This window comes from Streptomyces dioscori (genome assembly GCF_003024195.1).
Lineage (GTDB): Bacteria > Actinomycetota > Actinomycetes > Streptomycetales > Streptomycetaceae > Streptomyces > Streptomyces dioscori.
The window spans coordinates 425,999-472,153 of sequence record NZ_KZ679044.1 but is presented as its reverse complement, the minus strand read 5'-3'; the positions used below and the strand labels follow the sequence as shown (position 1 = coordinate 472,153).

Here is a 46,155-nt window from a genome sequence, read left to right as displayed (position 1 = left end):
CCGGCAGCAACGGCTCGATCCTCCGCCACTGCGCATCACTCAGTTCATGCCGCCGCACCATGCCCCGCACCTGCCCGCTCAGAAGCTTGGTCCACCCCACCCGACAAGAGCCATCAGAAACGACCTAGTCGCAGCCGCACTCAGCCAGGGTCGAGGCCAGGGCATCCAGGCCCTGTTGGGTGGTCGCGGCGTCCGTGGGCGGGTCGGACTCGGTGAGGAACGCGAAGGCCAGCAGGCGGCCGTCGGTGTCCACGACCGTGCCCGCGAGGGTGTGCACGCCGGTCAGGGTGCCGGTCTTGGCCCGTACGAGGCCGGTGCCGGGCTGGCCCGCGTACCGCTTGCTGAGTGTGCCGGTGAAGCCGGCGACGGGCAGGCCGGTGAGGACCGGGCGCAGTTCCGGGCGGTCCGGGTCGGCGGCCTCGGCAAGCAGGGCCGTGAGCAGGTCCGCGGTGAGTTTGTCCGCGCGGTCCAGACCGCTGCCGTCCGCGAACTTCGCCCCCTTGAGCGGCAGCCCGAGCTTCTTCAGCTGCTCACGGGTCGCCGTGCCGCCGCCCTTGAAGCTCGCCGGTTCGCCCGCCGCGAGGGCGGTCTGGCGGGCAAGGGCCTCGGCGATGTCGTTGTCGCTGCTGGTCAGCATGCGTTCGACGAGTGCGGACAGGGGCGGCGACTTGACGGTGGCGAGGGTCTTGGCGCGGTCCGACGCCTTGGAGGTGCCGGGGACCGTGGTCTTGATGCCCCGCTCGTGCAGGAGGTCGGCGAACTTCTCGGCCGCGTCCGCCGCCGGGTCGTCGCTGCGGTCCGCGGGCCCGCTGGAGGAGTCGTCGAGGCGGCCCTCGTCGGCCATCAGGGCGGTGACCGGGGCGAGGTTGGTGTTGTCGGCGCCGATGGGGTGCACGGCCGAGCCCGCGTACAGCGAGGTGTCGTACGAGAGCGTCACCTCTCCCGCCTTGCCGCCCTTGTCGCTCTTGCCGGCCTTGCGGGACTTGAGGGCGCGGGCCGTGTCGTCGGCGAGGTCGCGCAGGCTCGCGTTGCCGTCCGCGTCCTTGCGGGCGGTCAGCGTGGGATCGCCGCCGCCGACGAGGACGACTTCCTCGGTGCCGGGTTCCAGGACCGCCCGGGTCGCGATGCGGTGGTCCGGACCGGCCGCGGTGAGCGCCGCCACGGCCGTGGCGATCTTCGTGGTGGAGGCCGGGGTCAGCGCGGTGTCCGCGCCCTTGCCGTACAGCCGCTTGCCGGTGACCATGTCGACGACGGCGCCCGCCCGGCTGGAACCGAGCGAGGGGTTGTCGAGCAGCGGCCCCAGGACACCCCCCAGCGCCTTCTCCGTGGGCGACGGTACGGACCCCACGGAGCCGCCGACGCCCGCGAGCACGGACACGGCGCTCGGCGCGGGCGCCGGCTCCTTGCCGGACGTACCGGACACCGAACCGTGATCTGCGCCACCTGCGCGCTCCCACGATGCGGCCCGGTCGCGCTCCGCCGTACGCTGGCCGGTGGAGTCCCAGGGCCCGGCCGCGGTGACCACGGTGGCCGCCACGACGAGTCCGAGGGCGGCGGCACCCGTCGTGAACTGCACGGTGGACGGCCGCCTGACCAGCGGTTTCACGACTCCTGTCGCCCGGGCGAGCGGTGGTTTCACAGCTTCCGCCGCCCGTACGAGCGGTGGCTTCACGGCTTCCGCCGCCCGTACGAGTTGCGGTCCCACGGATCGCGCGACCCGCACCACATGCGGTCTCGCGGCCCGCCAAGCCCTCAGCTCTGGCACGACCACCAGCCCCTTTCGCGATCACACACCTGCGTGAGGGACACTTAACCACCAGAACTATGTGTTGATCATGGAGGAGCCACCGGTGGAGTTCGACGTCACGATCGAGATTCCGAAGGGTTCACGGAACAAGTACGAGGTGGACCACGAGACCGGTCGGATCCGTCTGGACCGTCGCCTCTTCACCTCGACCAGCTACCCGGCCGACTACGGCTTCGTCGAGAACACCCTCGGCGAGGACGGCGACCCGCTGGACGCGCTGGTCATCCTGGACGAGCCGACCTTCCCCGGTTGCCTCATCCAGTGCCGCACGATCGGCATGTTCCGTATGACGGACGAGGCCGGCGGCGACGACAAGCTGCTGTGCGTCCCCGCGCACGACCCGCGCGTGGAGCACCTGCGGGACATCCACCACGTGTCGGAGTTCGACCGTCTGGAGATCCAGCACTTCTTCGAGGTCTACAAGGACCTGGAGCCGGGCAAGTCCGTCGAGGGCGCCAACTGGGTGGGCCGTACGGACGCCGAGGCCGAGATCGAGCGTTCGTACAAGCGTGCCAAGGACGCGGGCGGTCACTGATCTCCCTGTATGTGTCCTGCGGGCCGCGTGACCCCGACCGGGTTGCGCGGCCCGTTGGTGTATCAGTGCGCATACTGGGGCGTACTGGACGTGCGAACCAGGAGTAGTGCGTGACGGAACCGGACGCCGAGGACCGCAAACCGCAGTCGGACGAGGCACGCAGCGCCTTCGTTCCGCCGAGCGGCGTGGTGACACAGGCCCCGCCGGTCGAGGAGGAGTCCTCGACGACGTCCGAGTTCGCGCTGCCCAAGGGCTACGGCGTCCCTCAGACGCCCGCCGCCGATCCCGCCGAGGGGTCGGCGTTCAGCGTGCCGAGGACGTACAGCTCCAGGGACGCGCCGCCCGCCTTCACGCCCCCGGCGGGCATACCGCGGGTCGACCTCACCAAGGACGCCCCCTGGCAGGACCGGATGCGCACGATGCTGCGCATGCCGGTCGCCGACCGGCCCGTGCCCGAGACCGTGCAGAAGACGGAGGACGAGGGCCCGGCCGTGCCGCGCGTCCTCGACCTGACCCTGCGCGTCGGCGAGCTGCTGCTCGCGGGCGGGGAGGGGGCCGAGGACGTGGACGCGGCGATGTTCGCCGTCTGCCGCTCGTACGGCCTCGACCGCTGCGAGCCGAACGTCACCTTCACCCTGCTGTCGATCTCGTACCAGCCGTCGCTGGTCGACGACCCGGTGACCGCGTCGCGGACCGTGCGGCGCCGGGGCACCGACTACACGCGGCTGGCGGCCGTGTACCAGCTCGTCGACGACATCAGCGACGACCAGACCGAGGTCTCCCTTGAGGAGGCCTACCGGCGGCTCGCGGAGATCCGCCGCAACCGGCACCCGTACAGCGGCTGGGTGCTGACCCTCGCCACCGGGCTGCTCGCGGGCGCGGCCTCCGTGCTCGTCGGCGGTGACATCATCGTGTTCGTCGCGGCGGTCGTCGGCGCGATGCTGGGCGACCGGCTGGCGTGGCTGTGCGCCGGGCGCGGGCTGCCGGAGTTCTACCAGTTCACGGTGGCGGCGATGCCGGCCGCCGCGCTGGGCGCCGCGCTCACGATCGCGCACGTCGACGTACGGGCGTCCGCGGTGATCACCGGTGGGCTGTTCGCGCTGCTGCCCGGACGGGCGCTCGTCGCGGGCGTGCAGGACGGGCTGACCGGCTACTACATCACCGCGTCGGCCCGGCTCCTGGAAGTCATGTACTTCTACGTCGGCATCGTCATCGGCGTCCTGGTGATCCTGTACTTCGGTGTGACGCTGGGCGCCCAGCTCAACCCGGACGCGGCCCTGCTCTCGACGAACCGGCCGCTGTGGCAGATCGGCGCGTCGATGCTCCTGACGCTCGCCTTCGCGGTCCTGCTCCAGCAGGAACGCTCGACCGTGCTGGTCGTGACCCTCAACGGCGGGGTCGCGTGGAGCGTGTACGGCGCGATGCACTACGCAGGCGACATCTCGCCGGTCGCCTCGACGGCGGTGGCGGCCGGTCTGGTGGGGCTCTTCGGGCAGCTCATGTCGCGCTACCGGTTCGCCTCCGCGCTGCCGTACACGACCGCGGCGATCGGGCCGCTGCTGCCCGGTTCCGCGACGTACTTCGGGCTGCTCGCCATCGCCCAGAACGACGTCGACCAGGGCCTTGTGCAGCTCTCCAAGGCGGCCGCGCTCGCGATGGCCATCGCCATCGGGATGAACCTGGGGTCCGAGATCTCGCGGCTGTTCCTGCGGTTGCCCGGAGCTGCCGCCGGTGCGCGGCGCGCGGCGAAGCGGACTCGGGGGTTCTGAGGGGCGGGGTGGCGGCCGTCGTTGTGCGACCGACCGCCGGTGAGGGCTTGTCGCGCAGTTCCCCGCGCCCCTTCAGGGCGCCCCCACTGGGGCTCAGTCATGGGGCTCAGTCAGTTCCTCGGGTAGTCCTGGCCGTACGGGTAGGGCTGCTGCTGGCCCTGCTGGTACTGCTGCTGGTCCTCGGGGTACTGCTGGGCGTTCTGCCCGTAGCCCTGCGGGTACTGCTGCCGGCCGTAGTTCTGGTCCTGACCGTACGGCTGCTGCTGGTAGTAGTCCTGCTGCTGGATCTGGTTGCCGTACTGGTCGTACTGCTGCTGGCCGCCCTGGTCGCCGTAACCCTGGTCTCCGTAGCCCTGGTCCTGGCCGTGCCGCGGGCCGTACTGCTGGTCGTAGCCGGTCTGGTGGGGCTGCGGGATCTGGCGGAGCTGGGCCGTGCGGTCGTCCATGACGGGGGCCGCCTGCTGGGCGTGGCCGGAGTCGGGCTCGGTCTGCGCGCCGTTCGCCGCGTTCTTCTTGGACTTTCCTCGGGCGCGCAGGAACTCGATGATGATCGGGACCACCGAGATGAAGACGATCAGAAGCAGGATCGGCTCGATGTTCTTGTGGACGAACTCGATGCTGCCGAGCCAGGAACCGAGCGCCGTGACACCCGCGCCCCACAGGATGCCGCCGATCACGTTGAAGATCAGGAACGAGCGGTACTTCATGCCGCTGACACCGGCGATGATCGGCGTGAACGTGCGCACGATCGGCACGAAACGAGCCAGCACCAGCGACTTCGGACCGTACTTCTCGAAGAACTCGTGCGCCTTGGTGACGTTCTCCTGCTTGAAGAGGCGGGAGTCCGGCCGGGTGAAGAGCGAGGGGCCGACCTTCTTGCCGAACATGTAGCCCGCCTGGTCACCGAGGATCGCGGCGACGCAGATCAGCGCGATGGCGCCCCACAGCGGGAAGTCCAGGGTGCCGGCCGTGATCAGCATGCCCGCGGTGAACAGCAGCGAGTCACCCGGCAGGAAGAAGCCGATGAGCAGGCCCGACTCGGCGAAGACGATCAGGAGCAGGCCCCAGATACCGAACGAGTCCAGCAGGTAGTCCGGATCCAACCAGCTTGGGCCAAGGGCAAGCGTCGTCACGTTTCCGGGCTCCTGAGGGTGGTGGATGCGGCGGCGGGCGAAGGTGTGGCCGACCAAAGTTATCAACGCGCCACGATGGGACCAGGTTCCACCGGCTCCTACAGGATGCACTGTGCCCCGACTGGGACAAAGCTGTGGGCCATGGGTATCGAAGAATACGGCGGGGGCCAGGGTCCCCGGCCCGACGTGCTGGTCGTGACGACGAACGACGTACCCGGCTACCGGGTCGAGCAGGTCATCGGTGAGGTCTTCGGACTGACCGTCCGCTCCAGGCATCTGGGCAGCCAGATCGGCGCGGGGCTGAAGTCGATGATCGGCGGCGAACTGAAGGGCCTCACCAAGACCTTGGTGGAGACCCGCAACCAGGCCATGGAACGGCTCGTCGAGCAGGCAAGGGCCCGGGGCGCCAACGGCGTGCTGATGTTCCGCTTCGACGTGACGGACGCGCAGGACGTGGGCACGGAGGTGTGCGCGTACGGCACGGCCGTGGTGATGGTCAAGGAGTAGCGCGACGCCTAGGTAAGGGGCGTCCGCCATTGCCGACGCCCCTTACCGGGCCGCCGTTCCCGTGACGGGCCCTATCCCTCGTGCCGTGCCGCGTTCGCCGTGATCGCGTCCCTGAGGTGCTCGGCGAGCCCGGGGCGCACGGAGTCGTAGAACGCCTTGAACCGTTCGTCGGACACGTACATCTCGCCGAGACCCTGATGGATGTCGTACGAGCACGCGTAGAACCAGCGGGTGATGTGCTGCCGGTGCTCCTCGGCCATGTCCATGGCGGGCTCCCCCGTGGCGGACTCGCCGGAGGCCATGAGGGCGTCGTAGCGCCCGCCCCAGGCGGCGGCCTCGGCCTGCATGCGCTTCCAGTCTTCCTTGCCGTAGCGGGCGGTCCGGCGCTGCGACTCGGCGTACGCCTCCGTCCCGTCCCAGCGGCTCCCGGCCTCCTCGGCGTGCTCCTCGGGGTCCCTCCCGCCGAAGACCTCGAACTTCTCCTCGGGTGTGAGGTTGATGCCCATCGTGCGTGCCTCCATGGCGTGTTCCACGGCCGCGGCCATCTTCCGCAGCTTCTCGATGCGGGCGGTCAGCAGGTCGTGCTGCCGGCGCAGGTGTGCGCGCGGGTCCGCCCGCGGATCGTCGAGCAGGGCCGCGACCTCGTCGAGCGGGAACCCCAGCTCCCGGTAGAACAGGATCTGCTGCAGCCGGTCGAGGTCGGCGTCGCTGTAGCGCCGGTGGCCCGCGTGGCTGCGCCCGCTCGGCACGAGCAGCCCGATCTCGTCGTAGTGGTGCAGCGTCCGCACCGTCACTCCGGCGAATCCTGCGACCTCTCCCACGGAGTGGCTCACGGCCTCCGCTCCCTCCTTCTCGATGCACGCGGTATGCGGTTCTTCGGTACGCGGTCCAGGCTGCGGCCTCCCGTCGCGTGAGGTGCAAGCGGGAAATCCATCGGCCGCTCTGCCGGTTTTACCCGCTTATGACTGGGTGGTGGCCCACCATGGAGCCTGCTCCCCCGGAACCCACCCCCGACGACCGGAGGCATCATGGCGCTCCACAAAGGCCCCGCGAAGTCCGACGAGCACCGCTCGACCGTCAACCCCTTCTACGGAGAGGCGAATCCGGTCGACGGCATGACCGAGGCCCCGCCCCAGCACCGGCTGCCCGACGGACCGCTGGCCCCGTCCACCGCCTACCAGCTGGTGCACGACGAGCTGATGCTGGACGGCAACTCCCGGCTCAACCTCGCGACCTTCGTCACCACCTGGATGGAGCCGCAGGCCGATGTGCTGCTCGGCGAGTGCCGGGACAAGAACATGATCGACAAGGACGAGTACCCGCGCACGGCCGAGCTGGAGCGCAGGTGCGTGGCGATGCTCGCCGATCTGTGGAACGCGCCGGATCCGGCCGCCGCCGTCGGCTGTTCGACGACCGGGTCGAGCGAGGCGTGCATGCTCGCCGGCATGGCGCTCAAGCGCCGCTGGACCCAGCGCAACGCGGACCGGTATCCGGGAGCCCGCCCGAACCTCGTCATGGGTGTCAACGTGCAGGTCTGCTGGGACAAGTTCTGCAACTTCTGGGAGGTCGAGGCCCGCCAGGTGCCCATGGAGGGCGACCGTTTCCACCTCGACCCGCGAGCCGCCGCCGAGCTGTGCGACGAGAACACCATCGGGGTCGTGGGCGTCCTCGGTTCCACCTTCGACGGGTCGTACGAGCCGATCGCCGAACTCTGCGCCGCGCTAGACGAGTTGCAGGAGCGCACAGGTCTGGACATCCCCGTCCATGTGGACGGCGCGTCCGGCGCGATGGTGGCGCCCTTCGTCGACGAGGACCTGGTCTGGGACTTCCGGCTGCCGCGGGTCTCCTCCATCAACACCTCGGGGCACAAGTACGGGCTGGTCTACCCGGGTGTCGGCTGGGCGCTGTGGCGCTCACCCGCGGAGCTGCCGGAGGAACTGGTCTTCCGGGTGAACTACCTGGGCGGTGACATGCCGACCTTCGCGCTCAACTTCTCCCGGCCCGGCGCCCAGGTGGTGGCGCAGTACTACACCTTCCTGCGGCTGGGCAGGGAGGGCTACCGGGCCGTCCAGCAGACGACCCGGGACGTCGCCATGGGGCTCGCGGAACGGATCGGGGCCCTCGACGAGTTCCGGCTGCTCACCCGGGGCGACGAGCTGCCGGTGTTCGCCTTCACCACCGCCCCGGACGTCACGGCGTTCGACGTCTTCGACGTGTCCCGGCGCATGCGGGAGCGGGGCTGGCTGCTGCCCGCGTACACCTTTCCCGCCCACCGCGAGGACCTGTCCGTGCTGCGAGTGGTGTGCCGCAACGGCTTCTCCTCCGACCTCGCCCAGCTGTTCCTGGAGGACCTGCACCGCCTCCTGCCCGAACTGCGCTGCCAGTCGCGACCGCTGGCGAGGGACAAGGAGGCGGCGACCGGCTTCCATCACTGAAGGCCGCGGGGTGGCCGGACTCCCGCCGGGCTCCCGCCGGGTTCCCGGCCACCCCGCCGCCGCTGCTTGCCGGAGCACCTGCCCGGCTATTTGCTCAGCGCCGCGAACCTCCGTACCGCCAGTGGGAAGAACACCGCCAGCAGGGCCAGCGGCCAGGCCACGGCCGCCCAGACGTGGCCCGGCTCGGCGCCCGGCGACCCGAACAGGTCGCGTACCGCCGTCGCCGTCTGGGACAGCGGGTTCCATGCGACGAACGTGGCCAGCCAGTCCGGCATGGACTCGGGGGCCGCGATGGCGTTGGAGAGGAAGCCGACGGGCCAGACCAGGATCTGCACCGCCTGCACCATCTCCGGTTTGCCCGCCACCATCGCCAGCAGGATGCCGATCCACAGCATCGCGAACCGCAGCAGCAGGAGCAGGCCCACGGCGCCCAGGAAGGCGCCGAGGGTGCCGTGCGCGCGCCAGCCGAGCGCGTACCCGACCCCCATCAGCACGAGCAGTCCGAGCGCCGACTGGAGCATGTCGGCGACCGAACGGCCCACCAGGACCGCCCCGTTGGCCATCGGCATCGAGCGGAAGCGGTCGATCACCCCCTTGTTGAGGTCCTGGGTGACGGCGAGCATCGTGCCCTCCAGGCCGAAGGCCATGGTCAGCGCGAACATGCCGGGCACCAGGAAGTCGACGTAGTCGCCCTCGACGCCCCGGCCGCCGCCGATCAGGTAGCTGAACATCAGCAGCAGCATCACCGGGAAGACCAGCCCGAACAGGACCTGGACCGGCTGCCGCGCCCAGTGGGCGAGTTCGCGGCGGGTCATGACCCAGGAATCGCTCAGCGCGTACGTGCTCACACCGCCTCCTTCGCGGGGTCGGGGGCGAGGTCGCCGTCCGCGGTCAGCCGCAGGAACACCTCGTCCAGCGTCGGCCGCCGCAGCGCCACGTCCTCCGCCTCCATCCCGGCCTCCTCCAGGGCCCGCACGACCCCGGCGAGCGCCTTCATGCGGTCCACCACCGGGGCGCTCAGCAGCCGCCGGTCCACGTCCACCGAGATCTCCGCCCTGGCGAGCGGCAGCAGGGCCACCGCGGCTCCCAGCTGGCCGCCGTCCCGCAGCACCACGTCGATACGGTCGCCGCCCGCCAGCGCCTTCAGTTCGTCCGCCGTGCCGCCCGCGACGATCCGGCCCCCGTCGAGGAGCGAGATCCCGTCGGCGAGCTGGTCCGCCTCCTCCAGGTACTGCGTGGTGAGCAGCACCGTCGTACCGCCGCCGACCAGGGAGCGCACCGCTTCCCACACCTCGGTCCGGCCCCGCGGGTCGAGGCCCGTGGTCGGCTCGTCCAGGAAGAGCACCTCCGGTTCGGTGATGAGCGAGGCGGCCAGGTCCAGGCGCCGCCGCATACCGCCGCTGTACCGCTTCACCGCCTTGCGGCCCGTGTCCGCGAGGCCGAAGCGCTCCAGGAGCTCGTCGGCCCGCACGCGCGCGTGGCGGGTGCCCAGGTGGTACAGGCGTCCGAACATCTCCAGGTTCTGGTGTCCGCCCAGTTCTTCGTCCAGTGCCGCGTGCTGGCCGAGCAGACCGATCCGGCGGCGCACCTCCCGTGCCCCGGTCACCACGTCGTGTCCGGCCACCTCGACCCGGCCCCCGCCGGGCCGCAGCAGCGTGGACAAAATCCTGACCAGGGTCGTCTTGCCCGCGCCGTTGGGCCCGAGCAGCGCGTGCACCGTGCCGCGCGCGACCCTCAGGTCGAGCCCGTCCAGCGCGTACTTGTTCCCGTACCGCTTCCGAACGCCCTCGACGACGATCACGTCAGTCATCGGGCTCCCTCCGTATACAGAGGATCCCCCTGCAGAGAATCCCCCACAGGAATCTCCTCGTTACTCAAACTTGACTACCAGTTCACAGGCGGAGGGTATGCCCGCGGAAGGCTTTAGTCAAACTTGATTATTCGGCATCTTCCGGATGCGCTTCTCCCGTGCTGTACGGGTTCTTCTCACCCTCCGGGAGCACTCCGACGAACGGCTCGCCCTCGCCCGCGAAGGTGTACGCGCCGCCCTTGATCCGCTGGATCAGGCCGCGGGTCCACTCGGCGCCACTGTCGGCGGAGTGGACCCAGAAGTTCATGATCTCGCCGATGTGACCGAGCTGGCCCGGCCCGTCGTCGGGCACATAGTGCTCGGTGACGGCGGTACGCCACTCCTCGATGCCCCGCACCCGCTCCTCCAGGAGTTCGAGCGCCTCGTCGCGGCCGAGGTCCACCACGAAGCCGAGCGCCGCGGAGAGCACGTCCGGCTTCTGGTCGTACGAGGTCAGGGACTCGCGCAGCAGGGTGAGGTACTCCTCCGTGCCCTTCTCCGTGATCTCGTACTCCGTGCGCGGCGGGCCGCCGACCGTGGAGGGCGCGATCTCGTGGGCGATCAGCATTCCCTGCTTCGCCATCTGCTTGAGCGCGTGGTAGATCGAACCCGGCTTGGCGTTGGACCACTCGTGCGCACCCCAGTACTCCAGGTCGTTGCGCACCTGGTAGCCGTGGGCCCGGCCGTGCTGACGTACGGCACCGAGGACGAGAAGGCGGATCGCTGACATGCGGTCAAGCCTAGGGCCGCCCTGCGCGCCGGGCCCAACGGGACCCGGCGCGAACCTGTCGGCGCGGAACTGCTCGGAACCGTTCGGACCGTTCGGAACGCTCGGAACTGCTCAGAACGGGAAGAAGTCGGAACCGCTCAGAACGGGAAGAAGCTGCGGCCGTGCTGGACCGAGATCCACTTCTGGGTGGTGAACGCCTCGACCGTGGCCTCGCCGTTCAGCCGGCCCACGCCCGAGGACTTCTCGCCGCCGAAGGCGACCAGCGGCTCGTCGTGCACGGTGCCGTCGTTCACGTGGAACATGCCCGTGTCGATCCGCTTGGCGAACGAGACACCGCGCTCGACGTCGGCGGTGTGCACGGCGCCGCTCAGCCCGTACGGGGTGTCGTTGACGATCCGTACCGCCTCCTCCTCGCCGTCGAACGGCACGAGGAGCGCGACGGGGCCGAAGATCTCCTGCCGGAGGATGTCGGACGCGGCGGGCAGGCCGGTCAGAACGGTCGGCTCGACGAGGTTGTCGGTGGTGGAGCCCCGCACGAGCGCGGTCGCGCCCTCGGCGAGCGCCTGGCTCACCACGGACGAAAGGGCGTCCGCCTGCGAGGAGTTGATGACCGGGCCGATGACCGTCTCCGGGTTGCTCGGGTCGCCGACCTTGAGGGACTTCACCTTGGCAACGAACTTCTCGGTGAACTCCGTCTCCACCGAGCGGTCCACGAGGATACGGTTCGCGGCCATGCAGACCTGGCCCTGGTGCACGAACCGGCTGAAGACCGCGGCGTCCACGGCGTAGTCGACGTCCGCGTCGTCCAGGACCACCAGGGCGCTGTTGCCGCCCAGTTCGAGGATCGAGCGCTTGAAGTGCGCGGCGCAGACGGTCGCGACATGGCGGCCGACCTTGTCGGAGCCGGTGAAGGAGATCACCTTCGGGACCGGGTGCTCCAGGAAGGCGTCGCCGATCTCCGCGATGTCGGTGATCACGACGTTGAGCAGACCGGCCGGCAGACCCGCGTCCTCGAAGATCTTCGCGACCAGCGAACCGCCCACGATCGGGGTGTTCTGGTGCGGCTTGAGGACCACGCCGTTGCCGAGCGCCAGGGCGGGCGCCACGGACTTCAGCGACAGCAGGAACGGGAAGTTGAAGGGGCTGATCACACCGACGACGCCGACCGGGACGAGGTAGAGGCGGTTCTCCTTGGTGTCGCCGGGCGAGGGGATGATCTTTCCCTCGGGCCGCAGCGCCAGGTTGACCGACTCGCGCAGGAACTCCTTGGCGAGGTGCAGTTCGAAGCCGGCCTTCAGCCGGGTGCCGCCCAGTTCCGCGACGATCACCTCGGCGATCTCCTGCTCGCGCTCCTCGACGATCCGCAGCGCCTTCTCGAACACGGCCCGCCGCGCGTACGGGTTCGTCGCCGCCCATTCCTTCTGGGCGCGGGCGGCGGCCCGGTAGGCCTCGTCCACCTCGTCGACCGTGGCTATCGTGATCGAGGCCAGCTTCTCACCGTCGTACGGATTGAAGTCGATGATGTCCCAGGACCCCGTACCCGGACGCCATCGGCCGTCGATGTACTGCTGAGCCAGGTCGGTGAAGTAGGACGACGACATGTGATCCCTCAATCCCTTGCTGCCCGAGGCAACAGCCCATGCATCTTCACGGTCTGATCACATGTCATCGTACGGGTGTTTCAACTGAGTTGGAGCAGTCCTCTGAGCAAATCGCGGCTCTCGTCGGGGCCCGGACTGTCCTGCTGGAGCTCCTTCATCGCCTTCTCGTACTGGGCGACGTCCTCGCGCTTGTCCAGATACAGCGCGCTGGTGAGCTGTTCCAGGTAGACCACGTCGGACAGATCGGACTCCGGGAAGCTGAGCACCGTGAAGGCGCCGCTCTCCCCCGCGTGCCCGCCGAAGCTGAACGGCATGACCTGGAGCCGTACGTTCGGGCGCTGGGAGATGTCGATGAGGTGCTGGAGCTGACCGCGCATCACGCTCCGGTCGCCGTACGGCCGCCGCAGCGCCGCCTCGTCCAGCACCACGTGGAACTCGGGCGCGCTCTCCGACACGAGGTACTTCTGGCGCTCCAGGCGCAGTGCCACGCGCCGGTCGATGTCGGCTCCGCTCGCGCCTCTCATGCCCCGGGTGACGACCGCGTGCGCGTACGCCTCGGTCTGCAGCAGCCCGTGCACGAACTGCACCTCGTACGAACGGATATGGGCCGCGGCGCCCTCCAGACCGACATAGGTCGGGAACCAGCTGGGCAGGACGTCCGAGTAACTGTGCCACCAGCCCGCGACGTTGGCTTCCTTGGCGAGCGACAGCAGTGACTTGCGCTCCGCCTCGTCGGCGATCCCGTAGAGCGTCAGCAGATCCTCGACGTCTCTCGTCTTGAAGCTCACCCGGCCCAACTCCATACGGCTGATCTTCGATTCGGAGGCGCGGATCGAGTAACCGGCCTTCTCACGGGTGATCCCACGCGATTCGCGCAGCCGCCTCAGATGTGAGCCGAGCAGCATGCGCCGTACCACCGATCCCGACTCCTGCGCGCTCACGTTCGCCAGCCTCCCCAACCCGTCTTCAAGGGCCGCAGTCTGCCACTAAAACACTTCAAGCAGTACTCGTTCGGTTACAGAAACGGCAAGCTTTCAGGGGAGTTACACAGGAAACGACAAGGAGAAGACAAGCCAGACCCAGAAATGTGGCGGAGAGATGGCGGAAAAAAGCACCAAGAAGCGGCATGGGAGGGTCCAATTCGGGCGCGTGCACGTGCATCTGCCCTTGCATCTGCTGAACGCAGACGGAACGATGGTCTAGCGCCACCGCTGCATCGCAACGACCGCGAACCCCGGGAGTGCCTCGCATGGGGACGAATGGATCGACCATGCTGGAGCCGTTAAGGCAGGGGCTTCCGCCACTGGACCCGGCGGCCGTCTCCAACGCCGCCTCCTGCGCCCTCCCGCCCCGTTACGAAGCGGTGCGCGACGCACGGCAGTTCACCCGCCGCACGCTCGACCAGTGGGACGTGGGCAACCGCTTCGACGACGTCTGTCTGGTGGTCTCGGAACTCGTCACCAACGCGCTGCGGCACGCGCTGCCCGCGGACACCCCCCGCTCCGCCGACCAGGAACCGCCCGTGCGGCTGCACCTGATGCGGTGGACCGAGAGACTGGTGTGCGCGGTGCGCGACCCCAGCCACGACAGCCCGGTCGCGGGCGACTCCGACGACTTCTCGGCGGAGTCGGGACGCGGCCTGTTCCTGGTCGAGTCCTTCGCCGACGGCTGGGGATGGCACCCGCTGGCCAACACCCTCAACGGCAAGGTCGTGTGGGCCCTGTTCCGCCTGGGGCCCTCGGCGTGACGGACCGCGGCGCTTTTTTCGCGCCGCGGCTCTACGCGCGTTACGGGCCGCCGGTGCCGCCGGGCGCTGTGGCATGCCGTGGGTCGCGGGCCACGAAGACCGTATACACCCCAGTGCATCCGAACATCCGCTGCACCCACCGCACCGCACGCGCCCCTGACGGCTGCAGGCGTCAGCCCGCTATCAGGTGGTCGAACTCGCCGTCCTTGATGCCCAGGAGCATGGCCTCGATCTCCGCGCGGGTGTAGACGAGGGCCGGACCGTCGGGGAAGCGCGAGTTGCGCACGGCCACCTCGCCGCCGGGCAGCCGGGCGAACTCCACGCAGGAACCCTGCGAGTTGCTGTGCCGGCTCTTCTGCCAGGCCGCCTCGTGCAGCTCCGTGGCAGCCATGCCGTTGTACACGTCGTGGTCCACAGGTCGCTCCCCGGTGGTGCATTGGCGTCTGTTGCCATAGATGCAGTGGTCAACTGCCCCGGATCATAGCTGTCTTCACATGCAGATGCATGGGCAGATGCACGTGCACGGGGGGTGTTCTCGTGGTTACAGGTTTGACGGTCGCGAAGCCCGAATCGTTCCAACTCCACGCCCTGTCAATGGAAGAGACGCACACCGGGCCGTTCCTGTTCCGACATGACGCCGCCCCGCCCGGAAAATGAACGGGCGGGGCGGGGCCGACGGGCAGGCCGGGGCGGTCGAGGCACTGGAGACCACAGAGACCTTGGGGGACCTGGCGAACAGAGGGGCGACGGGGACTGCGGGGGCTTCCCGAAACCGGCCGGCGCCGGCGTGGCGGCCGGGACTAACGGGACGCGTAGGGCAGCAGAGCCATCTCGCGGGCGTTCTTGATCGCGCGGGCCAGCCGTCGCTGCTGCCGGGCGGAGACCCGGGTGACCCTGCGACTGCGAATCTTTCCGCGGTCGGAGAGAAACCTCCGCAGAAGGTCCGTGTCCTTGTAGTCGATGTACGTGATCTTCGCCGCATCCAGCGGGTTGGGCCGGGGCGGGGACACCTTGCGTCCGGTGTCACGAGGGGTGCGGCTGTTACGGGCGCCAGTGGCGTCACGGGCCATGGGTCAGACCTCCAGGAGGGTGTCGAAGGCGGGCGGGAGTCGCTTCCAGGCGGTGCGGCCGGCGGCGTACTCCGTGTCGGTCAGCAGGCAGGACTCCAGGAGCAGTTCGAGCCCGTCGCGGTCCAGGCCCGGCGAGGTGAAGACAAGGTGCTGGCAGCAGTCGCCGTGCTCGGGATGCCAGTCGAGCGCGGCGGCGGCCCGGCGCACCGGCGGCACCATGTCCCAGGCCGCGTCGGGCAGGGACGCCATCCACGGCCCGGCGCTCTCCACGCACAGGGCGCCGCCGGCCGCGTCCCAGTGCAGCAGGGTGTCGGGCCGGTCCGCGAGCCAGAACCGGCCCCGGCTGCGCGCGGCGGCGCAGGCCAGGTCCTCCAGCGCCGCGTAGAGCCGCTCCGGGTGGAACGGCCGGCTCCGGTGCCATACGAGCGTGGCGACCCCGCACTCGTCCGCCTCGGCGGGCAGCAGCGCGCAGGCCGGATGCTGGGCCGCGGCGGCCGACTCCACGTCGAAGCCGGCGAGTGCGGCGGCGGCGAGGGGCGAGGGGGTCACCGGAGAGGGGTCGGACACGTCGGGATCGATCGGGATCCGGCGGGCGGTCGGGTGGAGCTGGGCCAGCAGGGCGCGGTCCTCGTCGTCGGCCTCCGCCGAGTCGGCGAGGGCCAGCACCGGCGCGTACTCCAGCTGACGGGCGAAGGTGTCGGCGACGGTGCGCTGGTCGGTCGCGGCGGCGGCGAGGCCCGCGTCGGCGAGGTCGTCGCCGTTGCCGAGGTACGGGAGCACCAGCGCGGGGTCGACCGCGGTGATGACGCCCGTCAGGCGGAGCCCGGCACTCGCGACCACCTCGGCCATCGCCTTCGGCTCGACCGAGTCCCACAGCTCGACGATCGCGAGCCGGGTCACGCCGTCCGCCGCGAGCCGCTCCAGCTCCGGGACCAGGTCCTCGCGCAGGGCGCAGCACGCGCAGTCGTTGACCAGCGGTGCCTCACCGGCCGAGACGATGCCGGTGCGGTCGCGGACGGTCCGTACCACCGTGCCCTGCACGGCCGTCGCGAGGTCGTGGTGCAGTGCCACGGCGCCCGGCACGTCGGCGAGCAGCCGCTCCACGGCCTGCCGGCGCGCGTCGGCGTGCAGCCCGCCGACGACGGCGACGGACAGCATCAGCGCTCCCCGCTCTGGCCGTCGCGCCTGCCGTCCCCTTGGCCGCCCCCATGGCCGTCGCGCTTTCCGAAGCGGCGCTCGAAGCGCTCGACGCGGCCGGCCGTGTCCAGTACGCGGGCCGTGCCCGTGTAGAAGGGGTGGCTCACGTTCGAGATCTCGACGTCGACGACCGGGTACGTGTTGCCGTCCTCCCAGTCGATCGTCTTCTCGCTCGTCATGGTCGAGCCGGTCAGGAAGGCGTGGTTCGCGGCCCGGTCCCGGAAGACGACGGGCCCGTACGCCGGGTGGATTCCTTCGCGCATGACGTTCAGCGCTCCTCTCGGAAGTCGACGTGCCGGCCGGCGCGGGGGTCGTACTTGCGCAGGGTCATGCGGTCGGGGTCGTTGCGGCGGTTCTTGCGGGTGACGTACGTGTAGCCGGTCCCGGCCGTGGACCGGAGTTTGACGACCGGGCGGAGTTCGTTGCGTGCCATGTGGCTAGTATATGAAAACGACTCCCATTACCAATAAGGGGAATGGGGTGAATCGAGAGAGGTACGTCACTCACCATGTCCGCACACTGCATGCTGACCGGGGCCCGGCCGGGCTTCGGCAACGCCATCTCCCACTCACACCGGCGCACGTCGCGCCGCTTCGACCCGAACATCCAGAGCAAGCGGTACTGGCTGCCGGGCGAGGGGCGGTACGTACGGCTGAAGCTGAGCACCAAGGGCATCAAGACGGTCGACGTCATCGGCGTCGAGGCCGCGGTGGCCCGGATCCGGGCCCGCGGGGTGAAGGTCTGATGGCGAAGAAGAGCAAGATCGCGAAGAACGAGGCGCGGCGGGTGGTGGTGGCGCGGTACGCCGTGCGGCGGGCCGAACTGAAGGAGATCGTGCGCCGGCCGTCCTCGACGGAGGCGGAACGGGCCTCCGCCGCGCGGGAGTTGCGGCGGCAGCCGCGGGATGCGGCGGCGGGGCGGGTGCGTAACCGGGACGCGGTGGACGGGCGTCCGCGGGGGTATCTCCGAACGTTCGGAGTCTCCCGGGTGAACCTGCGGGCACTGGCCCATGGAGGCTTCCTGCCGGGGGTACGGAAGTCTTCCTGGTAGGGGTGGGTGGGGTGAGGTGGAGTGGGGTGGCTGAGGTTGCACTTCGACTGCGGGCCGGCGGGGGCTGAGCGCGCCGTTCCCCGCGCCCCTGAAGGCGGGGCGGAGTTCCCCGTGCTCCTGGAGGGGCGCGGGGAACTGCGCGGTCAACCCCCACCGGCCCGCACGGACACATAGGCCTGCCCCCCTCAGGGGCGCGGGGAACTGCGCGGCCAACCCCCACCGGGCTGCACGAGCGAACGACCTGGTTCCTCAGGGGCGCGGGGAACTGCGCGATCAGCCCCCACCGGCCCGCACCCGGGGAACGGGCGCGCCTACTGCTGGTAACTTGCAGCGGTTGGACCCGTCCGGCCACACCCCTGGAGGCTCAGTGACTTCGGCGACCTTCCCCCGCACGCGCAGGCACACGCGCATCGCGGCCACAGCCGCAGGTCTGGCAGCCGCGCTCGCCCTCACGACGGGCTGCAGCGGCGACGGTGACGGTGGAGGCGGCGGTGGCGGCGGTGGCGGCGACAAGGACCCGTCGTCCGCGGCCAGCGCCGAGCCGACCCAGTCCGCGGACGCCGGCACCGGCACCGACACCGGCGAGTTGGACGGCAACTGGCTGACCACCAAGGGCGGCAAGGCCGTGGCCCTGGTGATCACCGGCAAGGAGGCCGGCCTCTTCTCGACGAGCGGATCCATCTGCAGCGGCACGGCGGGCAAGACCTCCGACATGCGCATGATCACGCTGAAGTGCACCGACGGGAACAAGGACCGGGCCGAGGGCATGGTGGACTCCGTCGACGCCACCACCCTGAAGGTCACCTGGGAAGGCTTCGGCGCGGAGACGTACACCAGGTCCGAGGGTGAGGGCCTGCCGCCCGGCCTGCCTACGGCGAGCCTGGGCTCCTGACACCACCCGTCTTCGCGACCGGATCCGTGCCCGTCGACGTCCCGTCGAGCGTCATGGGCGGTACGGCCGTGTCGAGCGCCTCGGACAGTTCGGTCAGCGCGTCGAGGACGAGCCGCGCCGGAACGAGCAGGGCTTCCTCCCCGCCCGGCGGTGCCGTCTCCAGGGCCTCCACGGCAGCCCGTACCGCGTCCCAGGTCGGGACCCGGCGCTCGCGGATGGCCTTGGCGCCCTGCTGGGTGGATTCGCGCAGGGCCTCGGCGAGGGCGGCGGCTGCCGGGACCGGAGTCGCGCCGCGTTCCGGAAGGTGGGCCTCCAGAAGCATGGCCACGCGGCCCAGTTGGGCGAGCGCGTCCTCGGCGTCGTCGGCGGCGGTCCGCGAGAGGCCGCGGTGGCGGACCGGTTCGGCGGTGGCACGGGCCACGGCCGTGTGCCAGGCCGCCCGGGCGGTGCGCGCGGTGAGCAGGGCCTCACGGACGTCGGGGGCGCTGCGGAGGGCCGGATCGGCGTAGGCGTCGAAGACCACGGCCGCGTAACGGCCCTGCGTCGCCAGCCAGTCCGCGAGGCGGGTGCGCAGCCGCGGGGTCTCCCAGGCCGGGTAGACGGCGTACGCGATCATCGCCAGCAGTCCGCCGAGCAGGGTGAGCAGGACGCGTTCTGGCACGGTCTGCGTCCACTGTTCGCCACCCATGCCGAGCAGGAAGACGACGTACGCGGCGATGCAGCCCTGGGCGGCGAACTGGCCCGTACGCATCAGTAGGTACATGAGTGCGGCGCTCACCACGGCGAGGGTGCCGGAGAGGTACGTGCCCGGGTCGGCCAGCCGCACCACCGCCGTGGCCACGGCCACACCGACGACGGTGCCGCCGAGCCGGGCGACGGCCCGGCTGTACGTCTGTGAGAAGTCCGGGCGCATGACCATGACCGAGGTCAGCGGGGCCCAGTAACCGTGGCCGAGGGGCAGCGCGGTGCCGAGGACGTAGCCGGCGGCGGCGACCGCGGACACCCGGGTGGCGTGCCGGGTGATCGGGGAACCCCTGCGCAGTTCCTTGCGCATCGCCCTGAGCGCCGTGGGGATCAGGGCGAGCAGGGTGGGGCGGCTGCGGCTGCCGGGGCGCTGGGAGGGGGCGGCCGGGGCGACGCCGACGACCGGGGTCCGGTCGGTGCCCTTCGGTGTGTTGCCGCCCGCCGTCTCCAGCACGTCCTGGAGGAGGGTGTTCAGGCGGGACGCCGCGCGGTAGGGGCGGCCGGTGAGGACGCTCCCGGTGTCCGGGGTGCGGAAGGTGGCCAGGGCCGCGCCCGGGACGGTGACGGGCTCACCTCGGCGGATCGAGTGGGCCGCCACGTCGAGGATGGCGCCGGCGGCGGCGAGCAGTTCACGGACGCGGTCGCGGGCCCGGCCCTCCGCCGGTACGCCCATCGCCGGGTCGGCGAGGGAGGCGAGTACCGGACGGATGCGCTCCGCGATGCCGCGGGCGCCGTGCAGTTCGGCGGGGCGGCGGCGGGCCTGGCGGGGTGTGACGGCGGCGGCGTTGCGGGCCTCCATCAGGGGCAGCGGGTCGAAGGACGCGACGGGATCGTGGCGCAGCCGCCGCGCGTAGTCCGCCTCGGCGGCCAGGGCGTCGGCGAGCGCGTCACGGTGGGCGCCCCAGCGGCGTACGGGGAAGAGCACGATCAGCGCGGCCTGGACGACACCGCCCACGATCATCATGGCGGCGTGGCCCGCGGCCTGGGCGACGGAGGTCGGCAGGGTGACCGTCACGAGCATGATCGCCACGTTCGAGGACGCGATCAGGCCGATGGTCGGGCCCGCGGCCCAGCTCATCCCCGCGGCGAACGTCCACACCACCAGCAGGGCGAGGAAGAGCGGTTCCTGCGAGATCGTCAGGTAGCCGAGGAAGGTGGAGACGGCGAGGCTCGTACCGGAGGCGAGGGCCAGTTCGGGGCGGGGGCGCCAGCTGCGCTGGAACGTGGCGATCGCCGCCTGGAACGCGCCGAACGCCGAACTCGCGGCGACGGCCGGGCCGAAGGCCCACAGGCTCGCCGCGATCACGATCGCGAGCCCTGCCGCTCCGCGCACCGCGACGAGAGGTTCGAGCCGTGTCTTCTCCACGGCGAGCCCCGAACGCGCGGTGTCCTTAAGCGCTCGTCGCCAGCTCACTGCGCCAGCGTACGGGAGGGGCCGGAGGGGCGGCGGATCCATGATGATCTACGGATACGGTCATCACCGCGTCACCACCCGCTTCACCATCAGTACCCGCTTCACCATCAGTACCCGCTTCACCTTCGGTACCCGCTTCACCATCAGCAGCAGTACGACCCTGAGGCTTGAGGACATCCATGCGCACCCTGCCGATCGCCGTCACCGCCCTCGCGGCGACGCTCGCCCTGACCCTGACCGCCTGTGGCGGCGACGACGGTGGCGGCGGTGACAACAAGAGCAGCGGCTCCAAGAAGGACGCCTCCTCGTCCGCCTGTGCGGCCGACGGGCTCGCCCAGGAGGTCGTCGCCAGCGAGGCCCCGGCCGCGGGCGACACCGGGACCGTCTCCGTCAGCCTCACGAACGGCTCCGGAGCCGACTGCACGCTGAAGGGCTTCCCGACCGTCGGCCTGGACGTCGGCGGCACCGCGCTGTCCGTCGCTCCGGAGAAGTCCGCGGTGGCGGAGAAGCTGACGGTGAAGAAGGACGAGACGGTCGGCTTCACGATCACGTACGTACGCGGGCCCGCGGGGGACGCCGAGAAGGCCGCCGCGGTGACGGCCGCGAAGTTCACTCTGCCGGGGGCCGACGGTGAGCTGTCCTTCGCGTGGAAGTACGGCGAGGTGGCGCTTCGGGGCGCGGGCGGTGGCGGCGAGCCGGACGCGTCGGTCACTCCGCTGCAGCGGACGGGCGACTGAGCCTCGCGGTGCGTGCACCGGCCGGTGGGGCTGCACGCTGCGCTGCGGCAGACGGGGACTGAGCGTCGCGGTGCGGCCGGCGGTCGGTGGGGGCCGGCCGCGCCGTTCCTCGCGCCCCTTACGGGGCCGGGGCTTGGCGTCGCGGTGCGGCCGGCGGCCGGTGGGGGCTGAGCGCGCCGTTCCTCGCGCCCCTTACGGGGTCGGGGTCAGGGGCCTTGCAGTCGTGTGCGGGGGTTGACCTGGGCCCGGTCCGCTGCTGCGGCTCCCTCGTGCCAGCCTGCCTCGTCGGACACTCCGCGCAGGCGGGTCGTGACCGTGTCGGGGAACATGCGTTCCGTCTCGTCCGTGACCGCTACGTCGCGCGCCGCGAGGACCGGCAGCAACTCCCCCGCCGTGGCGGTCACCTGCCCCTCGGCCGCCTCGGCCAGCCGGTCGCCGATGCGGTGCGCGTACGCCGCGAGGAACGACTGCCGGAAGGACTTCGTACGCTTCCTGCCGCCCGCGCGCTGAGCCGCCTCCGCCTTGGTCATCGCGGCCGTGGCCTGCACGAGGAGTGAGGTGTGGAGGAGTTCGACCGCCTCCAGGTCGGGTTCGAAGCCGACGACGGTGGAGAACCCGAGAGCCTCGTTCCACACCGCGCGGCAACGGTTGGCGCCCGCCACCGCGTCGAGGAGGACGGCCTTGGCGGTCTCGTACGGCGGGTCCACGCCGATCCGGCAGGCGCCGGGCGCGTCCTTGGCATGCGTACGCGCCGCGAGCAGCGCCTCGTCGATGCTGTGCCGCGCCATCAGCTCCTGCGCCTTCGCGCTCAGCGCCTCCGCCTCCTCCGGGAACCCGGTCGCCTCCGCCTTGGCGAGGAGCGCGCGGATACGGGTGAGCATGCGGGTGTCCCGTGGGACGGTGGAGCCTTCGGACGCCCGGGGGGTCTGGGATGCATGGGATGCATGTGCGTCCAGCGGCTCCAGGGTGGGGAGGCGCAGCAGCAGCCGGTACAGCTCCAGGGCGGCGGTCGCGTACTGGAAACGGTCCAGGCGGTCGGGGCGGCCGGAGCGGTTCGACTCGGCCTGCTCGGCAAGCTCGGCAAGCTGCGCCGTCCAGCGTGGGCCCCGGGCCGTCCGGTCCCGGGCGGCCTCGGCGAGGACCAGCTCCGCCGCGAGGCGTTCGTGCACGTCGTCCAGCTCCCGCCGCACGATCCGTACGACGTCCGCGGGCTGCCAGCCGCGCCGCCAGGCCGCCGCGACGAACTCCTCGCCACGACGGGCGAGTTCGGCGTCGGAGGCGGGGTCGGCGGCGAGCAGGGAGGCACCGGTGTCGAGGGCCGCGTCGGAGTCGGCGTAGAGGGCGGCCGCGAAGGCGCGCTCCACCGTGGAGGACGTACTACTCATGCGTCGATCGTGTCATGGGGGAAACGGGCAACCGCCGGGTGACCTCCCCCGGCCCGGATGCGCGCGTGGCCGGCCGTCTCAGCGGGTGAAATTCACTCGACCCTGCTGCCGGTGGGCCCGAACATGCACCCATGGTCGACACCTCTCTGTACGCGGCGTTCCTGGTCGCCGCGCTCGCGCTCGTGGTGAGCCCCGGCCCCGACATGATGTTCATCGTGGCGATGGGGGGCCGGGGCGGACCGGTCACGGGGGTGATGGCCGCGGCGGGCGTCGCCTCGGCGATGCTCGTGCACTCGGTCGCCGCGATGCTGGGCCTGTCCGCCCTGTTCACGGCGTTGCCGACGCTGTACCACGTACTGCGCTGGGCCGGGGCGGCCTACCTCCTGTACCTCGCGGTCAAGGCGTTCCGGGACCGCTCGGTGCCGGTCGAGGAGGGCGCCGCCGTCGGTCCGGGCCGGCGGCGGGCCTTCTGGCAGGGGGCGGTCACCAACCTGCTCAACCCCAAGGTGATCCTCTTCAACGTGGCGTTCCTGCCGCAGTTCGTGAACCCCGGACTCGGCCATGTGATGGGCCAGTTCTTCCTCCTGGGCGTCACCATCGTGGTCATGGGCTTCGTCTTCGACGCCTCCGTAGGGCTGCTCTCCGGCCGCCTCTCCGACCTGCTGCGGCGCAGCCACCGGGTCGCCCGGGCGCTCAACGTCTTCAGCGGCACGATCTTCACGGGCCTGGCCGTACGTCTGCTCGTGGCGTCCCCGAAGTAGCCGGGAGGCCCGCCCGGGGGGCGTCGGAACGGCCCTCGATGGTCATCCGGAAATGCACTGTCAACGCGAGGTTGACACCTCTGGACCGTCAACCTACGGTTGACACATGACCACGAATCCACGCGGCACCACTTCCGTACGCCTCGACGACCTCATCGAGGCCATCAAGAAGGTCCACGAAGACGCCCTCGACCAGCTCCAGGACGCGGTGATCGCCGCGGACCACCTCGGCGACGTGGCCGACCATCTGATCGGGCACTTCGTGGACCAGGCCCGGCGTTCGGGCGCCTCCTGGACGGACATCGGCAGGAGCATGGGGGTCACCCGGCAGGCGGCCCAGAAGCGGTTCGTGCCGAAGGCCGAGTCGGACCTCGACCCCAGCCAGGGCTTCAGCCGGTACACGGCACGCGCCAGGAACGTGGTGGTGGCCTCCCAGGAGGAGGCCAGGACCGCGGGCAACGACCAGATCCGCACCGAGCACCTGCTCCTCGGCCTGATCGCCGACCCGGAGGGCCTCGGGGCGAAGGCGATCACCGCGCAGGGCGTCGCCCTGGACGCCGTACAGGAGGCCGCGAGCGCCGGCCTCCCGCCGCGCGCGGAGACCATGCCCGCACTCGTCCCTTTCGACGCCGACGCCAAGAAAACCCTCGAACTCACCTTCCGTGAGGCCCTGCGCCTGGGCCACAACTACATCGGTACGGAGCACATCCTGCTCGCCCTCCTGGAGCACGAGGCCGGTACGGGCCTGCTGAGCGGACTCGGCGTCACCAAGGCAGCCACCGAGGCAGACATCACGAAGTCACTGGAGCAACTGAAGAAGCCCCACCAGTAGACCCCGGTCCCACCGCCGCGCCCCTCAAGGGGCGCGGGGAACTGCGCGCTCCACCCCCACCGAACCCGCACCCGACCGCCCCTTCAGGGGCGCGGGGAACTGCGCGACCCACCCCCACCGGACCCGCACCCGACTAGGCCGGTGCGCCTGGCCCGGCAGGTGGGCCCGGCCCAGCAGGTGGATCTGGCCCAGCAGGTGGCTCCGGTCTCCCCGGCGGGAAGCCGTGCGCGCGGCCGGATTGTCAGACCCTCCTGCGAGACTCGCGTCATGACCGGACGGTGGGCCCTCGCGCCGACCGAGGACGGCGGCGCGGAGCTCGCCCCCCTCGGCCCCGACGGGCTGCCCGCCGGCCCGCTCCTGCGGGAGCCGGACCTCGCCGAGTCCGTCCGTTCCCGGCCGGACGTCACCCGCTGGGTGTGGCGGGCGACGGCGGAGGTCTACCCACGGCTGCGCGCCGAGGGCGTCCGGGTGGAGCGGTGTTACGACGTGGAGGCCGCCGAGACCCTCCTGCTCGGCCACGAGGGACGGCTCGGCGAACCCCGTTCGGCCGCCGCCGCCCTGGCCAGGCTGCACGGCGGCCCCGTACCGCCTGATCCCCCGCAGCGTTCCGCGGAGCCCGGCTCGCAGTCCTCCCTCTTCGAGCCGCGCCCCGGCCCCGGCAGCCACGTATCGCTGGCCCAGCTCATCGAGGTGTACGGGGAGCAGCAGCGACGGCATGACGCGACCGCGCGGCCCGAGCGGATGCGGCTGCTGACGGCCTCCGAGTCGGCGGGCACGCTGGTGGCGACCGAGATGAACGAGACGGGGCTGCCGTGGAGTTCCGACGTGCACCGGGAGGTGCTGCACGAACTGCTCGGCGAGCGGTACGCGGGCGGCGGTGAGCCGCGGCGGCTGGCCGAGCTGACGGAGGAGGTGTCGGCCGCGTTCGGCCGCCGGGTCCGGCCCGATCTGCCCGCGGACGTCGTGAAGGCGTTCGCGCAGGCCGGGATCAAGGTGAGGTCCACGCGGCGCTGGGAGATCGAGTCCATCGACCACCCGGCGGTGAAGCCCCTGGTCGAGTACAAGAAGCTGTACCGGATCTGGGTCGCCCACGGCTGGTCGTGGCTCCAGGACTGGGTGCGGGACGGGCGGTTCAGACCGGAGTACCAGGCGGGCGGCACCGTCACCGGCCGCTGGGTGACCAACGGCGGCGGCGCCCTGCAGATCCCCAAGGTCATACGCAGGGCCGCGGTCGCCGACCCCGGCTGGCGGCTCGTCGTGGCGGACGCCGACCAGATGGAGCCGCGCGTGCTGGCCGCGATCTCCCGCGACCCCGGTCTGATGGAGGTGGCGGGCCGCGAGAGCGACCTCTACCAGGCCGTCTCCGACCGGGCCTTCTCCGGCGACCGCGCCCAGGCGAAGCTCGCCGTCCTCGGCGCGGTCTACGGCCAGACGTCCGGCGACGGCCTGAAGAACCTCGCGCTGCTGCGCCGCCGCTTCCCCAGGGCGGTGGCGTACGTGGACGACGCGGCCCGCGCGGGCGAGGAGGGCCGGCTCGTACGGACCTGGCTGGGCCGCACCTGCCCACCGGCGGCGGGGTCGGACTCCTCGGGCGAGGAGGCGGGGATTCCGGACAGCGAGGAGGCCGGCGGGCCGGTCGGCGGTCCGGGTGAGGGGGCCGAGCCGGGGGGCGCCCAGGACTGGGTGCCCGGTTACGCGTCCAGCAATTCCCGGGCCCGGGGCCGCTTCGCCCGTAACTTCGTGGTGCAGGGCAGCGCCGCAGACTGGACCCTTCTCGTGCTCGCCGGACTCCGGCGCACCTGCCGGGACATGGCGGCCGAGCTGGTCTTCTTCCAGCACGACGAGGTGATGGTGCACTGCCCGAAGGAGGAGGCCGACGCGGTGGTCGAGGCCATCCGGGAGGCGGCGGAGGAGGCGGGACGGCTGACGTTCGGACAGACGCCGGTACGGTTCCCGTTCACCACGGCGGTGGTGAAGTGCTACGCGGACGCGAAGTGAGCGCACCGAGCGGCGCGCACCCGGTGCAGGGCGATCAGCCGATGCGGCTCAGAAGCAGGCCCCGCAGCTCCTCGACCACCGGGCTGTCGGTGCCGTCGAGGTCGTCGAGGTCGTCGAGGTCGTCGAGGGCCAGTTCCCACTGCTCGTACGCCTCCTCGGTGCAACCACCCGCCCGGCGGCGGCCCCTTCGGCGGTTCGCGTCCGAGGGTGGGCGGTGATCGCCGCGGGCCCGCCCCCCGAAGCCACCCCCTTCGGCTCCCGCAGGATCTCCAGATGGGCCTCCCGTACCGCGTTCCCCGGCTCCACACCGAGTTCGCGGACGAGCCTGCCGCGCAGGTCACGGCGGACGGCCAGCGCCTCCGCCTGGCGGCCCGTGCGGTACAGGACCAGCATCAGCTGCCGGTGGAAGGCCTCCCGCAGAGGGAACTCGGCGACCAGCGCGGCCAGTTCGGGAGCGAGCCCGGAGAGCCGTACACCCTGTTCGGCCGCTCCCCCGCTCAGTTCCAGGTCGGCGTCGTAACGGCACTCCAGGGCGAACAGCCGTGCCTTGTCCAGCCGTTGGACGAGGGAGATCCCGCCTGCCTCCGGGGCCCAGCCGTCCGACGGGGTGCCGCGCCACAGCGCGAGCGCCGCCACGGCCTCGGCCGAAGCCGCCCCCCAGTCGCGCCGCGCGTGCGCCGCGCGGGCGGCCACGACCCGGTCCTCGAAGAGGCCGACGTCCAGCGCCGCTGACCGGCCGGGCCAGGCGCCGGCGTCGTACACGACCGTCGGCCCGAGCAGCCCGAAACGCAACCGGCACGGACCCGCGACAGAAGCTCCGAGCGCGGCACCGGGCAAAGTGCCCGACACCACGGACGTGGGCGTGCCGAGCGAAGGGGCCAGGGCTTCGGACGTGGACGCGCCGGGCAGAGGCGGCTGAGCCTCGGACGTGGACGTGGACGTGGACCTGGACTTGGACTTGGACGTGTCGGGCAGGCCGAGCAGTCCGGCCTCCCGTTCCGACCGCGTCCTGCCGCCGCCCACCCGTCCGCCCTCCCCGTCGGCGGCGTCGGGCGGCTGGAATCCGACGCTCCGCCGGCCCTCGGGCGAATCTCCGTGCCCCGCCGCACCGTTCGTCCCATGTAGCGATCGGTTGGCGTGGCCTGATGTGATCACCGTGTCGGATCCGGCCGCTCCGGCACGCGGTAGGCGTCGTAGGTCGCGTCGTAGGTCGCCGCGACTCGGGGGAGTGTCGCCGTCGCGACCGGGTCCGAAAGTTCCGCGAGATACACGTGCGGCATACGTGCGACATACGTGAGGCACGTGTGAGGTACCCCCTCCGCCTCAGATGACGGGCGGCCGCCCCAGCCGCGTAAGCCGCCACACGGTCTTCCAACGCATCGGCCGGCGCTCCCCGGCCGACGCCCTCAGCCCCTCCACGAAACCGCCGAACCACGCCCGCAGCCCACCGACGGACCGGGTCCGTACGAGGGTCAGCGCGATCCAGACCGCCAGGTGGACGGGGATGAGCGGAAGGGGCAGTCGGCGCCTGACCAGCCAGACGCGGTTGCGGGCGGTGACGCGGTAGTAGATGGCGTGCCGGGCGGGTGACGTCTTCGGGTGCTGGAGGAGCAGCTGGGGCTCGTACCGGATGGTCCAGCCGGCGTCGGCGGCCCGCCACGCCAGATCGGTCTCCTCGTGCGCGAAGAAGAACTCGGCGGGCCAGTCCCCGGTCTGCGCGAGCATCTCCATGGACAGGGCGTGGCCGCCGCCGAGGAAGCAGGTCACCTCGCCGCCCCGCAGGGGGTCCTTGGCGCCGAGCCGGGGGACGTGGCGCCGCTGGGTCTCGCCGTTCTCGTCGGCGATGCGGAAACCGACGATGCCAAGGCGCGGGTCGACGGCGTACAGGTCCCGTACCGTCCGCAGGACATCGGGGTCGATGAGCAGCCCGTCGTCGTCCAGCTCGACGACGATGTCCACGTCCCCGAACTCCCGCAGGCGCCGCAGGGCGACATTGCGGCCGCCCGGGCAGCCGAGGTTCTCGTCGACCTCGATGGCGGTGACCTCACCGGGCAGGCCCAGCCGCTCGGCGAACTCCGGCAGCGGACAGCCGTTCCCGACGATCACGATCCGCTCGGGGGCGACGTCCTGCTTGGCCACCGAGGCGAGCAGCGCGTCGACCTCCTCGGGCCGCGTCCCCATCGTCACCACGGCCACCGCGATCCGCGGACCAACCGACATGACGCCCACCCCGATCTCGACCTCGTCGGACAATCAGAGAACGATGCTAGCCGTTCATGCTGTGGACTCCTCAAGTACGCGATGCCTTAAGGGTGTCGTGGCGCGCGTTCCGGCTCGCGTTCCTCGTTCTGTACGGATCTCGCCTTCCCCGTTCTGTACGGATGTGGGCCACGGCCGTCTCACGGCCGCTCGGCGCTCCGTCACGTCGAGCCGTCGTGCCAGGCCGTCGCGTCAGGCCGTCGTTCCGCTGAGTGCCTCGGGGGGCCCGACGACCGGTAGCGTGTCCATGACCCGCCGCACCGAGGGGAAGAAGGGGCCCACGACATGACCGTAACCATCTCGTTCATGCTGATGGCGGCCGTCGCCCTGACCGCCGCGGTCGTGGCGCCCCGCGTCCTGACCGGCGCCTCCTGGCCCGAGCGGGAACCCGTACTCGCGCTGTGGGTGTGGCAGTGCCTGGTCGCCACGGTCCTGCTGTGCTGTCTGTCATCGCTCGTGCTGAGCGCCTCCGCCGTCTTCCACACGGTCCGCGCCCATGTCTTCGCGCCCGCGCCGCCGTCCGTGACCGCGGCGTACGACCTGGCCGCCGCCCCGCCCTGGACCACCGCGCTGACGCTGCTGCTGGCCGGCGGCGCCGCCTGGACCACGGCGATGCTCGCCCGCGAGGTGACGGAGGCCCGCAGGCGCAGCCGTCTGCGCCGCGAGCACCTGCGCGAACGGGCCCCGGAGCTGCCGGCCGGACTGCCGACCTCGCGCGGCCCGCTCCTCGTGCTGGAGGACGAGTACCCGGACGCCTGGTGGATGCCGGGCAACCCGTCCCAGCTCGTCGTCACCACGGGCGCCCTGCACCGTCTCACCGACCACCAGCTGGACGCCATCCAGGCGCACGAACTCGGCCACGCCCGCGCCCGCCACGACTGGCTCCTGCATCTCTCGCAGGCCCTGGCCGGCGGCTTCCCGGGCATCCCGGTCTTCCGTGACTTCCGCGACCAGACGCACCGCCTCGTCGAACTCTCCGCCGACGACACGGCCTCACGCCGCTGCGGCCACCTCACGACCGCGCTGGCCCTGATCGAGCTGAACCAGCACCGCGGCGTCCTCTCCTGCGCCACGCCCAGGCCCCTGCTCCACCAACGCGTGGAACGCCTCCTGGACCCCCCGCCCCGCCTCACCCGCTCCCACCGCAGAGGAACGACGACGGCCGCAGCACTGGCCCCACTGGTCCCGCTTCTGATCGCGTTCGGCCCGGCGCTGGCGACTCTGGCGTCCTAGCCGGTTGCCGACGCCCATCGGCTACGCGCCGGCGCCCGTCGGCTACGCGAAGTGGTCTTCCTGCAGCTCCGCGGTGTGGCGGTTGGTGAAACGCATGACCACGCGATCCGCCTCGCGGCTAGACATAAGGACGCCATACGTCTCCTCCACTGCGTCGCGGAACTGTAGGGAGGTGGGGTAGCTGCCGTCGATCGACTTCTTGAAGACGAGGTAGTAGTCCTCTTCGCGCGGCTGGGGCTTCTTGGCGAACTCTCGTGCGGTGATCCTTTCGATCTTGGCGTCCATCTCCTCGCTACGCCGGTGAAGAACCCCCAGTTCACGCCTGACCAGCGCGGTGGTGCGCTTGGCCTCCCGGATCGCCTCGGCTTCGACCTGCTTGGCCTGTGTGACGATCCGCGCAGCGTCCGCCCGAGCCGCCCGAGCCTCCGCCAGAAGCTCCCAGGACCGTTTCAGGATCATCCCGGACACCGAGTGACTGTGCCCCAGCTGCACGGCCTCCAGCAGGTTTGCGCCCGGCTCGGTGGCGGCGTGGTCCACGAGAAGGGTGCTGAGTGCCTCGTAGACCGTGGCCGCGTCCGCCGGACGGTCTGCCGGGCGCTTGGCGAGGAGGCCCAGGACGAGGTCGTTCAGTGGGGCGGGAAGACCGGCGGCATGGGCGACGGGCGGTTCCGGGACGGCCTCCAGGTGCTTGCGAAGCACGGCCCACAGGTTGGTGCCGGTGAACGGTGGCCGCCCGGTCACCGCGTGGTAGAGCAGACACCCGAGGGAGTACAGGTCGCTGCGATGGTCGATCTCACGGTCGCCCTCGGCCTGCTCCGGGGACATGTACGACGGCGAGCCGAGCGGGGCACCCGTGACGGTGAGCTCGCGGGCACCGATGGTGTCGCCCATGAACTTCGCGACCCCGAAGTCGAGAACCTTCACCGCCCCGTCCGGCCTGAGCAACGCGTTGGCGGGCTTGATGTCCCGGTGGACGACGCCCTGCTGGTGCGCGGCGTGCAGCGCTTCCGCGATCTGCGCGGCCCACCCGGCGGCGAGCGGCCAGGACGGCGTGGACTGCCGCAACCGCAGGTGGAGGGAGATTCCCTGGACGAGTTCCATGACCAGGAAGAGGGTCGGGCGCCCGTCGACCGACACCTCGCCCCAGTCGTGCACGGTGACGATGTTCTGGTGGGAGAGCCGTCCCGCGAGTTGCACCTCACGCTGGAAGCGGGCCTGCGTCTCCGCCTCGTTCATGCCGTACTGCGGATGAACGACCTTGACGGCGACCTCCCGCCGCATTCGCTCGTCCTGAGCCGCCCAGACCTGCCCCGAGCCACCGGCGCCCAGCCGGTCTCCGATGCGAAACCGTTCGGCGAGCAGTACGCCCTGCACCAGTCTCCTCCCCCGTGGCCGGACGACCACCGCCGCACGACGGTACGGCTCGTAACTCCCGTACGAGTATGGCGCCTTCACCCGCCCGCGGACCCGATTCCCGATCTCGCGCGGCAAGTACATCAGTGGTCTCGCGCACGGGAAGTACACCAATCGTCTCGCGCGCTACGCACACCAGCGGTTGCTCAGGAGCTCCCCGAACTGCCGAAGGACCCGCCCGCCAGGCGCCGCAGCCTCCGGGCCTCCTCCTCGATGCGCCGGGCGACATCGTTGACGCCCGAGGTCTCGTCCAGTCCGCTGTCGATGAGCTGGGCGGCAAGGGTGGTGAAGTAGTGGCTGGTGGTGAGGAGGTACTCGTCGACGTCGACACCGACGGACGCGGCGGCCCCCGCCGGAATGCGGTTGGCGTCGTCGCTGACCCGGCCGATCTGACGTTTGATCTCGTCACCGACGTCCCACGACAGAGCCACTGCTCGGTGGACCTGCGCGCTGATGGAATGGCAGGAGTGCCGCAGCTCCCGCAGCAGCCGGTCGTCACGGTTGCGAGGGGTGCCCCCCGACGTCACGGGGCTGGGGTAGCCCAGTGTGTCCTGCACGTCCGCGAACTGCACCTCGTAGGGCCGTAGGTCGAACGGCCTGGTGGCGCCGAGCGCCGCCCTGAAGCACGCGTGGACGTGGAACTCCGTCTCGTGGGGCTGGACCGGCAGATCGTCGTCCCCCGCGAACACCACGTCGTTCCCGCGCCGGACCCCGAGAAAGCCGACGCCGTAGAGCACGTCGATGACTCCGGGCAGGGTCAGCGCGTTGGCGTACGCGGGGAAATCATGGTGGAGAGTCTCCGCCGCCGCCTCGAACCGACGCGCGAGCGCGACCCGCGTGACGACGTAGCCGGTGTTCTGGAAGAGCGGGCGCAGATGGTTGAGGAACGGGTGCGCGACCAGGTACTCCGAGCTCAGATCCTTGAGCTTCCACTCCGAGAACTGGCGGCCCGCCTGCCGCACGTCGGCCTCGGTGATCCACTCCCGCCGGTGCTCAAGCCAGGCCTTCTCCTGGCAGAGGTTGAGGAACTGGATGGCGTCGCGCGGCCGTGGCAGACAGTGCCGGAAGAGGTACTTCGCGGTCTCCTCCCCGCCCACGGTCTGCGGGAACAGCTCGGTCCACAGCCGCTCCTCGTCGAGTTCCTCCCCGACGGAGGCCCGCGCCCGGGCCACCGCGAGGTCCCTCAGGGCTCGCTCGGTCCAGGCGATCCGCAGTTCGTCGCCGTGGAACTTGTCGCCCTCCCCGAAGGACAGCGAGTCATAGATGTCGGCCCTCAGGAACAACAGGAAACGCACCGACCGCCCGTACAGACTCGCCGCGTGCTTGGCCGCCAGCAGCAGTCCGATCACCATGGAGTTGCTGTCCGGCTCGGCGGACCACACCTGCTCCAGCTGGTCGACCATCAGCAGCAACGGAGGATGCAGACCCGCCCCGCACCCCAGATCGGTGAAGGCCCGCGTCACCCCCTGCTCGACGACTTCCAACTGCCGCGCGGCCCGCGCTCCTTCGGACGGGGACTGCGCGAGATCGACGCTCGCCTTGACGCCGAAGGCCTCCAGCGACAGTGAGGTCTGCAAACCACGCGCCCCCTGGGCCAGCCTGTCCACCAGCCGGTCACCGGCCGACGCTTCCCCGTTCTGCTTCAGAAAACGGGCGAGCGCCTTCACCGAGTCGGGCCGCTTGCCGTGCGCTTCCCTGGCGTGGCCGACCAGATGCCGGGCCGCGTGCACGGCAAACACGTATCGCCAGATCAGTGCCCTGGCCGAGTCCCCGGGCAGCCCCTGCAACTCGAACCGCCGGATCTCCTCGCCCGCGGCCTCGTCGGGCGTGACGAGTATCTTGCCGCCCCTGTGCCCACCGGGTCCGTCCGCCAGCAACTGCATGCAGATCGCGCTCTTGCCGGACCCCTTGCGCCCGATGATCAACATCTTCCGCCCGCTGAGAGCACCCCGATAGGCGGCGTTGGGCACGAACCCGCCCCGCAGCAACAACCCCTCGGTCACATCCCGTTCGGCATCCTCACGCCCGAAATGCAGCTGTGCGAGTACTGGGCCGCCGGCCATCCCGTCCCCCTGTCCCCGTAGGCCATCCAGGTCTCCCAGTATCGACCCCGACCCGCACCACAGGGCCTGTCCGAGATCCCGCTCTCACCAGGGAGCCATGGGGTGCGGCCTCTGCACGGAGGGCGAGCGCGCTTCTCCCCGCCCCAGCCCCGGAAAAAAGCAAAAGCCCCAGGTCACGGCGAGTGAGTCCTGAGGCTTCCACAGAGCCGCCTTCGGGATTCGAACCCGAGACCTACGCATTACGAGTGCGTTGCTCTGGCCATCTGAGCTAAGGCGGCGCGTTGCCAGAACTATGGTGCGATCTGCAACGTCAGCAAGTCTACACAGTTTCCGGGGGTGCTCCGTACCGCCCCCGGAGGCACCCCCGACCGCTCGCCGATCAGGTCGCTGAGCAGCGCTTTCCCTTCGGCGGAGGGGTGCCTTCGAGCAGGTACTGGTTGATCGCGGAGTCGATGCAGGCGCTGCCGCGGCCGTACGCCGTGTGGCCGTCGCCGTCGTAGGTCAGGAGCGCCCCGGAGGAGAGCTGCGTGGCGAGGGCCTGCGCCCAGGGGTAGGGCGTCGCGGGGTCCCGGACCGTGCCGACGACGACGATGGGCGCCGCGCCCTTCGCCTCGATGCGGTGCGGCTCACCGGTCGGCTCGACCGGCCAGTAGGCGCAGTTCAGCGAGGCCCAGGCGAGGCCCTTGCCGAAGACAGGGGAGGCCTTCTCGAAGTCGGGGACGCCCTTCTCGACCTCCTCGGGGGAGGCGAAGGCGGCGGGCAGGTCCAGGCAGTTGACCGCGGCGTTGGCGGACATCAGGTTCGCGTACGTACCGTCCGCCTCCCGCTCGTAGTAGCTGTCGGACAACACGAGCAGGCCCGCGCCGTCCTTGTCCTTCATGGCCGTGGTCAGGGCCTCGCGCAGTTGCGGCCAGGCCCCCTCGTCGTACATCGCGGCGATGACACCGGTCGTGGCCAGCGCCTCGCCCAGCTTGCGGCCGTCCGCGTCGCCCGCGTCGATGGGAGCGGAGTCCAACTGCTGGAAGAACGCCTTCAGGTTCTTGCCGACCTGCTCAGGAGACGTGCCCTTCCCGCCCAGCGGGCAGTCGGACTCCCCCACGCAGTCCTTCGCGAAGGACCGGAAGGCCGTGTCGAAGCCTGCCGTCTGGTCCCGGTTCAGCTGCCGCGCGGGCAGGGACGGGTCCATCGCGCCGTCCAGGACCAGCCGGCCGACGCGCTCCGGATACAGGCCCGCGTAGGTCGCCCCGAGGAACGTGCCGTACGAGGCACCCACGTACGTCAGCTTCTCGTCGCCCAGCGCGGCCCGTACGAGATCCATGTCACGGGCCGCCTCGACCGTGGACACATGGCGCAGCAGGTTCGCCGAGCGCTGTCCGCAGGCCGCCGCGAACTCCTTGTAGGCGTCGACCAGTTCGGCGGTCTCGCGCGCGTTGTCGGGGGTCGTGTCCGTCTGCGTGTACGCGTCCATCCGCTTGCCCGTGAGGCACTCGACGGGCTCGCTGCGGGCGACGCCCCGTGGGTCCACCGCCACCATGTCGTAGCGGGCGCGCACCTTCGCCGGGTAACCGATCCCCGCGTACGACTGGAGGTAGTCGACCGCCGATCCGCCCGGCCCTCCCGGGTTGACCAGCAGCGAGCCGATCCGCTTGCCCGGCCCCGTGGCCTTCTTGCGGGCCACGGCCAGCCGGATGTCGCCCTTGGCCGGCTCCGCGTAGTCGAGCGGCGCCTTCAGCGTGCCGCACTCGAAGCCGGCCACACCGCAGTCCCGCCAGTTCGGCCGCTGCGCGTAGTACGGGGCCAGCGCGGACGGGGTCGCCTCGGGCAGCGCGTGCAGCGCCACCGAACCGGCCGGGCTCGCGGCGGTCGTCGAACTCCCCGCGGAGCAGGCGGAGGCGAGGAGTCCGGCGACGGCGAACAGGGTGCCGTAGGCACGGTAGGAGGGCAAGGAGCGGAAGGAACGGTGGGCCCGGGACGACTCGGGCCGGCGCCTGGTATACATCGACCGAGCGTAACCCTGTGCGATGCCTTGATCGCTCAGAGTTGCCCGCATGCCTCGTACGAGTGACACCGTCAACGCCCCGTTCGATCTGCGCCACCCCGCCGCGCCGGTCCCCGTTCGTCGACCCGCCGGGTCGGTCCCCGGGGTCAGCCCACCGCGGCGGCCCCCGGGGTCAGCCCACCGCGGCGGCCCCCCGGAGTCAGGCCGCCGTCCGGGCCCGCGTCACCCCGCCCGCAGTGCCATCGTCATGGCCTCCACCGCCAGCAGCGGAGCCACGTTCCGGTCCAGGGCCTCGCGGCAGGCGGCGATCGCCTCTATGCGGCGCAGGGTGGCCTCGGGTGACGACCCCCGGGCCAGCCGGTCCAGCGCGTCCTGCATCTCCGTGTTGGCGAGGGCGAGATCCGTGCCGAACTGCAGGGCGAGCACGTCGCGGTAGAAAGCCGTGAGGTCGATCAGGGCCAGGTCCAGGCTGTCGCGCTGCGTACGCGTCTTGCGGCGCTTCTGCTTGTCCTCCAGCTCCTTCATCACCCCCGCGGTGCCACGTGGCATACGGCCGCCCTGTCCGGCGCCGAGGGCCGCCTTCATGTCCTCGGTCTCCTTGACGTCGGTCTCCTCGGCGACCTGTTTGGCGTCCTCGGAGGCCGCGTCGATCAGCTCCTGGGCCGCTTTCAGGCAGGCGCCCACGTCGTCGACGCGCAGCGGCAGCTTCAGGACGGCGGCCCGGCGTGCGCGGGCCCGCTCGTCCGTGGCGAGGCGCCGGGCCCGCCCGATGTGGCCCTGGGTGGCGCGGGCCACGGCGGCGGCGATGTCCGGCTCGATGCCGTCGCGGCGTACGAGGACGTCGGCGACCGCGGCCACCGAGGGCGTCCGGAGCGTGAGGTGGCGGCACCGGGAGCGGATCGTGGGCAGCACGTCCTCCAGGGAGGGCGCGCACAGGAGCCAGACCGTACGCGGGGCGGGCTCCTCGACGGCCTTCAGCAGTACGTTGCCCGCGCCCTCGGTGAGACGGTCGGCGTCCTCCATGACGATGACCTGCCAACGGCCGACCGCCGGGGACAGCTGGGCGCGGCGGACCAGGTCGCGCGTCTCCTTCACACCGATGGAGAGGAGGTCGGTGCGGATGATCTGCACGTCCGCGTGCGTACCGATCAGGCTCGTGTGACAGCCGTCGCAGAATCCGCAGCCGGGGATCCCGCCGAGGGCGCGGTCGGGGCTGGTGCACTGCAGGGCAGCCGCGAAGGCACGTGCCGTGGTGGAGCGGCCCGAACCCGGCGGCCCCGTGAAGAGCCACGCGTGCGTCATCTTCGAGGCCTCGGGCAACGGGGTGTCGGCGGCGACCGCGGTGACGAGGGCGTCGGCGTCCCGCGCGGCGGCCTCAAGCTGGCCGCTCACCTTCTCCTGGCCCACCAGGTCGTCCCATACCGTCATGGGGCGCCGCCCTTTCGTCGAACCTGCCGTCGCCGGCGCAGCCGCCGGTGCGAGCACTGTCATCGCCACAGCCACAGCCACAGCCACAGCCACACCCGCAGTCGCGCCTTTTCTCGCACGTGTGCCTGCTGCGTCCCATTGTGCGGGAGGGCACTGACAACGGGGCCCGGACGCCGGCCCGGCCCCACCGCCGGCGCCCTGCCGACGCCGCTGCCGCCTCTGCCGACGCCCCCTCTTACGCCCCGCCCGCGCTGCCGTCAGCGCCGCCGGCGACCGTTCCCCTCGTCCCGCTCGTCGTCGTCCCGCGGGCCCAGCAACTCGTCGGCCAGCGTCGGCAGATCGTCCAGCGGGGTCTCCTCCGCCCAGTCCGAACGGGGGCGCCGCCGGGGCCTGCCCTGGGCGTCGACCTGGGGCAACTCACGAGTACCACCGTCGGAGGCCCCGGTCCCGGCTCCGGTCCCGTACCCGGGAGGCACCCGGTCCTCGGGCCCACGGCCACGCTCGTCCCGTACCGGGGGAAGGACCGCCGTCTCGTCCGCGGCGGGCTCCGGACGGACCGGCGGCAGCACCGCGGTCTCGTCGGCGGCGCCCTGCGGGGGCTGCGGCACCTGCGGCAGCACAGCCGTCTCGTCACCGGCCGAGCCACCCACCGAACCGGCGCCCGGACCACCGACCGAACCGGCCCGCGAACCAGCAGCCGGCCGGGCGTCCTGCGGCGGCACCGGAGGCAGCACGGCCGTCTCGTCGACCGGCCCGCCGGAAGCGTTCGTCGGCGTCACCATGGGCGTCTGCACGGTGCTCTCGTTGTCAGGGCCCTCGTTGTCGGGGCCCCCGTTGTCGGGCCTCGCGCTGCCCGAGTCCCCGGTGTCAGGGCTCACGCTGCCCGAACCACCGGCCGCCTGACCGGACCCAGCCCCTCCGGAAGGCGCGGAGCTCACAGGCGCGGAGGTCACAGACGCGGCTCCCCCGGACGGGGACGACGCGGCAGCAGCCCGCGCCGAAGCCGCCGCAGCCGCGGAAGCGGTATTGGCCGCCGCCACAGCGGCAGCCGCCTCGGCCGCCCGCCGTGCCTCCTCGGCCCGGACGAGCGCCTCCTCGGCCTTCCGCTGCTTCTCCAGGCGCCGCTCCTCGGCCTCGGCCCGCAGCCGCGCCTCCTCCTCGGCCTGCTTGCGCCGGCGCTCCTCCTCGGCCGCGCGGGCCTTCTCCTCGGCGAGCTGCCGTGCCTTCTCCTGCTCGGCACGCACGCGTGCGGCCTCGGCGCGCTGCCGGGCCTCCTCGGCCTGCCGCTCGGCCTCGCGCCGCTGCGCCTCTTCCAGTTCGAGCCGCTTGCGCTCTTCCTCCTCGGCGCGCAGCCGGGCGAGCTGTTCCTGGCGCTCGCGCTCCAGCCGCTCCTCCTCGGCCTTGCGGGCGGCCTCTTCCTCCGCCTTGCGGCGCGCCTCTTCCTCGGCGGCCTTGCGTGCCTCCTCCTTGGCCTTGATCTCGGCCTCGGAGAGGGGCAGCACCACGTCGAGCCGGTGCCGGATCACGGTCGTGACGGACTCGGGCTCCTGCCCGGCGTCGACGACCAGGTAGCGGCCGGGGTCGGCGGCGGCCAGCGTCAGGAAACCGGACCGCACGCGCGCGTGGAACTCGGCGGGCTCCGACTCCAGCCGGTCCGGCGCCTCGGTGAACCTCTCGCGCGCGGTCTCCGGCGCCACATCCAGCAGGACCGTCAGATGCGGTACGAGCCCGTCCGTGGCCCAGCGGTTGATGCGGGAGACCTCGGTGGGGGACAGATCGCGCCCCGCTCCCTGGTAGGCCACCGAGGAGTCGATGTACCGGTCCGAGACCACGACCGCGCCGCGTTCCAGCGCGGGCCGCACCACGGTGTCCACGTGCTCGGCGCGGTCGGCCGCGTACAGCAGAGCCTCCGCGCGGTGCGAGAGGCCGGCCGACGACACGTCGAGGAGGATCGACCGCAGCCGCTTGCCGACGGGGGTGGCGCCGGGCTCGCGCGTCACCACGACCTCGTGTCCCTTGGCGCGGATCCACTCCGCGAGGGCCTCGGCCTGGGTGGACTTGCCGGCCCCGTCGCCGCCCTCCAGGGCGATGAAGAACCCGGCGTCGGTGGGCGCCTGCACCGGGTCGTCCCCGCCGCGCAGCGCGTCCCGCAGGTCGTGCCGAAGGGGTACTCCGGAGCGGTCGTCGGCCTTGGCGAGAACCAGTGCGGCGACCGGCAGGAGCAGCGCGCCGACCAGCATCAGGGTGAAGGCGGCGCCGCCGTGCGCGAAGACGAACTTGCCGTTCTCCAGGCGGTGCGGACCGATGGCCGCCGCCACGAGCGGCGCCACCAGGACGCCGACGGCCACGAAGACCCGTACGACCGCGTGCAGGTGTTCCGTCGTCCGCGCGCGGCGGTAGTCCTCGGCCTCCTGGTCGAGCAGGGCGTGGCCGGTGTTGGCGGCGATGCCCGCGCCGATGCCGGCGAGGCCGACGATCAGGAGCACGGTGGTGACGTCGGGGACGAGTCCGGTGGCGAGCAGCGCGATGCCGGTGAAGGCGATCGCCAGGGCGAGCAGCCGCCGGCGCGACAGGGACGGCAGCAGCTTGGGCGCCGTACGGATGCCGACCACGACCCCGCCGGTCACCGCGAGCACCAGCAGTCCGAAGGTCACCGGGCCGCCGCCCAGGTCCTTGGCGTGCAGCACGGCCACGGCGACGGCCGCCGCGACGGCTCCGGCGACGGCCGCGCAGGCGAGCACCAGCAGCGGGATGGCCCCGGTGCGGCCCTTGTCGATGCCCGAACCCGTCCTGGGGCGGCGCAGTCCCTCCAGCGGCGACCGCGCGCGCGGGGTGCGCACGTCGGGCAGTTCGAGGAAGGTGAGCACCGACAGGGACGCGGCGAACAGGCCCGCCGAGACGTACGAGGCGAGCGCCGCCTGGTGCTGGTCGAACCACGCGAGTCCGGCGCCCAGCAGGTTGTTGAGGAGCCCGGCGACGACGAGCACCGCCGCCGCGAGAGGCGCGGCGACGAATCCCGTACGCAGGGCGAGGCGCCGCAGGGCGTCCATGTGGTCGGGCAGCGGTCGTACCGTCGCGCCCTCCAGCGGGGGCGCGGGCAGCAGCGCGGGCGCCGCGCTCTCGCGGCACACCGTCCAGAAGCGCTCGGCGACCCCGATGACGAACGCCGTCACGAGGAGCACGGCCAGCGCGTTCTCGGGGGTCCAGTCGATCCACAGGGGGGCGATGATCAGCAGTACGGCCCGTACGCCGTCCGCGCCGACCATGGTCCAGCGGCGGTCGAGCGGACCGTCCTGGGCGGTGAGCGAGGTGAGCGGGCCCAGCAGCACCGCTCCGAAGAGGAGCGTCGCGAGGATGCGTGCGCCGAAGACCGCCGACACGGCGAGGGCCACTCCGCGGTAGCCGCCTCCGAAGGAGCCGTCGGACACCGCCGCCTGCAGGGCGAGCAGGACCAGCACCAGCAGGGCGAGGGCGTCACCGACGCCGCTCACCAGCTGGGCGCTCCACAGCCGCCTCAGTTGCGGTACACGCAGCAGCGCCCGGACGGCTCGCTCCCGTGAGTCTGCGACCAGGGAGTCGTCGGGGGCCGAAGTGTGGGCCGTTGGCTGCTCGGCTCGCGTCATCCTGCCAGCCTATCCGGACGCACCCGGTCCCCGAAGAGGGCCCCGAACATGCGAACGCCCTCGACACCAAGTGGTGTCGGGGCGTTCGTTGCGGGTACCGGAGGTCAGTTGATCCTCTGTGAAGAACAGCTCAGTCCTCGGCGGTCGCCTTGGCGGCCGTGGCCTTCGCTGTGGTCTTCTTTGCGGCCGTCTTCTTCGTAGCGGTGGTCTTCTTTGCCGCCGTTTTCGTAGCAGCCGTCTTCTTTGCCGCTGTTTTCTTCGCGGGCGCCTTCTTGGCGGGGGCCTTCTTCGCCGCCTTCTTGGCCGTCTTCTTCGCCGGCCCCTTGGCGCGCTTCTCCGCGAGGAGTTCGAAGCCCCGCTCCGGAGTGATCGCCTCGACACTGTCGTCGGACCGCAGGGTCGCGTTGGTCTCGCCGTCGGTGACGTACGCGCCGAAGCGTCCGTCCTTGACGACGACGGGCTGCCCGCTGACCGGGTCGGCGCCCAGTTCCTTCAGCGGCGGCTTGGCGGCGGCGCGGCCCCGCTGCTTGGGCTGCGCGTAGATCGCGAGGGCCTCGTCGAGCGTGATCGTGAAGAGCTGGTCCTCGCTCGTGAGGGAGCGGGAGTCGGTGCCCTTCTTCAGGTACGGGCCGTAGCGGCCGTTCTGCGCGGTGATCTCCACGCCCTCGGCGTCCGTACCGACGACGCGGGGCAGCGACATCAGCTTGAGCGCGTCCGCTAGCGTCACGGTGTCCAGGGACATCGACTTGAAGAGCGAGGCCGTACGCGGCTTCACGGCGTTCTTGCCGGTCTTCGGGGTGCCCTCGGGCAGCACCTCGGTGACGTACGGGCCGTAGCGGCCGTCACGGGCGATGATCTGGTGGCCCGACTCGGGGTCGGCGCCCAGCTCGAAGTCGCCGCTCGGCTTGGCGAGCAGTTCCTCGGCGAGCTCGACGGTCAGCTCGTCGGGTGCCAGGTCCTCGGGCACGTCGGCACGCTGGTGGTTCTCGGAGTCCTTCTCGCCACGCTCCACGTACGGGCCGTAGCGGCCGACGCGCAGCATGATGTCGCCGCCCATCACGGGGAACGAGGAGACCTCGCGGGCGTCGATGGCACCGAGGTCGGTGACGAGCTCCTTGAGGCCGCCCAGGTGGTCGCCGTCGCCGTTGCCGGCCTCCGCGGCGCCGGTCGCCTCGCCCTCGCCGAAGTAGAAGCGCCTGAGCCACGGGACGGACTGGGCCTCGCCCCGCGCGATGCGGTCGAGGTCGTCCTCCATCTTGGCCGTGAAGTCGTAGTCGACGAGCCGCCCGAAGTGCTTCTCCAGGAGGTTGACCACGGCGAAGGACAGGAAGGAGGGCACCAGGGCCGTCCCCTTCTTGAATACGTAGCCGCGGTCGAGGATCGTGCCGATGATCGACGCGTACGTCGACGGGCGGCCGATCTCCCGCTCTTCGAGCTCCTTGACCAGGCTGGCCTCGGTGTAACGGGCCGGGGGCTTGGTCGCGTGGCCGTCGACCGAGATCTCCTCGGCGGACAGCGGGTCGCCCTCCTCGACCTGCGGGAGGCGGCGCTCACGGTCGTCCAGCTCGGCGTTCGGGTCGTCCGCGCCCTCGACGTACGCCTTCAGGAAGCCGTGGAAGGTGATCGTCTTGCCGGACGCGCTGAACTCGGCGTCCCGGCCGTCGGAGGCCCTGCCCGCGATCTTGACGGTGACGGAGTTGCCGACCGCGTCCTTCATCTGGGAGGCGACGGTGCGCTTCCAGATCAGCTCGTACAGCCGGAACTGGTCGCCGGTCAGACCCGTCTCGGCCGGGGTGCGGAAGCGGTCGCCCGAGGGACGGATCGCCTCGTGCGCCTCCTGCGCGTTCTTCACCTTCCCGGCGTACGTACGCGGCTTGTCCGGCAGGTAGCTGGCGCCGTACAGCTGCGTGACCTGAGCGCGGGCCGCGGTGATCGCGGTGTCCGAGAGGGTCGTGGAGTCCGTACGCATGTAGGTGATGAAGCCGTTCTCGTACAGCTTCTGCGCCACCTGCATCGTGGACTTCGCGCCGAAGCCGAGCTTGCGGCTCGCCTCCTGCTGGAGCGTGGTCGTACGGAACGGTGCGTACGGCGAGCGTCGGTACGGCTTCGACTCGACGGACCGGACGGCGAAGTCGGTGCTCTCCAGGGCGGCGGCCAGCGCGCGGGCGTCGGCCTCGTCCAGGTGGAGGGTGTTCGCGCCCTTGATCTGCCCGAGCGAGTCGAAGTCGCGGCCCTGGGCGACACGCTTGCCGTCGACCGCGGTCAGCCGGGCGACCAGGTTCGACGGGTCGCTGCGGTCACCGGCGCGGCCGGTGCCGAAGGTGCCGGTCAGGTCCCAGTACTCGGCGGAGCGGAAGGCGATGCGCTCGCGCTCCCGCTCGACGACGAGTCGGGTCGCGACCGACTGGACGCGGCCAGCCGACAGCCGTGGCATGACCTTCTTCCACAGGACCGGCGAGACCTCGTAGCCGTAGAGGCGGTCGAGGATACGGCGGGTCTCCTGGGCATCGACCATGCGCTGGTTGAGCTCGCGCGGGTTGGCGACGGCGCTGCGGATCGCGTCCTTGGTGATCTCGTGGAAGACCATCCGGTGGACGGGGACCTTGGGCTTCAGGACCTCAAGAAGGTGCCACGCGATGGCCTCGCCCTCGCGGTCCTCATCGGTTGCGAGGAAGAGCTCGTCGGAATCCTTCAGCAGGTCCTTGAGCTTCTTGACCTGCGCCCTTTTGTCAGCGTTGACCACGTAGATCGGCTGGAAGTCGTTCTCGACGTCCACACCGAGCCGACGCACCTCGCCGGTGTACTTCTCGGGCACCTCCGCGGCGCCGTTGGGGAGGTCGCGGATGTGCCCGACACTCGCTTCGACGACGTATCCGGGGCCGAGATAGCCCTTGATCGTCTTCGCCTTGGCAGGCGACTCGACGATGACGAGTCGGCGGCCGCCGTGTGCGGTCTCGCTGGTCGGGGACAACTTCGCTCTTCTCTCCGGTCGACGCAGGGGGTCTCGCCCCAGGCCTTGAACCCGGGGGTCGGGTCATGCTGACGCTGCGGAGTGTGACGGTACATCCCGCCCCCGTGTCAAACGGGAAAAGCCCGCAACGGCCACTCGAACGGTAACCCGAGTCCCGCCATTCCTGCCGCCCGGAGTGCCGACCTGCCGTTTCCGGGACATCCGGAGCGTGACCTCTCAATTACCGGAGAGGGGAAGTCCGACCGGCGTCGATCTTGCCCGCGCCCACCGCCGTACGGCGATTCCAGGACAGCGGAGACGGCGTTTCCCGGGCACCGGGGCGGCGTTGCCCGGGCGGCGGGGCGGCACCGGGCGGACTGCGGGAGGCATCGCCCGAGGAGCGGGGCGGACCGGCGCGTCGACGGCGGCGGCGCTCAGACGCGAGTGAAACACCACACCGCGAGGAGCACGGCAGCCGTCCCGGCGAAGCCCGCGACCGTCACCGATGCGACGGGGCTCACCCCGTGGGCGACGGGGGCGCGCTGCCGCAGCCGGACCGCGGTCCACAGCAGCAGTCCGCCTCCGAACAGGGCGAACACCGATCCCGTGAAGATCGCCGGTCCGCTCTCCATGGCTCGTCCCTCCGCCCTCGTGTGTCACCGGGTCCCGCCCTCGCGGGCCCCGCGTCCCGCCCTCGCGTGCTCTGGTGGGGACGCTGGCACCTCCGGGAAGCCGACATCCCAACCCGAGATGAACGGGAGGCGGCCGACTCCGTGCGCCCCGGTGCGGGACGGCGCACACCCCGGCCCGCACCGCTGCCGCACCCGCCACCGCACCGCTCCCGCACCGGGAGCGGACCATGCCTTCGGGTGGAGTCCGTCACACCGCGCCGGGCGACGGTATCTTTCCGCTCGTCTGCGCGCCGTCGCCACGGCTCACCGTGCACACCGCCGTGGTGAATCCCTGGTTCCAGGAGTACTTGTCGGCTATCCAGCCGTAGACGACCCGCTCGGTGTCGGGGGCCCAGGTCGACTCGAACTTGTTGCTGCAGAGCTTGCTCGCGTTGTCGATGCCCTTCTTGTAGTCCATGTTCGCCGGGGTCGGAACGACGCCTATGACCTGGTTGTCGTGCAGCTCGTCGCAGTCCGTCAACGTGGCCCGGTAGAGGTCCTTCTCCGACACCCCGTTCCAGCAGTCGCCGTCGATCATCTGACCCGCCGCCAGCTGCGAGCCTCCCTCGCGGAAACTGCCCACCGCGCCACCGATGGCGGCGTGCCGTCCGAGGACGAGACATGCCGTGCGGGCCTCGGCCTTCTCGAAGCCGCGCTCCGTCGGCGTCACGGTGTAGAGGTCCGCGTCGGGCAGCGCCTCGGCGATCTCCTCGCCCTGCCGCTCGCAGCGCCTCGCGCCCTCGGCGCGGGCGTCGGCGTAGTCGGCCGCCGTGTCCACGGCCACCACCTGGCCGTCCGGATTGTCCTTCCCGCAGTCCACGACGCCGAGGTTCGGCACCGACTTGAACGGCGTTCCGGGCCAGACGGCCCGCACACAGTCCCCGGTCCTCAGCGGCTTGGTCAGCCCCACCTGTGTGCCGTACGGAAGAGCCGGTCCCGTCGGCTCGTCGGAGGGCCCGGTGCCGTCCGGCGAGGGGGAGGCCGTCCCGCCGGGCCCCGCCTCCTTCTTGCCGTCGTCGCGGAGCGCGACGACGGCCCACGAGCCGCCGCCGACCGCCAGCACCACCGCCACGACGATCGCGACGACCGCCGCGGTGGGCAGCTTGCGCCGCCTGCCGCCCGGACCGCCCTGGTCCCCCTGTCCGCCCTGTCCGCCGTCGAGGCCGGCGACCGCCGTCGAACCGCTCCCGTAGGGCGGGTATCCGCCGCCGGCGTACGGCGAGGAGGGCGAGGCCTGCGGGGACGGCGACGCCTGCGCGGAGGGATCGCTCGCATAGGGATTCCAGGACTGGTACGGGCCGTGCGCCCCGGGGCTCTGCCCACCGCCCGGCGAGGCCTGGTGCGGGACGGGGCCGCCCGGAGTGTGCGGAGTCTGCGGGGTGTGACCCTGGGGTGCGGGCGGCCCTCCGGGAGGCTGCGAGAACGCTCCGGGCTGTCCGGGGCCGGGCGCGGACCCGGGCGTCCCGGGCCCCGATCCGGGGGTCGGTGCCGACCACGCCGGCCCGCCCGCGGCTGCCGCGGCAGCCGCGGCAGCGGCCCCGCCGCCCAGGACCGCCCCGGGCGGCGGCCCGAAGACCCCGCCCGGCGGACTCTGCGGACTCTGCAGGACACGCTCCAGCCCTCGCGTCACCGCCTCCGGCGAGAACCTGCGCACCGGGTCCTTCACCAGCAGGCCGTGCAGCACAGGCGCCAGTTCACCCGCTCGCTGAGGCGGCGTGGGCTCCTCGCTCAGCAGGGCCGTCAGGGTCGCGTACTCGCCGTGCCGGTCGAACGGACCGCGGCCCTCGACCGTCGCGTACAGGGTGGCGCCGAGCGAGAACATGTCGGCGGCCGGCGTGGGCGGCTCACCGCGGGCCCGCTCCGGCGAGAGGTACCCGGGCGTGCCGAGGATGCCGGCCGTGGCGGTGAGCCGGGGTTCGCGGGACTCGGGCTGCAGCGCGATGCCGTAGTCGGTGAGCAGCACGCGCGCGTAGGGATCGCCCGAGGCGTCCGGGGCCAGCAGGATGTTGGCGGGTTTCACATCGCGGTGGAGGATCCCGATCCGGTGCCCGGCGGTGAGCGCGTCGAGCACGCCGAGCCCGATCCGCGCCGTCTGCTCGGGCGTCAGCGGCCCCGCCCGCCGGACGACCGTCTGGAGATCGACGGCGTCCGGCACGAACTCCATGACGATCCAGGGCAGCCCCTCGTGCATCAACACGTCGTGCACGGTGGCCACATGGGGGTGGCCGCGCAGCCGCGCCGCGTTCCGTGCCTCGCTGCGGGCCCGGGCGATACGCTCCTGGGCCCCCGGCTCCGCCCTTTCGCCGGAGCCCTCGCCCGCGGA

The 46,155-nt window shown here is 71.5% G+C and carries 39 protein-coding genes and 1 tRNA gene (1 of these 40 running past the window's edge); 13 read left to right on the top strand and 27 right to left on the bottom strand.

Features of this window, described 5'->3' with window-relative positions; genetic code table 11:
- Positions 1-124: 124 nt before the first annotated feature.
- Complete coding sequence (gene dacB / locus C6Y14_RS20655; RefSeq protein WP_107018200.1) at positions 125-1,771, bottom strand: D-alanyl-D-alanine carboxypeptidase/D-alanyl-D-alanine endopeptidase; 1,647 nt, start codon at positions 1,769-1,771, stop codon at positions 125-127.
- A gap of 79 nt (positions 1,772-1,850) precedes the next feature.
- Between dacB and C6Y14_RS20650 the strand changes: the two genes are divergently transcribed.
- Both C6Y14_RS20650 and C6Y14_RS20645 read left to right on the top strand, forming a co-directional pair.
- A complete protein-coding gene (locus tag C6Y14_RS20650; protein ID WP_107018199.1) occupies positions 1,851-2,342 on the top strand; it encodes an inorganic diphosphatase in 492 nt (163 codons plus the stop codon).
- Between the two features lie 110 nt (positions 2,343-2,452).
- On the top strand, positions 2,453-4,111 hold the full coding sequence (locus C6Y14_RS20645; RefSeq protein WP_107018198.1) for a threonine/serine exporter family protein: 1,659 nt from the start codon (positions 2,453-2,455) through the stop codon (positions 4,109-4,111).
- A gap of 110 nt (positions 4,112-4,221) precedes the next feature.
- Here C6Y14_RS20645 and C6Y14_RS20640 read toward each other — a convergent pair whose 3' ends face one another.
- Positions 4,222-5,244, bottom strand: coding sequence for a DedA family protein (locus tag C6Y14_RS20640; RefSeq protein WP_107018197.1), 1,023 nt, complete (start codon positions 5,242-5,244; stop codon positions 4,222-4,224).
- Positions 5,245-5,385: 141 nt separating this feature from the next.
- Here C6Y14_RS20640 and C6Y14_RS20635 point away from each other — a divergent pair, with 141 nt between their 5' ends.
- A complete protein-coding gene (locus tag C6Y14_RS20635; protein WP_107018196.1) occupies positions 5,386-5,751 on the top strand; it encodes a YbjQ family protein in 366 nt (121 codons plus the stop codon).
- A 71-nt stretch (positions 5,752-5,822) separates the two neighbouring features.
- Here C6Y14_RS20635 and C6Y14_RS20630 read toward each other — a convergent pair whose 3' ends face one another.
- Positions 5,823-6,584, bottom strand: a complete 762-nt coding sequence (locus tag C6Y14_RS20630; RefSeq protein WP_107018195.1) for a MerR family transcriptional regulator — start codon at positions 6,582-6,584, stop codon at positions 5,823-5,825.
- Positions 6,585-6,779: 195 nt separating this feature from the next.
- On the opposite strand from C6Y14_RS20630, the gene C6Y14_RS20625 reads away from it, so the two are divergent.
- Positions 6,780-8,186: a glutamate decarboxylase gene (locus C6Y14_RS20625; RefSeq protein ID WP_107018194.1), complete on the top strand. Its 1,407-nt coding sequence runs from the start codon at positions 6,780-6,782 to the stop codon at positions 8,184-8,186.
- A gap of 86 nt (positions 8,187-8,272) precedes the next feature.
- Here the strand turns inward: C6Y14_RS20625 and C6Y14_RS20620 are convergent, their stop codons facing one another.
- From C6Y14_RS20620 to C6Y14_RS20600, 5 genes are all read right to left on the bottom strand, one after another.
- Positions 8,273-9,034 carry an ABC transporter permease gene (locus C6Y14_RS20620; RefSeq protein ID WP_225891177.1) on the bottom strand — a complete coding sequence of 254 codons (762 nt, stop codon included), beginning with the start codon at positions 9,032-9,034 and terminating at the stop codon, positions 8,273-8,275.
- Positions 9,031-9,996: an ATP-binding cassette domain-containing protein gene (locus C6Y14_RS20615; RefSeq protein WP_107018193.1), complete on the bottom strand. Its 966-nt coding sequence runs from the start codon at positions 9,994-9,996 to the stop codon at positions 9,031-9,033. Before C6Y14_RS20615 ends, C6Y14_RS20620 begins: the two co-directional genes overlap by 4 nt.
- A gap of 127 nt (positions 9,997-10,123) precedes the next feature.
- Positions 10,124-10,765, bottom strand: coding sequence for a PadR family transcriptional regulator (locus C6Y14_RS20610; protein WP_107018192.1), 642 nt, complete (start codon positions 10,763-10,765; stop codon positions 10,124-10,126).
- 137 nt (positions 10,766-10,902) lie between these two features.
- The gene (locus tag C6Y14_RS20605; protein WP_107018191.1) at positions 10,903-12,366 is read right to left on the bottom strand and encodes an aldehyde dehydrogenase family protein; all 1,464 of its coding nucleotides are present in this window, start codon (positions 12,364-12,366) and stop codon (positions 10,903-10,905) included.
- An 80-nt stretch (positions 12,367-12,446) separates the two neighbouring features.
- A complete protein-coding gene (locus tag C6Y14_RS20600; RefSeq protein ID WP_107018190.1) occupies positions 12,447-13,271 on the bottom strand; it encodes a helix-turn-helix domain-containing protein in 825 nt (274 codons plus the stop codon).
- Between the two features lie 344 nt (positions 13,272-13,615).
- Here C6Y14_RS20600 and C6Y14_RS20595 point away from each other — a divergent pair, with 344 nt between their 5' ends.
- Positions 13,616-14,113, top strand: coding sequence for an ATP-binding protein (locus C6Y14_RS20595; RefSeq protein WP_199854788.1), 498 nt, complete (start codon positions 13,616-13,618; stop codon positions 14,111-14,113).
- A gap of 172 nt (positions 14,114-14,285) precedes the next feature.
- Here the strand turns inward: C6Y14_RS20595 and C6Y14_RS20590 are convergent, their stop codons facing one another.
- The 5 genes from C6Y14_RS20590 to rpmG form a co-directional block, all read right to left on the bottom strand.
- Positions 14,286-14,528, bottom strand: a complete 243-nt coding sequence (locus C6Y14_RS20590; RefSeq protein ID WP_079103477.1) for a DUF397 domain-containing protein — start codon at positions 14,526-14,528, stop codon at positions 14,286-14,288.
- A 385-nt stretch (positions 14,529-14,913) separates the two neighbouring features.
- Positions 14,914-15,183 (bottom strand): 30S ribosomal protein S18, encoded by a 270-nt coding sequence (gene rpsR / locus C6Y14_RS20585; RefSeq protein WP_107018187.1) that lies wholly within the window; start codon positions 15,181-15,183, stop codon positions 14,914-14,916.
- A gap of 3 nt (positions 15,184-15,186) precedes the next feature.
- Positions 15,187-16,341, bottom strand: a complete 1,155-nt coding sequence (locus C6Y14_RS20580) for a GTP-binding protein (RefSeq protein WP_107018186.1) — start codon at positions 16,339-16,341, stop codon at positions 15,187-15,189.
- On the bottom strand, positions 16,341-16,643 hold the full coding sequence (locus tag C6Y14_RS20575; RefSeq protein ID WP_107018185.1) for a type B 50S ribosomal protein L31: 303 nt from the start codon (positions 16,641-16,643) through the stop codon (positions 16,341-16,343). The genes C6Y14_RS20580 and C6Y14_RS20575 overlap by 1 nt, the downstream gene beginning before the upstream one ends.
- A 5-nt stretch (positions 16,644-16,648) precedes the next feature.
- Positions 16,649-16,813, bottom strand: a complete 165-nt coding sequence (rpmG, locus tag C6Y14_RS20570) for a 50S ribosomal protein L33 (protein ID WP_107018184.1) — start codon at positions 16,811-16,813, stop codon at positions 16,649-16,651.
- Positions 16,814-16,888: 75 nt separating this feature from the next.
- Between rpmG and rpmB the strand changes: the two genes are divergently transcribed.
- The 3 genes from rpmB (at position 16,889) to C6Y14_RS20555 (ending at position 18,322) form a co-directional block, all read left to right on the top strand.
- Positions 16,889-17,125 (top strand): 50S ribosomal protein L28, encoded by a 237-nt coding sequence (gene rpmB, locus C6Y14_RS20565; protein ID WP_107018183.1) that lies wholly within the window; start codon positions 16,889-16,891, stop codon positions 17,123-17,125.
- Positions 17,125-17,430 (top strand): 30S ribosomal protein S14, encoded by a 306-nt coding sequence (gene rpsN, locus C6Y14_RS20560; RefSeq protein WP_107018182.1) that lies wholly within the window; start codon positions 17,125-17,127, stop codon positions 17,428-17,430. The genes rpmB and rpsN overlap by 1 nt, the downstream gene beginning before the upstream one ends.
- Positions 17,431-17,797: 367 nt before the next feature.
- Positions 17,798-18,322, top strand: coding sequence for a hypothetical protein (locus C6Y14_RS20555; RefSeq protein WP_107018181.1), 525 nt, complete (start codon positions 17,798-17,800; stop codon positions 18,320-18,322).
- Here the strand turns inward: C6Y14_RS20555 and C6Y14_RS20550 are convergent.
- On the bottom strand, positions 18,300-20,480 hold the full coding sequence (locus C6Y14_RS20550; protein ID WP_107018180.1) for an FUSC family protein: 2,181 nt from the start codon (positions 20,478-20,480) through the stop codon (positions 18,300-18,302). The genes C6Y14_RS20555 and C6Y14_RS20550 overlap by 23 nt on opposite strands.
- A gap of 179 nt (positions 20,481-20,659) precedes the next feature.
- Between C6Y14_RS20550 and C6Y14_RS20545 the strand changes: the two genes are divergently transcribed.
- Entirely contained in the window at positions 20,660-21,217 is a 558-nt protein-coding gene (locus C6Y14_RS20545) for a DUF4232 domain-containing protein (protein WP_107018179.1), read from the top strand.
- Positions 21,218-21,423: 206 nt separating this feature from the next.
- Here the strand turns inward: C6Y14_RS20545 and C6Y14_RS20540 are convergent, their stop codons facing one another.
- Positions 21,424-22,602, bottom strand: coding sequence for a DUF2786 domain-containing protein (locus C6Y14_RS20540; protein WP_107018178.1), 1,179 nt, complete (start codon positions 22,600-22,602; stop codon positions 21,424-21,426).
- Between the two features lie 131 nt (positions 22,603-22,733).
- On the opposite strand from C6Y14_RS20540, the gene C6Y14_RS20535 reads away from it, so the two are divergent.
- The 3 genes from C6Y14_RS20535 to C6Y14_RS20525 all read left to right on the top strand — a co-directional run bounded on the left by C6Y14_RS20535 (position 22,734) and on the right by C6Y14_RS20525 (position 26,193).
- On the top strand, positions 22,734-23,363 hold the full coding sequence (locus C6Y14_RS20535) for a LysE family translocator (protein ID WP_107018177.1): 630 nt from the start codon (positions 22,734-22,736) through the stop codon (positions 23,361-23,363).
- A gap of 106 nt (positions 23,364-23,469) precedes the next feature.
- On the top strand, positions 23,470-24,195 hold the full coding sequence (locus tag C6Y14_RS20530; protein WP_107018176.1) for a Clp protease N-terminal domain-containing protein: 726 nt from the start codon (positions 23,470-23,472) through the stop codon (positions 24,193-24,195).
- Positions 24,196-24,462: 267 nt separating this feature from the next.
- The gene (locus C6Y14_RS20525; RefSeq protein WP_107018175.1) at positions 24,463-26,193 is read left to right on the top strand and encodes a bifunctional 3'-5' exonuclease/DNA polymerase; all 1,731 of its coding nucleotides are present in this window, start codon (positions 24,463-24,465) and stop codon (positions 26,191-26,193) included.
- Positions 26,194-26,241: 48 nt separating this feature from the next.
- On the opposite strand, the gene C6Y14_RS45880 is transcribed toward C6Y14_RS20525, so the two are convergent.
- The 3 genes from C6Y14_RS45880 to C6Y14_RS20515 all read right to left on the bottom strand — a co-directional run bounded on the left by C6Y14_RS45880 (position 26,242) and on the right by C6Y14_RS20515 (position 28,413).
- On the bottom strand, positions 26,242-27,216 hold the full coding sequence (locus tag C6Y14_RS45880; protein WP_199854787.1) for an AfsR/SARP family transcriptional regulator: 975 nt from the start codon (positions 27,214-27,216) through the stop codon (positions 26,242-26,244).
- A gap of 128 nt (positions 27,217-27,344) precedes the next feature.
- Positions 27,345-27,473: a hypothetical protein gene (locus C6Y14_RS45530; protein ID WP_263973080.1), complete on the bottom strand. Its 129-nt coding sequence runs from the start codon at positions 27,471-27,473 to the stop codon at positions 27,345-27,347.
- A 43-nt stretch (positions 27,474-27,516) separates the two neighbouring features.
- Entirely contained in the window at positions 27,517-28,413 is an 897-nt protein-coding gene (locus C6Y14_RS20515) for a glycosyltransferase family 2 protein (protein WP_107018248.1), read from the bottom strand.
- Positions 28,414-28,737: 324 nt separating this feature from the next.
- Between C6Y14_RS20515 and C6Y14_RS20510 the strand changes: the two genes are divergently transcribed.
- Complete coding sequence (locus C6Y14_RS20510) at positions 28,738-29,685, top strand: M56 family metallopeptidase (RefSeq protein ID WP_107018174.1); 948 nt, start codon at positions 28,738-28,740, stop codon at positions 29,683-29,685.
- A gap of 42 nt (positions 29,686-29,727) precedes the next feature.
- Here the strand turns inward: C6Y14_RS20510 and C6Y14_RS20505 are convergent, their stop codons facing one another.
- The 9 genes from C6Y14_RS20505 to C6Y14_RS20460 form a co-directional block, all read right to left on the bottom strand.
- Positions 29,728-31,059 carry a serine/threonine-protein kinase gene (locus C6Y14_RS20505; RefSeq protein ID WP_107018173.1) on the bottom strand — a complete coding sequence of 444 codons (1,332 nt, stop codon included), beginning with the start codon at positions 31,057-31,059 and terminating at the stop codon, positions 29,728-29,730.
- A 185-nt stretch (positions 31,060-31,244) separates the two neighbouring features.
- Positions 31,245-33,161: a P-loop ATPase, Sll1717 family gene (locus C6Y14_RS20500; RefSeq protein WP_107018172.1), complete on the bottom strand. Its 1,917-nt coding sequence runs from the start codon at positions 33,159-33,161 to the stop codon at positions 31,245-31,247.
- Positions 33,162-33,365: 204 nt separating this feature from the next.
- Positions 33,366-33,439: transfer RNA gene (locus tag C6Y14_RS20495), tRNA-Thr, on the bottom strand.
- Positions 33,440-33,540: 101 nt separating this feature from the next.
- Positions 33,541-35,160, bottom strand: coding sequence for an alpha/beta hydrolase (locus C6Y14_RS20490; RefSeq protein ID WP_107018171.1), 1,620 nt, complete (start codon positions 35,158-35,160; stop codon positions 33,541-33,543).
- 222 nt (positions 35,161-35,382) lie between these two features.
- Positions 35,383-36,588 carry a DNA polymerase III subunit delta' gene (locus C6Y14_RS20485; protein ID WP_107018170.1) on the bottom strand — a complete coding sequence of 402 codons (1,206 nt, stop codon included), beginning with the start codon at positions 36,586-36,588 and terminating at the stop codon, positions 35,383-35,385.
- A 257-nt stretch (positions 36,589-36,845) separates the two neighbouring features.
- The gene (gene tmk, locus C6Y14_RS20475; protein WP_107018168.1) at positions 36,846-40,211 is read right to left on the bottom strand and encodes a dTMP kinase; all 3,366 of its coding nucleotides are present in this window, start codon (positions 40,209-40,211) and stop codon (positions 36,846-36,848) included.
- A gap of 130 nt (positions 40,212-40,341) precedes the next feature.
- Positions 40,342-43,182, bottom strand: coding sequence for a type I DNA topoisomerase (gene topA / locus C6Y14_RS20470; protein WP_107018167.1), 2,841 nt, complete (start codon positions 43,180-43,182; stop codon positions 40,342-40,344).
- 413 nt (positions 43,183-43,595) lie between these two features.
- Entirely contained in the window at positions 43,596-43,793 is a 198-nt protein-coding gene (locus tag C6Y14_RS20465) for a hypothetical protein (RefSeq protein ID WP_107018166.1), read from the bottom strand.
- Positions 43,794-44,040: 247 nt separating this feature from the next.
- Positions 44,041-46,155: the 3' portion of a serine/threonine-protein kinase gene (locus C6Y14_RS20460; RefSeq protein WP_107018165.1), read on the bottom strand. It continues 180 nt past the right edge of the window; 2,115 of the gene's 2,295 nt are visible here — the last part of the coding sequence; its start codon lies beyond the right edge, outside the window; it ends in the stop codon at positions 44,041-44,043.

Coding starts and splice junctions, on each gene's coding strand:
- C6Y14_RS20545 (WP_107018179.1), top strand. CDS start 20,660: ATGCGCACCCTGCCGATCGCCGTCACCGCCCTCGCGGCGACGCTCGCC.
- C6Y14_RS20600 (WP_107018190.1), bottom strand. CDS start 13,271: ATGCTGCTCGGCTCACATCTGAGGCGGCTGCGCGAATCGCGTGGGATC.
- rpmB (WP_107018183.1), top strand. CDS start 16,889: ATGTCCGCACACTGCATGCTGACCGGGGCCCGGCCGGGCTTCGGCAAC.
- C6Y14_RS20625 (WP_107018194.1), top strand. CDS start 6,780: ATGGCGCTCCACAAAGGCCCCGCGAAGTCCGACGAGCACCGCTCGACC.
- C6Y14_RS20500 (WP_107018172.1), bottom strand. CDS start 33,161: ATGGCCGGCGGCCCAGTACTCGCACAGCTGCATTTCGGGCGTGAGGAT.
- rpsN (WP_107018182.1), top strand. CDS start 17,125: ATGGCGAAGAAGAGCAAGATCGCGAAGAACGAGGCGCGGCGGGTGGTG.
- C6Y14_RS20605 (WP_107018191.1), bottom strand. CDS start 12,366: ATGTCGTCGTCCTACTTCACCGACCTGGCTCAGCAGTACATCGACGGC.
- C6Y14_RS20485 (WP_107018170.1), bottom strand. CDS start 36,588: ATGACGGTATGGGACGACCTGGTGGGCCAGGAGAAGGTGAGCGGCCAG.
- rpsR (WP_107018187.1), bottom strand. CDS start 15,183: ATGGCCCGTGACGCCACTGGCGCCCGTAACAGCCGCACCCCTCGTGAC.
- C6Y14_RS20515 (WP_107018248.1), bottom strand. CDS start 28,413: ATGTCGGTTGGTCCGCGGATCGCGGTGGCCGTGGTGACGATGGGGACG.
- C6Y14_RS20510 (WP_107018174.1), top strand. CDS start 28,738: ATGACCGTAACCATCTCGTTCATGCTGATGGCGGCCGTCGCCCTGACC.
- C6Y14_RS20490 (WP_107018171.1), bottom strand. CDS start 35,160: ATGTATACCAGGCGCCGGCCCGAGTCGTCCCGGGCCCACCGTTCCTTC.
- C6Y14_RS20575 (WP_107018185.1), bottom strand. CDS start 16,643: ATGCGCGAAGGAATCCACCCGGCGTACGGGCCCGTCGTCTTCCGGGAC.
- C6Y14_RS20580 (WP_107018186.1), bottom strand. CDS start 16,341: ATGCTGTCCGTCGCCGTCGTCGGCGGGCTGCACGCCGACGCGCGCCGG.
- C6Y14_RS45530 (WP_263973080.1), bottom strand. CDS start 27,473: ATGCCGCACGTGTATCTCGCGGAACTTTCGGACCCGGTCGCGACGGCG.
- tmk (WP_107018168.1), bottom strand. CDS start 40,211: ATGACGCGAGCCGAGCAGCCAACGGCCCACACTTCGGCCCCCGACGAC.
- C6Y14_RS20610 (WP_107018192.1), bottom strand. CDS start 10,765: ATGTCAGCGATCCGCCTTCTCGTCCTCGGTGCCGTACGTCAGCACGGC.
- C6Y14_RS20530 (WP_107018176.1), top strand. CDS start 23,470: ATGACCACGAATCCACGCGGCACCACTTCCGTACGCCTCGACGACCTC.
- C6Y14_RS20465 (WP_107018166.1), bottom strand. CDS start 43,793: ATGGAGAGCGGACCGGCGATCTTCACGGGATCGGTGTTCGCCCTGTTC.
- C6Y14_RS20535 (WP_107018177.1), top strand. CDS start 22,734: ATGGTCGACACCTCTCTGTACGCGGCGTTCCTGGTCGCCGCGCTCGCG.
- rpmG (WP_107018184.1), bottom strand. CDS start 16,813: ATGGCACGCAACGAACTCCGCCCGGTCGTCAAACTCCGGTCCACGGCC.
- C6Y14_RS20540 (WP_107018178.1), bottom strand. CDS start 22,602: ATGAGTAGTACGTCCTCCACGGTGGAGCGCGCCTTCGCGGCCGCCCTC.
- C6Y14_RS20635 (WP_107018196.1), top strand. CDS start 5,386: ATGGGTATCGAAGAATACGGCGGGGGCCAGGGTCCCCGGCCCGACGTG.
- C6Y14_RS20615 (WP_107018193.1), bottom strand. CDS start 9,996: ATGACTGACGTGATCGTCGTCGAGGGCGTTCGGAAGCGGTACGGGAAC.
- C6Y14_RS20525 (WP_107018175.1), top strand. CDS start 24,463: ATGACCGGACGGTGGGCCCTCGCGCCGACCGAGGACGGCGGCGCGGAG.
- C6Y14_RS20595 (WP_199854788.1), top strand. CDS start 13,616: ATGGGGACGAATGGATCGACCATGCTGGAGCCGTTAAGGCAGGGGCTT.